Annotated in this window: 31 protein-coding genes, 1 pseudogene and 2 riboswitches; of the genes and pseudogenes, 6 read left to right on the top strand and 26 right to left on the bottom strand. The window is 40.5% G+C overall.

The window, feature by feature from the left end; genetic code table 11:
* A pseudogene (locus T501_RS22195) lies at positions 1-199 on the top strand (IS110 family transposase); the annotation flags it as partial.
* Positions 200-373: 174 nt separating this feature from the next.
* Here the strand turns inward: T501_RS22195 and T501_RS14400 are convergent.
* The 7 genes from T501_RS14400 to T501_RS14375 all read right to left on the bottom strand — a co-directional run bounded on the left by T501_RS14400 (position 374) and on the right by T501_RS14375 (position 6351).
* Positions 374-1048: a polyphosphate polymerase domain-containing protein gene (locus T501_RS14400; RefSeq protein WP_044915562.1), complete on the bottom strand. Its 675-nt coding sequence runs from the start codon at positions 1046-1048 to the stop codon at positions 374-376.
* A 288-nt stretch (positions 1049-1336) separates the two neighbouring features.
* The gene (locus T501_RS14395; protein WP_044915560.1) at positions 1337-1609 is read right to left on the bottom strand and encodes a hypothetical protein; all 273 of its coding nucleotides are present in this window, start codon (positions 1607-1609) and stop codon (positions 1337-1339) included.
* Positions 1610-1687: 78 nt separating this feature from the next.
* Entirely contained in the window at positions 1688-3052 is a 1365-nt protein-coding gene (locus T501_RS14390; protein ID WP_044915558.1) for an MATE family efflux transporter, read from the bottom strand.
* 84 nt (positions 3053-3136) lie between these two features.
* Positions 3137-3286, bottom strand: a complete 150-nt coding sequence (locus T501_RS21415) for a hypothetical protein (RefSeq protein WP_155994870.1) — start codon at positions 3284-3286, stop codon at positions 3137-3139.
* A gap of 18 nt (positions 3287-3304) precedes the next feature.
* Complete coding sequence (locus T501_RS14385; protein ID WP_155994869.1) at positions 3305-3811, bottom strand: hypothetical protein; 507 nt, start codon at positions 3809-3811, stop codon at positions 3305-3307.
* Between the two features lie 28 nt (positions 3812-3839).
* A complete protein-coding gene (locus T501_RS14380) occupies positions 3840-4448 on the bottom strand; it encodes a hypothetical protein (RefSeq protein WP_155994868.1) in 609 nt (202 codons plus the stop codon).
* A gap of 241 nt (positions 4449-4689) precedes the next feature.
* Positions 4690-6351, bottom strand: coding sequence for a sensor domain-containing phosphodiesterase (locus tag T501_RS14375; RefSeq protein ID WP_026512109.1), 1662 nt, complete (start codon positions 6349-6351; stop codon positions 4690-4692).
* A 291-nt stretch (positions 6352-6642) separates the two neighbouring features.
* On the opposite strand from T501_RS14375, the gene T501_RS14370 reads away from it, so the two are divergent.
* Positions 6643-7080, top strand: a complete 438-nt coding sequence (locus T501_RS14370; protein WP_026512110.1) for a PH domain-containing protein — start codon at positions 6643-6645, stop codon at positions 7078-7080.
* Between the two features lie 73 nt (positions 7081-7153).
* Here the strand turns inward: T501_RS14370 and T501_RS14365 are convergent, their stop codons facing one another.
* The 12 genes from T501_RS14365 to T501_RS14310 all read right to left on the bottom strand — a co-directional run bounded on the left by T501_RS14365 (position 7154) and on the right by T501_RS14310 (position 21926).
* Entirely contained in the window at positions 7154-8275 is a 1122-nt protein-coding gene (locus T501_RS14365; RefSeq protein WP_050008329.1) for a D-alanyl-D-alanine carboxypeptidase family protein, read from the bottom strand.
* Between the two features lie 6 nt (positions 8276-8281).
* Positions 8282-9346: a tetratricopeptide repeat protein gene (locus tag T501_RS14360; RefSeq protein ID WP_044915553.1), complete on the bottom strand. Its 1065-nt coding sequence runs from the start codon at positions 9344-9346 to the stop codon at positions 8282-8284.
* 16 nt (positions 9347-9362) lie between these two features.
* Positions 9363-9737: a RidA family protein gene (locus T501_RS14355; RefSeq protein WP_026512112.1), complete on the bottom strand. Its 375-nt coding sequence runs from the start codon at positions 9735-9737 to the stop codon at positions 9363-9365.
* A gap of 90 nt (positions 9738-9827) precedes the next feature.
* A complete protein-coding gene (locus T501_RS14350) occupies positions 9828-10070 on the bottom strand; it encodes a hypothetical protein (protein WP_026512113.1) in 243 nt (80 codons plus the stop codon).
* Between the two features lie 11 nt (positions 10071-10081).
* Positions 10082-11353: a GDSL-type esterase/lipase family protein gene (locus T501_RS20365; RefSeq protein ID WP_050008328.1), complete on the bottom strand. Its 1272-nt coding sequence runs from the start codon at positions 11351-11353 to the stop codon at positions 10082-10084.
* A 25-nt stretch (positions 11354-11378) separates the two neighbouring features.
* Positions 11379-12761: an MBOAT family O-acyltransferase gene (locus T501_RS14340; RefSeq protein WP_081843177.1), complete on the bottom strand. Its 1383-nt coding sequence runs from the start codon at positions 12759-12761 to the stop codon at positions 11379-11381.
* A gap of 7 nt (positions 12762-12768) precedes the next feature.
* Positions 12769-14181 carry a tetratricopeptide repeat protein gene (locus T501_RS14335; protein ID WP_044915551.1) on the bottom strand — a complete coding sequence of 471 codons (1413 nt, stop codon included), beginning with the start codon at positions 14179-14181 and terminating at the stop codon, positions 12769-12771.
* 40 nt (positions 14182-14221) lie between these two features.
* Complete coding sequence (locus tag T501_RS21825) at positions 14222-14389, bottom strand: hypothetical protein (RefSeq protein WP_044915549.1); 168 nt, start codon at positions 14387-14389, stop codon at positions 14222-14224.
* Between the two features lie 36 nt (positions 14390-14425).
* Complete coding sequence (locus T501_RS14325) at positions 14426-15826, bottom strand: bifunctional folylpolyglutamate synthase/dihydrofolate synthase (protein ID WP_081843175.1); 1401 nt, start codon at positions 15824-15826, stop codon at positions 14426-14428.
* A 10-nt stretch (positions 15827-15836) separates the two neighbouring features.
* Complete coding sequence (locus T501_RS14320) at positions 15837-18509, bottom strand: valine--tRNA ligase (protein WP_026512117.1); 2673 nt, start codon at positions 18507-18509, stop codon at positions 15837-15839.
* 488 nt (positions 18510-18997) lie between these two features.
* Complete coding sequence (locus T501_RS14315) at positions 18998-21409, bottom strand: helicase C-terminal domain-containing protein (RefSeq protein ID WP_044915547.1); 2412 nt, start codon at positions 21407-21409, stop codon at positions 18998-19000.
* Positions 21410-21695: 286 nt separating this feature from the next.
* Entirely contained in the window at positions 21696-21926 is a 231-nt protein-coding gene (locus tag T501_RS14310; RefSeq protein WP_026512118.1) for an HPr family phosphocarrier protein, read from the bottom strand.
* 272 nt (positions 21927-22198) lie between these two features.
* Here T501_RS14310 and asnA point away from each other — a divergent pair, with 272 nt between their 5' ends.
* Together asnA and T501_RS14300 are read left to right on the top strand one after the other, a co-directional pair.
* A complete protein-coding gene (asnA, locus tag T501_RS14305) occupies positions 22199-23209 on the top strand; it encodes an aspartate--ammonia ligase (protein ID WP_026512119.1) in 1011 nt (336 codons plus the stop codon).
* A 104-nt stretch (positions 23210-23313) separates the two neighbouring features.
* Positions 23314-23412: riboswitch (TPP riboswitch) on the top strand.
* A gap of 58 nt (positions 23413-23470) precedes the next feature.
* Positions 23471-24166 carry an energy-coupled thiamine transporter ThiT gene (locus T501_RS14300; protein ID WP_044915546.1) on the top strand — a complete coding sequence of 232 codons (696 nt, stop codon included), beginning with the start codon at positions 23471-23473 and terminating at the stop codon, positions 24164-24166.
* Here T501_RS14300 and addA read toward each other — a convergent pair.
* Positions 24161-27856 carry a helicase-exonuclease AddAB subunit AddA gene (gene addA / locus T501_RS14295; protein WP_044915545.1) on the bottom strand — a complete coding sequence of 1232 codons (3696 nt, stop codon included), beginning with the start codon at positions 27854-27856 and terminating at the stop codon, positions 24161-24163. The two genes, T501_RS14300 and addA, sit on opposite strands and share 6 nt — an antisense overlap.
* Positions 27857-27997: 141 nt before the next feature.
* Positions 27998-31591, bottom strand: a complete 3594-nt coding sequence (locus T501_RS14290; protein WP_044915544.1) for a PD-(D/E)XK nuclease family protein — start codon at positions 31589-31591, stop codon at positions 27998-28000.
* A 250-nt stretch (positions 31592-31841) separates the two neighbouring features.
* On the opposite strand from T501_RS14290, the gene T501_RS14285 reads away from it, so the two are divergent.
* Positions 31842-33551 (top strand): GGDEF domain-containing protein, encoded by a 1710-nt coding sequence (locus T501_RS14285; protein WP_044915543.1) that lies wholly within the window; start codon positions 31842-31844, stop codon positions 33549-33551.
* Positions 33544-35214: a GGDEF domain-containing protein gene (locus tag T501_RS14280; protein WP_044915542.1), complete on the top strand. Its 1671-nt coding sequence runs from the start codon at positions 33544-33546 to the stop codon at positions 35212-35214. Before T501_RS14285 ends, T501_RS14280 begins: the two co-directional genes overlap by 8 nt.
* Positions 35215-35257: 43 nt before the next feature.
* On the opposite strand, the gene T501_RS14275 is transcribed toward T501_RS14280, so the two are convergent.
* The 5 genes from T501_RS14275 to hrcA form a co-directional block, all read right to left on the bottom strand.
* A complete protein-coding gene (locus T501_RS14275; RefSeq protein ID WP_044915541.1) occupies positions 35258-36436 on the bottom strand; it encodes a phosphoribosylaminoimidazolecarboxamide formyltransferase in 1179 nt (392 codons plus the stop codon).
* A 47-nt stretch (positions 36437-36483) separates the two neighbouring features.
* Complete coding sequence (locus tag T501_RS14270) at positions 36484-37194, bottom strand: IMP cyclohydrolase (RefSeq protein WP_242845536.1); 711 nt, start codon at positions 37192-37194, stop codon at positions 36484-36486.
* 69 nt (positions 37195-37263) lie between these two features.
* A riboswitch (ZMP/ZTP riboswitch) is annotated at positions 37264-37347 on the bottom strand.
* 206 nt (positions 37348-37553) lie between these two features.
* Positions 37554-39431: a molecular chaperone DnaK gene (gene dnaK, locus T501_RS14265; RefSeq protein ID WP_044915077.1), complete on the bottom strand. Its 1878-nt coding sequence runs from the start codon at positions 39429-39431 to the stop codon at positions 37554-37556.
* A 140-nt stretch (positions 39432-39571) separates the two neighbouring features.
* Positions 39572-40279, bottom strand: a complete 708-nt coding sequence (gene grpE / locus T501_RS14260; protein ID WP_026509599.1) for a nucleotide exchange factor GrpE — start codon at positions 40277-40279, stop codon at positions 39572-39574.
* A 20-nt stretch (positions 40280-40299) separates the two neighbouring features.
* The gene (gene hrcA / locus T501_RS14255; protein ID WP_044915075.1) at positions 40300-41331 is read right to left on the bottom strand and encodes a heat-inducible transcriptional repressor HrcA; all 1032 of its coding nucleotides are present in this window, start codon (positions 41329-41331) and stop codon (positions 40300-40302) included.
* Positions 41332-41552 lie beyond the last annotated feature (221 nt).

Genomic DNA, 41552 nt, shown 5'->3' with positions numbered 1-41552 from the left:
CCGATTTTTAAAGTATTATCTGTGTGAAGCAGCATTATCTCTTGTAAGATGCGACAAAGAATACAGCGACTTCTATCACCTCAAGTACAAAGAGGTGAACAGATACCAACACAAACGTGCACTCGCATTAACTGCTCGTAAACTTGTGCGATTAGTCTTTCGACTGCTGAAAGACAATCGTCTATATCGTCCAGCATAGTAGTATCACCTACTTGCTGATGAGTACGCCCTGCTCATTTAAAAATATGGTCGACAGGGCTTAGGTGGTCGTTTTTTCTTTTCGTGAAAAATGTCAAAAAATAAAAGATTTTTTATTTTTCTTTACTTGACATCACACCGCTGGACTTTTGAATTGAATATTTGTTATAAATTATCAAATTATTGGTTGCCTGCAGGCTTCATACTTTGAAAACGACTCTGTCCTTGTATTTTTCAGCTGCACCGCATCCCGAATAATATCAGGTAAAAAATTGTCCCACTTAACTTCCATGATGCAAATGCCAAAAGCCGCCGGTACTGTCACGCAATCCATATCCAGAAAATCAGTATTATCAAGGCCCGTCCGGATATCATAATCAAGTGTCACTCTCACATTTCCCGGGACGAAGATAAATGGTTCACGGGTGTAGTCAACAATTGTTTTTGGTCTTAATCTTTCAGAAATCATTTTTGAGTAAAGCTCTCTTATAAGCTCATTATCCTGATCTTTCATCCATAAAATGTTCCCACTGACAATACTATCTGCCTGTTCTTTTGTAAGGTTTGCAGATACTTTCGTGCCAAGACCCGCGGTTTTACTTTTCTTCTCAAGATGGATCACGCTTTTGTCCCCGTTATAGTATCTGATTCTGAATTTCTGTCTTCGACTGACACCTGCCTGCTTTTCAATAAGTGCCTTATCCTCAGGCGTATCAAAATAAAGACTTCTTATCAGGTATTTACCATCTATAGCATGTGGGTCCGGTGTTGCAACTGCCCGTAGTCTCTGCCTGATAGTAATCATGTCCTGCGTTGTAATCTCATGTTTAAGCTCATGTCTGAATTGCACGATATACTCCTTTCACTTTAAGCAGCATATTTGCGGTACTCTGCTCAAGCAAAACTGATTATATTCTGCAAACCTAAATCCAACCTTAATGTGTTGCAAATAAAATTTTCTTTAGAACAAAGAGTCGCTCGCGGCTCTTTGAGCGCTGGTGCGCGCAAGCTTTAGCTTGCAAAATTCATCTGCGCACCAGTCGCATCCATAGCGGAGCGCTTTTTATTCAATAGGAAATCCAAAGGAATTTCCTATTGAATAAAAAAGAGCAACCACCCTGATCAATGTCGCATTAACTTACTGACATTGACCAGTCTGGTTGCTCCCTTCATAGTCAAGACTTATTCCATTTTCCACTTCTTTCTCGGAAATCTTCTTCCCACGCAGCTCGTCAAACTTTTGGTCCAGTTCGTTTAATAATTCATAATCCTCATCAGAATACACTTTATACTCTTCCAGATTATATCTGGCGGTTTGGCTATAGTCTGTGGTCTGATCAACTATTCTGATTGTGTAATACCATGGTGCATAATCTGTAACGAAAGCATTGCTGTCTTCCCGGTCTGCCAATTCCAGGACACCACTTTCTTTTATGAAAGCATCAAATTCAGCTTCTCTAAAGAAAAACTGGAATCTTATATTATCAGTTTACTGCTCCGGAAGGGTTCTGACTTTTCTTCCGTATACTTTATTGAAGAATATGATAGACATTGCAAGTGACGCTATCTCAGCGATAGGGAATGCCCACCATACTGCATCAACATTTCCGCTCTGTGCTAGGAGCCACGCCACCGGTATAAGTACCACCAGCTGACGGCCTACTGATACAACAAGTGAATAGATGCTCTCTGAAAATGCCTGAAAAACAGATCCCATTACAATACATATGCTGGCTATTGGAAAGCTCAGACTGATAATCCTAAGCGCAGGTTTTCCTAGTTCTATCATATCAGGAGATGCATTAAACAGACTTAAAAGCTTGTCAGGCAGCAATTGAAAAGTCAATGTTCCGATAATCATTACGGTTGCCGCAAGAGCCATTGAAAACTTGAGTGCTTCTCTTATTCTCTTTTTCTTCTTAGCACCAAAATTAAATGCAAGTACAGGGATAAGACCATTATTTAATCCAAACACCGGCATGAAGAAAAAGCTCTGGAGCTTAAAGTAAACGCCAAATACCGCCGTAGCAGTAGTTGAAAAGGTTATAAGAATAAGATTCATGGCATAGGTCATTACCGAGCCTATCGACATCATTAGTATGGAAGGCACGCCCACGTAATAAATCTCTTTAACAACATCTGCTACAGGATGGAATATTAGCGATAGTTTGATTCTGACATCAGGATTCAGAGCCATATTGCAGTAAAATCCGATGCAGGAACCAACTATCTGTCCGAAAACTGTCGCAAGAGCTGCACCGGTTACTCCCATTTTGGGAAGTCCAAAGAGTCCAAATATCAGAATAGGATCCATTATGATATTTATTATTGCACCTGCCATCTGAGAAAACATGCTATATAAGGTACGTCCTGTTGACTGTAGCATTCTCTCAAAGGTCATCTGGCAAAAAACTCCGAGTGAACAGCAGCAGATGATTCTAAGATATGAAACTGCATATGCGATGATTTTCTCATCCTGAGTCTGTGACATAATGAACGGTTTAGCAACAAACAGACCTACGAGCAAAAATATTACATAGTTTATAAGCGTCAGTAAAAGTGCGGTATTGGCAGCCTGGTCAGATCTTTCAAAGTTCTTCTCCCCAAGTGACCTTGAAAGTAATGCATTCATACCGACTCCGGTACCTGCACCCAGAGATATCATAAGGTTCTGCAATGGAAAAGCAAGTGTAACTGCTGTAAGTGCCGCTTCATCAATCTGCGCAACAAATATACTGTCCACAACATTATAAAGTGCCTGAACCATCATTGAAGCCATCATTGGAAGTGACATGGAAATTATAAGTTTCTTAATAGGAAGAACTCCCATCCTGTTTTCGCCTAAATTAGACATATGTTACCTCTTTCATAATTAAATCGCTGTTCTTGCAAACTCCACTAAGTCCATAAAAAGCCTCGCTAAGTGAACCCACTTGGCTCAGACTATGCTCATAAAAAGCTCGCTAAGTGAACCTGCCTGACTCACGCTATGCTCATGAAGAGCTTCGCTAAGTGTTATACTCAAAAAGAAAAAGAATGCCAAAAGACATTCTTTTTCCAGCATGTAATAATGTACTACAAAGTACATGTATAATTCAACACTTAGTTAATTCCCATTACCGTTTCTTGTTGTATTATTTTCTTTAGATTTTGTAGCGTCCTCCGAATTCAAATTGTTCGGATCGTAGGTACTCTTAATTCCGGCTGCTTTATTAAATAGTGTAGCAAGCGTTCTGCCGTCATTTACATGGAGTTCATGCCTGTACCATCCTCCTGAAACCTTGATAAATAAGAATCCGTCACATCTTACACTTGTTCTTCTTGTTCTTCTTACAGCCTTATCCAAAAAGTTAGCAAGCTCGCTTCCGTTATAAATGTAAGCTGCAGGTATGTACCAGCCGTTATATTTTCTTATAAAAGTATATCTGCCATAGGTTACGGTTACGTTACCTTCCTCATCCTGTCCAACAGTTATATCAATCTGATTGGCTTTTATAGCTGTATTGTTGCTATTAGTAGTAGTTATGGCAGCCTTCGCCGGATAAGCCGAAAGTGATATGATCATAGCAAATGCCATGATCGCCGTTAAGATTCTATTAACTACTCTCCTCATATTATTTCCCCTTTTCGTGACAATAGAATTATCCTCTGATAATCACCCCGTCTGAATTATCTCCGATAATTTTCTTCAATTTTTCCCTTGCTTCATCCCTGCTATCTGCCTCGACTTCTATACTAAACGAAAACGCTTTTCTATTCTGTAAAATCTCGTCATGCTTATCGAATTTCTCCTGCATTGCAGCAAGTGAGTAATGTTGTCTTAGTTCGACTATATCCCTCGCTACAAAATCCGTGTACTCCTTCTTTTCCTCTTCTGAATCGGAATATTTAGCAATAATCCTCATCGTCGCCGAGAGATTCAGATAATCACTGGATATGTAATCCTCAAGGCTTTTCCAATGCAATCCCCCATCATTTGGCAGATGTGACATTCTGCTATCTATGTAATCATCAAAAGATATTCCGTGACTTTCGAGCCAGTCCAGCGCATACATTTTCCAGACGTGCTCGCGCTTGTTGAATCTTTCCTGATCATAGATGGTCTGCATTTTCTTAAAGAGGTCCTCAACCATAGGGATAATGTCTTCTTCTTTGGATCTCTTTATATTAAAAGCCCTTCCGGAATACTGCGTTCCGTTCTGTACATCCTCAAGTGAAAGCGAGAATGAATCATCATTAATACGAGTCATTGATACAGACAAATTGCCTAATCGGGCAACACAAATACTGCGGTTTTTAAGAAGCTCATCCCGCTGCTTGCAAAAAGCATGTATCAAAAACTCCGGCTTTATGTAAGTAAACATGATTTACATTTGTTTCCACCTTTCAAATGCAATAACTCACTATAATTATAACTTCTTTTTATTGTTTATAACCGTGTTTAATAAAATATTAATTATAAAATCATTTTTTCTTAATAGTTGCACTGACTTACTTATCTTTGTATAGTCCAAGTTTTCTGAACTCAGACAGCATAACAGGCCTTGCATAATAGTAGCCCTGATAATAGTCAACCGGATACTTGAAAAGTCTGTGCTCTGTATCGGCAGTTCCAACACCGGTTGCACATATATTCATATTCATGTTGGCAGCAAAACCGGTAATAGCTTCCGTCATATACCTGCTAAGCGGGTTTTTACCGATATTTTCTGTGATTTCTGGTCCAAGCTTGATGATATTTATCGGCAGTCTGGTCGCAAGATCAAGCGTTGAAAAATCCGTCACATCCAGAGCAATCCGGATTCCACAGGACTTTAGGAAAATCACCTGGCTTTTCAGATAATCAAAATTAGTATCTCTTGAGACATTTGATAGTTCTATGCACAGAGCAGTCCCCGGAAATCTGTTTCTTCTAAGAAGCTCCATTATGGTAGTTCTGAATTCACTTCGCTCCAGCTGAACATATGCCAGATTGATACTGAGATAAAAATTCGGATGGTCCTTAAGTATCTCCAATCCGTCCTTCATTGCCTTATCCAGAATCCAGTTCCCAAGCTTATAAAATGTACTGTCCTGCTCAAGCCATGGAACAAATTCACTGGGAGAAACATCTCCATAGGGTTCTCTTTTCCATCGAAGAAGCACCTCTGCACCTGCAAGTTTCCCATCATTTTTATTGATGATGGGCTGATAATTTAAATAAAAGCCCTTGCAGTGATCAATAACGCTTTCACGGACAGCTCCCACCAGCTCTATTGTGCTCTTATTGTACTCAAGCTCATTATTATGAAAAATTATAAGGTTTCCATGCTTTTCAGTCTTGGAATGAGCCAGTGCGTATTTGGCACTGGTGTAAACTGCATGTACATCTATTCCGGTTTCGTCCACTACTATCACACCGCCGCCAAGTTCAGCTGACACCTTGTTCTGTCCAATCTGAATATTCTGACGGACATGCATTCTCATTCTCTGATAAAGGCTTTTTACCTTCTCAAGATCCATTGAAACAGTACATAATCCGAGGATAGTTCCCTCTCCGCGGTATACATGCCCCATCTCACCGGCTTCATTTTGCAGCCACTGTGCCATTTCCTTAAGCATCCTGTTACCAAACATGTATCCGTAAAGTCTGTTTATATCGCCAAAATCAATCACATTTACCAGAAGAAGAATATACTTTTTCTGTTCATTCTCCAGTCTGCTCATGTAATTGTACATTTCATAGTGATTGGAAAGGCCTGTGATCGGATCTGTGTTATCCACGATACCTTTATTAATAAGAGAACACGCATAAAAAGCCGCTTTTCCCGAATAATCCTTTATAACCACGCCTCTGCAGGAGCAGGCAACATATTCACCGCTCTTATTTCTGGCACGGTATTCAAAGCTTGGATTTACTCTGTTTCCATCAAAAGCAACTCTAAGATGCTCTCTATAATTAGCCCTGTCCTCCGGGTGTACATGCATCTCCCAGACCTGATCTGCTTTATAGACAAACTCCCCGGGCAGTCCGAAATAATTGACTGCATTCTCAGACCACTTGGCAATGTTGTTTTCAATGTCATACACGTAAACATATCTGCTTTTAGATGTTACGGCAAACGTATCATAGATTTTACTGATATTTTCATATGCCGCCCGGTGCTCGATCATTATTACTCCTCCTTTGTGTATCGGCACGATTACTTCGTAATCCTGCCCTATCGGTCGGAACCATTCCGAATCATGACTTCGTCATGATGGTTCCTCCTATAAACGGACTCAGTCCGGTCAGATATGGATAACGTAAGCACTCAAAGGGTGTGCGCTAACGTTAACCAGCTCCAAATTAGAAATCCCACAACAAAACTGTAATATGCTAAAATATAGATATTATAATACATGCTCAAATTATAACTCATGTGCAATTTCTAGTAAATCTTTATGAAATGGGGTAAATATCAAATGGCAAAAGTATCTAATCCGGCACAAAATGAAGCATCCATTCTGGCAAAGGGGAATCTTCAGTACAAGGAATACGGAAGGCTTATCTTCTTTGGAATTCCGTGGCCATTCAAACACTACGAAATATATGAGAATGAGCTTACGATCACATCCGGCTTTCTTAGTATCAAAGAAGATGACTGCTTCATGTACAAGATAACAGATGTGGAGCTCTCAAGAACATTTTTCCAGAGGCTGGCAGGGCTCTCCACAATCACACTCTTTACTTCTGATGTAACAGATAAGACCATAATAATGAAGAACATTAAGCACGGCCGCGAGATCAAAGACTTCATAAATCAGGAATCTGAACGTGCCCGCCTTCGCCGTCGTACAGTGAATATGCAAAACATTGGTTTTGACACTGATGGTGATGGTAACCTTGATGATATAACCTGACAAAAAACACACGCCGCAAAGTATATCCTTGCGACGTGTGTTTTTATTTGAGCAGAGCACTTAGTGCTCTTTTTTAATTTAGATATGTCTCATAGATAGCAACCTGATCATAAATGCAACGCCAGGAGCTCCATGCATTGGCAGAAACGCAAATATAGTGATTTCCGCTATTTGATACAGAATAGCTTGCAGCACAGCAGCCTGACTGATTTACAAATCCGGTCTTTGCACACATAACTGTACCATGAGTGTCCTTATCCTCTATCCTTCTGAGAAACCAGTTTGAAATGATCATTCCTTCGGGATGCTGCTCGGTAGGACTTGTTGTATAGGTATGAGCTGAAAGAACTTCTCTTGCCAGGTCATTTTCAACTGCTGCCTTTAGAATCATTGCCATATCTGTAAGCGTACAATAATGATTTTCATCATATATTCCTACACAGTTTGTGAAATGCGCCGATCCTGAAAGGCCAAGTTCATCAAGCTTCTGATTCATCATTTCCACGAAAGCTTCATGAGAACCTGCTACATATGTTGCCAAGGCTATAGCTGCATCCGCTCCCGAGGGAAGTATGGTTCCATACATCAAATCCCTGACAGTAACGACTTCTCCGACTTCAAAACCTACAATACTGCATTCATTTGAAAATGAGTAATCAGTTATATCCCTTGTAATAGTAAATGTGTCATCAAGATTTTCAACATTCTCTGCAGCCACAAGCACAGTCAGTATCTTTGTCATGGATGCCGGAGATATTCTGACATCTGCAGCTTTTTTTGCGATGATCTCAGCTTTATCCACATCTATCAGCACTGCATTTTCACTGATCACATCTTCGCTTACTATATCTGTTGTAGAAGCTGTCTCCTGAACAGTATATCCTTCAGCAAAGCTTGCTACTTCAGGAGAAAGCTGCCTGACCTCTACCTCGGGTTCAGGCTCCGGCTCCACCTCTGGTTCAGGTTCCTGAACCGGTATCTCCTCCTCAGGAATTGATTCCTGTATTGTTGCTAAATCGGCAGCAGCATCATCTGCCTTATTCTTATTAAGTACTAACAAAACCACTGCAACTATTGTTGCAATAACAAGTGCAGCTATAACTCCAAGTATAACCAGAGTTTTTATCTTATTCTTTCCAGGCCTGCGCCTGACATAATAATTATTATCCAGATTTCTGTAACGATTTTTCCCCAATATAAATTACCTTGTTGAAAGGAAAATTTCCTCTCTCTCCGCATCCGTGTCATTAGGATACGCCTTCCTGTATTTTTCCATTAAAGTTTTTGCCTGAGCGAAATTACCGGCATATTCATACGCCGTAATCTCATTCATAAGTAGTGCTCTGTCATATTCACTGCTTCCCAAAGCGAGCCCTGCCTCAAAAGAATTAACTGCACCCTCATAGTCGCCGGTGCTGATCTGACATAGTCCGAGCTGATTGTATATGTCGGGATGATCAGGTTCTTCCGCAAGAAAAGTCTTGTAAACACTGACAGCATAATTATAATCACCCTGCTTTTCGCCGGTCAGTCCAAGCAGTAATACTACAGGGGCCTTCTTAGTGTCTCTCTCACTTCTTGCAAGTTCCAGATAACTCTGTGCATCTGCATTATTCCCTAAATAATATGAAATCTGTCCCTTCTCGTAATTGGTCATATTAGGATCAGAATTATTGAGACATGCTTCGAGAATATTCCTTCCATCCTCCTCAAAACCATTTGCAGACAAGGCTTTGTATATCATAATTCTCAGATCATAATTCCTGGGAGACAGTGACATGGATTTATTAAAATCGTTTATTGCTCCTTCACTGTCAGAGATACTAAGCTTTGCCAGGCCTCTCATGTAATAGGCATCCTTGTCCCTTTTTCTGAGAGCCAGAATGGCATCATATACATTAATAGCCTCATCATATTTTCCCAGCTTCATATAAGTGTCAGCCAGATAGTAATTGGTGTCAAAATCCATATCCCCGGGGATTCCGCTGGTAGCTGCCAGAGACTTTAAAAAGTTCTCTATTGCAACATCATACTCTCCAAGATCCTTGTTCAGTAATCCTTTGGACCTATATAGTAAACTGGCATTTTCCCCCGCTGCCTCTGCGGCATCAAAGCACGCGGCAGCCTCCTCATACTCATAGCTTTTTAAATGTGCAAGTCCAAGATCAACATTATTATGCCCTGAAATACTTCCACAACCACTGCCCAAAAGCAGCGCACCAAGCATTACCATCAACACGGCTGGTTTCTTTTCAAATACAGCCATTTTGTCAAATCCTCGCTTATTTCAGATATGCTACAATCTCAACCTCACAAAGAACATCCTTGGGAAGCTTCTTCACTGCAACACAGCTTCTGGCAGGTTTACTTGTAAAATACTTCTCATAAACCGCATTAAATGCAGCAAAATCTGACATTTCAGCAAGGAAACAGGTTGTCTTTACGACATGATCAAAATCTGTTTCAGCTGCCTTTAAAATCTCCCCAATGTTGCGACAAACCAGATCTGCCTGCTCAGAAATATCATTTCCCTCTATATTTCCGTTAGCCGGATTTATCGGAATCTGTCCTGAGGCATAAAGGAAATCCCCGGCCTTTATTGCCTGTGAATAAGGACCTATTGCTGCAGGTGCTTTGTCTGTTGATACATACTTCATTTTTTCATCCTCCTTTGAACCGGTAAAACTTTAATATATTTTTTTGCAATCAATAAATTATGTGGAGATCAAAATTCCCCTGAAAACATGTCATTGTTTATCAGAATCAAACGCAGCAGTGACATAAAAGCCTCTGTCGTTCTCTTCAACCTTTAATACAACTCCCTTGCGCTCTTTCATCCTCTCTCTGAATGGAAAATTGGCTGACATCGCAAGAGAAGGGTCTATCGTGTAATAAACATTACTCGGAAGCTCGCCCTCAGTAACGGTTATTTCGTCACCTTCTTTTAATAATCCCGGACGCTCCATTTTAAAAACCATCTCTCTGACCATATTAAAACTCCTCACTCTGGTGTATCCTCAGGAGCTACTTCTTCCTGAGCTTCGGCTACAGGCTTATACTGTTCCACCTGACTCTCTCTGACATAAGCATGGTTTTTCAAATAATCATACCATAATGCATAAGATTTTGCCTTTAAATGTACATTATCAAATGAAAGATCTTGCGTAAGCCCACCATTGGCATCATCAGTAGCTTCGTTCATATCCACATAGAAAACATGCTCACCGTCTGCAAGGGATTTCAGCATTTCATTCCTTTCATTAATGGTGGAATTCTTGAACACACGGTCCTTACTGCTCTTTGAATGTGTCACATGCATGATACCCTGAATTATGATTATAGCATCCGGCTGAAGCTCTCTTATCTGATTTATCACATTGGAATATGCTTCTGTAAAGCTGCTGCCGGTTCCGCTTCCAAGCTCATTAAGTCCCAGCATGATATAGATTTTCGCAAACTGTTTTCTTGAAAGTGCTTCAAATACTGTTACTTTTTCTCTTGGCAGCTGATCTTCAGGTATATCCATTCCCTCCTCGGGAACGATCGGAACAGAAACAAATGCTTTATCATCCAATCCATAGATTGTAAGAGAAACCTTTGAATAAAATGTAGCCCTGCCGTTTAGTTCCGGACAATATTCTGATAATCCGACTGTTCTGGAATCGCCAATAAAAAGCGCATCATCAAAATAATCATCTGTTACGCTGCTAAGAACGTAATTGTCAGGAACATTTTCTTCAATAACTCCTACCGCATCTCCGGTTGTCTGTTCGTTTTGTACTGCTTCTTCAGAAATGCCCTGTTCTGCATTACCACCGGTAGCTTCACCATTCTCTGTAACATCTGCATTACCATCTGAAATCATGCTTCCTTCGCCGGCATTTCCTGCAGTAATCCCGATACTGTTTCCTCCGGTAATCTCTTCAGCATTTCCTGATGACACCTCTACACCTTCAGCATTACCACCTTCAGATATTGCTGCATCCCCTGAAGTCACTTCACTTCCGGGATTATTATTCTCTGATTGATTATCAGACGCATTATCCGGAGTATTTAACTTATCTGAAAAAATCTTTTCACCGATGATTCTGAAAAGATACGGTGCCTCTCCATCCGCTATTGTCTGCAAAGATGAAGCCAGTAGTGGAGGATTCTCTAAGCTATATTCAGTTTCCTCATACACGCGTCCCTGTCCAAAAGCAGAATCTACGGTGAACAGCAGGGCTATCACCATTATTCCCATGGACAGAATATGCTGAAAAAAGATTTTCATACGCTGCCTACTCTATATCTCACAGTTAGAAGTTAAAATACATAAATGGATTACCCGCTTTCGTTGAAACAAATACTGCACTAATCCAAAACAATACAAGCAAAACCAGCCTGACCGGCCAGTCTCTTCTGTGCCTTGCAAAAAAGCTGTATATTCCGGGAAGAAGTAAAATAAGCCCGGCCAGCAGGAATGGATAATACATTGATAAAAGTTTTCCAAAGTCCGCCGAATTTACAGCTACACCAATTCCCCAAAAAGGGAACATTCTTCCTAAATAATTAACGAGGTCTTCCTTCCCGGGAAGAGCAAAAATCACCCATGTGATTGGAATCATAACAAGAACATTGAATCTTCCTACAATGTTCAAAAGCTTCTTATTTGAAACAAGCACAAACTTCTCACACAGAATCATTATTAAAAGCATTCCTGCCCAGACAATGAAATTTAATGTAACTCCATGCCATAATCCTGTGAGAATCCACACAATTGTAAGATTCCTTATGGTGGTAAGTTTCCCTTTTTTACTTCCGCCCATCGGAAAATATACATAATCTCTGAACCATGCTCCAAGAGTCATGTGCCATCTTCTGTAAAACTCACTTACACTCTTTGACAGGTATGGATGATCAAAGTTTCTCACAAGAGGAAATCCCAACATAATGCCGATTCCTGCTGCCATAAGTGAATATCCCCAGAAATCAAAATACAGGTTCAATGAATAGCATATTACACCTGCCCATGCTAAAGGTGTTGAAATACTTTCATAACCAATTGTTCCGATATCATTCCACATCATAGCAAGATAATCTGCTATCAGTATCTTCATAGCAAATCCAAGAGTGAAATAAACCAGTCCTTCTTCGATCTTATCAAGATACAAAGAAAGCCTGTCCTTAAAAACCAGAAATCTGTCTGCTTTTCCTGAAAGCATACTATTCTTTTCAAAATCGGAATATCTCATTATTGGTCCGGATATTACCTGCGGAAACATAGTAAAATATGCTGCCACACAGATGAATCCGGGATTTTTGGGTATTCTTCCTGCATATAGATCAGCCTGAAAGCTAACCATTTTGAATGTGAAGAAACTGATGCCAAGTGGAAGTCCAATTCCAATCCCACTTCCATAGCCTGCAAGGAACTTGAAAGATAGCAATAACACTATGTCCAGAGTTACTATGCCAAACAGACATATCTTACTATGCTTCCGGCATCCGTAAGATATGAAAATATTAACTATAACTGCAGCTACAAGAATCACCAGACTTTTCAGATCCCCAACTGCATAAAATGCAAGGCTGCCCACAAGAAGTATTAAAGGGCGCAGCCTTGATGGTAAAAAGTAATATGCAATAAGAAAAATCGGAAGAAATCTAAATATAAAAGATAGATCCGAAAAATTTATCATATTTGGATTAATTTGTAGCATTATTTATCTCTGCCAATTTCGTCTCGGCTGAGCTTGCGCTGCTGGTATCCGAGAAATCATTAACTACCTGATCATAAATAACCTTTGCGTTATCAGTGTCTCCGCTTTCATAATAAGCATTTCCCAAGTTGTAAAGCGCGTCTACATTGGTCTTATCATACTGAAATGCCTTGGACAATGCAGCAATTGCTGTCTCATAGTCCTGGCTTCTGTATGCATCATAACCTGTCTGATAGCTTCTCTTTGACAGGTCATTTCCCACATGTGTCATAAATGAATCATATAATTCGGTAAACTGTCTTGTGGCAGGTCCTTCCAGGTTGTTTAAATCAACATTATTCATCTGAGCTTCAATGCCGTCCAGGTCTTCAGGTGTAGCCATATAAATAGCCACAGCTGCCATAAGATCATTAGCTGCTGAACCTGAACTGTCAGTTTCTTCATAAGAGCTAACTTCTGTTTTAAGCGCTTCAAGCTCTGCGTTAAGTGATGCTATCTGCTGCTCATATTCGCCAAGCTTTGCAGATTTCGAATCAGATTCCTCACTTATGGATGAAATCTGCTCTCTGAAGCTTGCATTCATAGACTGTATTCTTGCAGGCAAGATCAGATAATAAGCTGCAGCAATTCCGAGCACAACTCCGAGCACTATTCCCCATATTGAACCGCTCCTTGTAAGTACATTAGAGCGAACCGGCTGAATAATCGTCTCATTACCACTCTGATAACGTACAACATCAGAGTTGGTGGTCTCCTTCTCCTCACTTGCTTTTGCATCCTGAGGAAGCATCATGGCTTCTGCTTCCTTGAGATATCTGGCAGCCATTACATTACCGGTGTCCAGCTTCAGACTCTTTTGAGCCTCTGTCTTTGCTTTGGCATAATTACCATTGTTCAGGTATAAAAGAGCAAGTAACAGATGTGCCCTGATAAATCCGGGATTCATGGACAGAACTTTCTTTAACTGAATCACTGCCATATCAAGTCTGTCCTGATGACAATGGTTTAAAGCTATGTTGAATTTCTTAATTGTCTGGTTAAAAGTCTCAAGACGCGAAGGATCATTGCGGACAAGATCCATGTAATCATCTGCCGCATTATCCTCAGGCTTTAAATTCTTACTGATAACCCATTCACTTAATGCTGCAACGACTTCACCACATTCATAATAGACCAGTCCTAAAAGGTTTCTGGCCTGAATATTACTTTTGTTTAATTTTAAGCTTTGATGCAAAGACTCAATGGCACCTGAGAGATCTCGTATCTCTGCTCTCTCCAAACCTTCATTATAATATCGGTTTGATAAAGAGATTATACGCTTGTATACCTTTACTCCTGCACCACAATTCGGACAGTATTCACGTTCCGTAAGTTCTGCCCCACATTGATAACATTTCATAATACGAAGTACGCCCCCTCCTGATTATCTAAAGGATTTGTCAATGGACACGGGTCTGCCGAGCGGCTTCTTCAGCCTTAGCATCCTTAAGCAGACCAACAAGTACATCTGCCATGTCATCCAGATCCTGATTATAGATAATCTCCTCGGCGTCCTCGATTTCGAGGCTCGGGCGAAACTTCTTAAGTTCATTTTCAAAATTGATCATGATTTAGCTCCAAAAATCTGACTAAAAAAGATAGTTTTAGTTTCCGGGCATTATCCCCAATGATTCTCTGACCTGACCAACAAGATATAATGAGCCGGCTGCAAAAACCACATCTCCGGCACCCCGGTCAGTTATTATCTCCATAAGCGCATCTCGCACACTTGTATAATAAGAAAATCTTATATCAGGCTTTTCTTTAAAGTGTCTAAGTTCAGCTTCAAATGCTGCGCGCAACTGAGATTCAGATACAGATCTTCCGGTTTCAAGAACCGAGACACAGATGCGGTCAAAAAGCCCGCTCTGGAGAATCTGCTTTATCATCAGATGATACTGTTTATCAGCAACAGCACCAAACAGCAAAGTTCTCTTCTTATCACATGGAATCTTTTTCACACATTCCAAAAAAGCTTCCATGCCGTCAACATTATGTGCCCCATCAACATACATGCCGGGAAGAATGAGTTCCATTCTTCCTCCCCATTTTGCCTTTCTAAGTCCGTAACTGATATCATCATCAGTTATGGCTACTCCCATATCTCTGAGAGCTCTGGTGCACATTATCGCAATTGCAGCATTTTCTGTCTGAAAATCCGCAACTGACTGCAATCTGAGATTGCAATATTTATCATACTTAGATTCATATGAAAAATCAATGCAAATGTTACCTGCATCATCCGGTGAATTAGTGATCTCGGTAACATAATCTGCCTCTACTCTGTATACCCTGGCTGAGAGTTCATCGGCTCTTTTTTCAATCACCTCTGTACTGGCACCGCGTTTATTATACACTACCACCGGGGTATTCTTTCGAATAATGCCTGCCTTCTCACCGGCTATCTCTGATATTGTATTGCCAAGATACTGCATATGATCCATACCAATCTCGGTAATTACATCAAGAACCGGCTCATGTACACTGTTAGTAGCATCAAGACGTCCACCTAATCCGGTCTCAAGAACCAGATAATCAACCGGATATTTGTCATACAAAATCATTGCCATAAAGAACAGGAATTCAAAGTATGTAGGAAAATAATTATCCGTAGTGTAATCCTTGATTCTTCTTATCAGATCAGCAAATATCTCACAGAAAATCGCGTCTTCTATCGGTTTTCCATTAATACAAAATCTTTCTGTCGTTTTTACAAGATGGGGAGATGTAAACATCCCCACTGTAAAACCTGCCTGTCTTAATATCTCGGAGAGATAATTACAGACAGAACCTTTGCCATTAGTACCGGCAACATGGATAATCTTCATCTTCAGATCAGGACTCCCCAGATACTCCAGAAACTTTCTGGTCTCTTCCACTGAATGCTTCTCTGTGAACGCAGGAATATGGTCCACAAATTTATCGCATTCATAAAAACCCAATCTTTCACCTGCATCAAGGCGGGCAAGCATATCGCCAATACTTCTAGTCAATTCATCACTCATATCTTCATTATCACTTTTTCAGCTGCGCAAGTCTTTCCTCAACCTGTGCATAAGTCTGCTCATATTTCTTCTGCTTTTCTTTTTCCTCTTCAATCTTTTCAGCAGGAGCTTTTGAAAGGAATTTCTCATTAGTAAGCATATTTTGGGATCTCTTAAGCTCACCCTCAAGGCGCTTCTTTTCCTTTTCAAGTCTCTCTATCTCAGCAGAAATATCTACGAGATCTGAGAAAGGCATATAAATTGTTGCTTCTGCGAGAACCACCGAAACAGCATCCTCAGGAATACCGCTCTTGTCATTCTGACAAACAGATTCTGAAGCGCTACCAAGAGTCTCGAAGAACAGCTTACCTGTACGGAAGATATCGAGAACCTCTTCTTTTTCAGAAACAACGTAAACAAGTGCCTTTCTTGACGGCGCAACATTCATCTGTGTACGTATATTTCTGATGCCTCTTACGGCTTCCTTGATGGTCTCGATTGACTTCTCATCAGCTGCATAATTCCACTCTTCCTTGTACTCAGGCCATGATGAAATCATTATTGATTCTTCTTCGTCCTGAATAGTGCAGAAAATCTCCTCAGTGATATAAGGCATATAAGGATGAAGCAGTTTCAACCCGTTTATAAGTACTGTCTGAAGAGTCCATAACGCTGCATCATGAGATTTTTTATCATCTGAGTTGTACAGACGAGGCTTAACCATCTCAATGTACCAGTCGCAGAATTCCTCCCAGATAAAGTCATAAACCTTCTGAACTGCAATTCCGAGCTCGAACTTATCCATATTCTCAGTAACTTCACGAATAGTGTTATTGAGCTTTGAAAGGATCCAATGATCAACCGGCTCAAGTCCTTCAGGCTGAGGCTGATGAATTGCGCTCTTTTCGCCTTCCGCCATATTCATCATTATGAAACGTGATGCATTCCATACCTTATTAGCAAAGTTACGGCTGTTCTCAACACGCTCGTAGTAGAATCTCATATCATTTCCGGGTGCATTACCTGTAACGATAGTGAGACGAAGTGCATCAGCACCATATTTTTCTATTACTTCAAGAGGATCGATACCATTTCCAAGAGACTTACTCATCTTGCGACCCTGTGAGTCTCTGATAAGTCCATGGAAAAGCACTGTCTTGAAGGGATATGTTCCCATCTGTTCATAACTGGAGAATATCATTCTTATTACCCAGAAGAAGATGATGTCATATCCTGTTACAAGTACATCTGTAGGGAAGAAGTACTTAAGCTCAGGTGTCTGCTCAGGCCATCCCAAAGTTTCAAAAGGCCATAATGCAGATGAGAACCATGTATCAAGAGTGTCTGTCTCCTGCTTGAAGTGAGTGCAGCCACACTTAGGACATACTGTAGGCTCTTCCTTTGCAACAACTGTCTCGCCACAGTCCTCACAGTAATATGCAGGAATTCTGTGTCCCCACCAGAGCTGTCTTGAAATACACCAGTCTCTGATGTTGTCAGTCCAGTTGTAATAGGTCTTTTCCATACGCTGAGGAATAAGCTTGATCTCGCCTTCTTTTACTGCCTTAACAGCAGGCTTAATAAGTTCGTCCATCTTTACGAACCACTGCTTTTTGATCATAGGCTCAACTGTTGTACCACATCTGTCATGAGTACCTACGTTGTGAGTATAATCCTCAATCTTTACAAGAAGGCCAAGCTCCTCAAGTTCCTTAACGATGGCATCGCGGCATTCATAACGATCCATACCCTCGAACTTACCGCCATTTTTATTGATTGTAGCATCATCGTTAAGAATATTTATCTCCTCAAGGTTATGACGCTTTCCAACCTCAAAGTCATTAGGGTCATGAGCAGGTGTAATCTTTACAACACCTGTACCAAATTCCATATCAACATAGCTGTCCTCAACGATAGGAAGCTCTCTGTTAACTATAGGAAGAAGAACCTTCTTACCCTTGAAGCTCTTATATCTGTCATCGTCAGGGTTTACTGCAACTGCTGTATCACCGAGCATTGTCTCGGGACGTGTTGTAGCAAACTCAATGAAATCCGTCTTGCTGACAGTACCATCTTCGTTAATAACAGGATACTTTATGTGCCATAAATGACCTGCCTGCTCCTCGTATTCAACCTCAGCATCTGAGATAGATGTATTACAAACAGGACACCAGTTAACAATTCTGTTTCCTTTATATATGTAGCCTTTTTCATGCATCTTCACAAAGACTTCTGTAACAGCCCTGTTACAGCCTTCATCCATTGTGAAGCGCTCGCGATCCCAGTCACAGGAGCTTCCAAGCTTTTTGAGCTGTGAAACTATAGTTCCACCGTACTCTTTCTTCCACTCCCAGGCTTTCTCAAGGAATTTCTCTCTGCCGAGCTCGTGCTTATCAATGCCCTGCTTTTTCAGTTCATCTGTAATACGAACCTCTGTCGCAATGCTGGCATGATCTGTTCCGGGCTGCCAAAGAGCATTATATCCCTGCATTCTCTTCCATCTGATAAGGATATCCTGAAGAGTCTGGTCAAAGGCATGTCCCATATGGAGCTTACCGGTGATATTCGGCGGAGGGATGACGATTGTGAACGGTTTTTTCGTTTCATCCACTTCTGCATGAAAATACTTATTATCTTCCCATTTCTTATAAAGTCGATCCTCAATTCCCTGGGGATCATATGTCTTAGCCAATTCTTTTCTCATTGTTAATGTCCTCTTACCATAGAATTACATATATTGTAATATGATATTTCAAATCAACTATTCTTGTCAATCTAACAGCCCCTTATTCATCATTAATATAGTAATTTTGTGTTCTTTTGCCATATATGACACAGTTGTCAGTAAGATCAAGTGGTTTACATAGTTTTATTGACCATGTTAGTATCATGTTGTAATTCCGATCACGTTGTGGTTAATATCGTAAACCATTTTCCGTTACCATTTCATGCGTGTCTCAGAAATCATTTTATCCGAATATCCCCAATTTCCACAGAGTTATCCACATGTACACGCGTGTCACTTTTTAATAAAATATGGGTTAAATTGTATAGTTATCAATTATATTTTTCAAACAATTCAAACTATTTATGCATTTTTATGGTTTACATAATATTCTATATATTATGTATTATGTTAACCAATAGCACATTTTGCTTGTCAGAACCCCGTTTTCTTATGATAGTTTCCGCTTATCCACATCCTTCAATCCGCTTCCATAGTGCGTTTACGTCATTTTTGACTCTACTGGTCGATGTTCTTATCATACCTTTCCACTCCCTTGGAAATAGTTCATAATATGATTTTTGCAGAAAACGTTCATCCAACAGAGCAACTATTCCATAATCATTCTCGGTACGTATGACACGCCCTGCTGCCTGTAGAACTTTATTCATTCCGGGATATCTGTAAGCATAGTCAAATCCATCCTCTCCCTGCAGCTCAAAATATTCTTTTATTATTTCTCTTTCATTGCAGACAAGAGGAATTCCGGTTCCAACTATGATCACTCCGATAAGACTATCATTTTTCAGGTCGATTCCTTCGCTGAATATTCCGCCCATCATACAGAAGCCAAGAATACTCTTTGATGGCTCAATCTCTATCTCCATATTAATTACACTGGACAGATCAATATCATTACCTGCTGTGAATCTCCCTATAAATTCTTCCCTCTCTTCTTCGCTCATGATTTCATTCTGAACCAGTATCTCCTGAGCATCCTCATCATAGTATTCCTGTTCAAAAATGTAGCCCACTTCATCCATAAACTGCCTGGACGGGAAGAAAATCAGATAATTCCCATTTTTTCCTTTAACAATGTCATTTATATATTTTGCAATTTTCCTGTACTCTTCTTCTCCTCTTCTTGTATACCTGCTTGTGACATCTCCGGCTATAAGCCTTGCGCATCTTTTGCTGTCAAATACTGAATGTGCATAAATCTCATAATCCTCAGGTTTTCCACCAAGAAGCTTTTTATAATATTGAATTGGAAGCATTGTTGCAGAAAAAAGTATCGATGACTTTGCTCTCGTCATGCAATTCACAAGATTATCCGACGGATCAACACACAGAAGCTTTATTTTAAAATTCTCTTCTTCGTTATTCTCTGCATATATCACATACTTATCGTTTATGAGTTCATATATATTTGCAAATCTGGATATTTCAAAATAAAAATCGAGTATATCATCACGGTACATGCCTTCAGCATGGTCTTCCAGCCAGGATGATATAACAGAAATAATCAGATTGATTTTCTGCATAATCGGAGTAATATCCTCAAGAACTTCAGCAAAATCCCCTTCCTCCATAATATTTTCCATCTCGGAAGAAAGCCCTCTCACCAGGGATGCTATTTTGGGATGAGCCTCAGATATCAGCGCTTCAAATGTTGTAAGCATATCAAGATAGAGCTCTGCGCTGTACATATCTCTACCCCTGTCAAGAAGATTATGTGCCTCGTCAATCAGAAAAATATTATTACCGGCACTTCCTGATGCAAAAAATCTTTTCAGATAAATAAAAGGATCAAAAACATAGTTATAATCGCATATAACCGCATCCGCAAAAAGGCTCATATCAAGAGAAAGTTCAAAAGGACATACCTTGTGCTTCATTGCATACTTAACGATAGCATCTCTGTCAAAGGTGTCGCTCTGTGTAAGAAGCTCATATATACAATCATTAACTCTGTCAAAATGACCTTCCGCGTAAGGACATGCAACGGGATTGCAGTCACATTTATCAATAAAGCAGATTTTTTCTTTTGCCGTAAGCGTCACGGTTTTGTACAACAGTCCCTGGCTCTTTCTCAATAGCTCGAAGGTCTCCTCAGCTACAGTCCTTGTAATAGTCTTTGCTGTTAAATAAAAAATACGCTCTGCCTTCTCCTCACCTATTGCCTTTATTGCAGGAAATACCGTACTGAGAGTCTTACCGGTTCCTGTAGGTGCCTCAAGAAAAAGCTTTCTCCCATGATATATGGTCCTATATACACCTGCTGCCAGCTCCTTTTGCCCCTCTCTGTAGGTGTACGGAAACTGCATTTTATGTATTGAATCATTTCTAAGACTATCCCAGGTTGCCGTAAATTCTGCCCAGCGATGATACATATGGATAAGGTCCTCAAACCATTTGATGATTTCCTCATCCTTATAATCTTCTTCAAAATATTTAATCTCTTCACTGTCAAAATTGCAGTAGGTGATCCTCACACTGATTTTATCAAGACGGCGTTCCTTAGTGATAATGGCCGCATAACACTTTGCCTGTGCCAGATGAACAGGATCAGGGTCCTTTATATTTTTAAGGTCTCTGTAAGTTCCTTTTATTTCATCAACAAGCAAGGGTTTACCTTTTCTCTCCATAACCCCATCTGCTCTGCCATCTATAGTCAATATGTAGTTTTCACTTGGATATGAAAAACTAAGCGGGACTTCCGCCTGATATTCCGATCCCATGCTCTTTTGAATTTTGCGGTGTATCCTGCCGCCCTCCTGCATGGCTGTATCCGGTGCATGATGAATTCTATTGTCCAGATTACCTGACCTAAGAAGAAACTCTACTAAGCTTCTGACTGATATTTTTAATTCTTTCATAGTTTTCTATAATCAAAGAGTCTTATGTTATTTTTTCGCGCATTTGCATTTATGCAACATCTACATTATGCGCCGAGCGCGGTTGCTGAAGGCAACATATTCCTATCGCGCGAGTGCGCATCCATAGCGGAGCGCTTTTTATGATATAGGAATTTCGGAGAAATTTCCTCTCATAAAAACACTCCCCATGACATTATATCATGGGGAGCCCGTGTATCAGATAATTATTTATAACGCTTGGCACATCGTGCCGTTTATTTATAACTCGCTATCGTCTGTTTAGTAATTAGCAAGCAATTGCATGCTGACTAAGATATGATTCAAAATCCTGGTTGAATCCACTATATCTAACTGTAAGTGGACAATCGAAGTTGAGCCCAAAGACACCAAGAATGGACTTAGCATCTACTGTAAAACGATTGTATGAAACGTCAATATCGAAATCGCACTTAGTTGCAGCGTTAACAAAATCCTTTACCTGATTCGGTGTTAATTTGATTATCTTCTTCATTTCCATAGTCTTTTTATCTCCTTACTTTGATGATTATATCTCAAAAATTTGAAAAAATACTGTAGGTTTTCTTATGATTTTCTTAAGATTTTCTTAAAACGATTAAGTTCTATTTATTTAGGCAAGTATCAAACTAATTAAATCATGGTTAACTAGCAATTTATTAATTTTTATTTTAGATTTAAACCAATCTATTTATAATTTATTCAATTTTTTTCTTGCGTGATGAAATAAAAAGCGTTTTAATCATAAATATAATTTTAGAGAGGAGCATTGTTATGGAAAATCTTATTATTCCCAAGGATTATACATCCGCATTAAATCTCCACGACACGCAGGTAGGAATCAAGACAGTTAAGGACTTTTTTCAGAATACCCTTTCCGAGAACCTTAACCTGCTTCGTGTTACAGCGCCTTTATTCGTGGCCCCTGAGTCAGGATTAAATGATAATCTTAATGGTGTTGAACGCCCCGTTGCCTTTGATATTCGTGAAGAGAATGAGCGCCAGGCGGAAATTGTACATTCTCTTGCTAAATGGAAGCGTTATGCGCTTAAAAAGTATGGCTTTAAAACAGGCGAAGGTCTCTATACAGATATGAATGCTATTAGAAGAGATGAGATTCCCGATAACATTCACTCCGTATTTGTAGATCAGTGGGACTGGGAAAAAGCGATCCGTAAGGAAGACCGCAACTTTGATTTTCTTAAGGATACTGTCCGCACTATATATAAGGTACTTAGAAAAACAGAAAAATATATGTCTATTCAGTATGACTATATTGAAGAAATATTGCCCCATGATATTTTCTTTATAACCTCCCAGGAGCTTGAAGATATGTATCCGGGCAAATCTCCCAAGGAACGTGAGTATCTGATCACCAAGGAAAAGGGTGCTGTGTTTATCATGCAGATCGGTGACATTCTCGCTTCAGGAGAAAGACATGACGGTAGAGCTCCGGACTATGATGATTGGGCACTCAACGGTGATATTCTTGTTTATTATCCTGTTCTTGATATTGCTCTTGAGTTATCTTCCATGGGTATCCGTGTTGATGAGGATTCTCTTAAGACTCAGCTTGAAAAAGCAGGCTGCACTGACAGAGCAGAGCTTCCTTTCCAGAAGGCCATTCTTAATAAGGAGCTTCCTTATACCATTGGTGGCGGTATAGGTCAGTCAAGACTCTGCCTTTTCTTCCTCAGAAAAGCACACATCGGCGAAGTACAATGCTCTCTTTGGGATGAAAAATATACAGACTATGCAAGAGAAAATGGTATTCCTCTTTTGTAATTTATAAAAGATGTTTTGACATTAATTTTACTCAAAAACAAGTTGACAACATCTAAAAAATGGCATTAAATAAAGTCGAATGAAATTTAAAATATTATTATAATTATTTTTGCTAGGGGAGCGCTGCTGAGATGATGGTTTTCCATCGACCCTCACTACTTGAACCAGGTAATACTGGCGTAAGGAAGCATTTATCTGATATCACATTGTGATTTTGATGAATCCAAAACCTCCCTGATGCAAAAAAGGGAGGTTTTTATTATGTCACTTTTCTTAACACAGGTAGAAGATACCTACGAAATCACACCGGCTGGTTATGGTCTGTTTGTATTTCTACTGATTGTAGCCCTTGTAGCCGCATGCTTCTTTACCGGAAATGATAAAAAGAATCATTTCTCCGTTAAGCAGCTTGTATTTGCAGCAATGTCAGTAACTCTTGCAATGATAACCTCTATGATCAAGGTATTCGAAATGCCTATGGGTGGTTCCATCACACTCTTCTCAATGTTCTTCATCACATTCATCGGTTATCTTTATGGTCCAAGAGCAGGCCTTACATCCGGAATTGCATACGGTCTTCTGCAGCTTATCATGGGTCCTTACATTATAAGCATTCCTCAGCTTATCTGCGATTACATACTTGCCTTTGGTGCTCTTGGTCTTTCAGGATTCTTCAGTAACTCCAAGCACGGAATGATCAAAGGTTATGTACTTGGTATTGTTGGAAGACTTGCATTCTCCGTACTTTCAGGCGTAATCTTCTTTGGTCAGTACGCTGCAGACTATGGTATGCATCCTTTCACTTACTCTCTTGCATATAATGGTCTTTATATCGGCGCTGAGGGTATCCTTACAATCGTACTTATCAGCATACCCGCAGTTAAAAACGCCTTTAACAAGATCAAATATATGGCAAATGAAAATGATGTCAGAGATAAATTAAAACTCGCATCATAAAGCAATTGTTTCACCAAGGGTGAAGGAGTAGATAATTCTCTCCTTCACCTTTTTTTGTGTAATTCTCTCAAGGGCCTTCTGATAGTAGTCAAGCTGAACCCTGTATTTATCTGCAAGCTCACCTGCAGTCTTTACTTTATCTGTCTTATAGTCAAGAAGGACAATATTATCGCCCTCTTCAAACCATACGTCTATTATTCCCTGAATAAGAACAAGCTCACTCTCAGGAAATTTCGTATTAACTTCATCCGCGTTTATCCCCATCATAAAAGGAGACTCCCTGTGCAGCTTACCAAGCTCCATAGCTCTCTTCATCCTTGAACCGACTTCACTGTTACAAAAGCCAAGAATATCCTCATTGTTTACACTCCTATGGGCACCCTCAGGTATCTTCCCTGCTTCCTCCATTTGCTTTATCCATGAAGTAAGATCTGAAACAGCCTCATCAATATTTGTATCCTCACTGCCATATAAAAGCTCCATGACTCTATGATAAATAGTACCTCTTGCAGCACCGTAGGCCTTTTTCTCAGTGCTGTCAATAAAGCCCGGAACAATCTCTTTTTCAGGAATAAGCTCATAGGCAGGCTCATTCTTTTCCTCAAGCCTTGCCTTTTTAAGCTCTGTAACGGTAGTTTTTACATAAAGATCTTCATAGTCCACAAAGGCATATTTATAACTGAACCTGTTCTCAAATTTCTCAATAAGCTCTTTCTCGGAAGAAGCTGCATTTGAAGTAAGTGCATTGAGTCTTACTTTTGCAGTTACCTCATCAGTTATTTTTTCGGCTGTAAGTTCATCCATTGACACAAGCCTGAACGAGAATGGGACCACATATTCTTCAATCTTATTGCAGTCAACCTCCATCTGCCTGCAAAGTTCTTCAAACCGTGGATGTCTTGCCAATGCCATAAGCACAAGCTCCTGATATGTGCTTGCAGAATTCCTAAGATAATACGGTAAAAGATACGGCTGTTCCGACTCGGCTGCTACCCTGTTCCTATAACTCATCAGCTTTTGCAGCTTACCATTAAACTCACTTTCTGCAACATTCTCTCCTATGTCAGCTTTAACCTGGCCTGTCATAATGAGCTTATCCTTGGCTCTTGTCATGGCAACATAAAGAATACGCATCTCCTCCCCAAGGATATCTGTCTTCATAAGGTCACTCATTACGCTTTTTCTGAGAGTTTTGTATTTTACTCTGTGTTCAAGATCCATTGCATTTGAGCCAATACCCATGTCCACATCAAGGACTACGGACCTATTGGTATCCATATAATTAAACTTCTTGGACATACCTGATAAAAATACAATAGGGAACTCAAGTCCTTTACTCTTATGAATACTCATAATTCTGACTACATCTGCATTTTCATCCATTATATTTGCTTCGCCATAGTCAACCTCATATTTCTCAAGCTGTTCTATGTATCTGACAAAATGGAATACTCCGCTAAAGCTTGTTCTTTCATAGTCCGATGCCTTCTCGCAGAGCATATTAAGGTTTGCAAGGCGCTTGGATCCACCGGGAAGTGAAGCGCAGTATTCCCCATAATGTGTATCATCCAGAATACGCCTTATAAGCTCATTTACGGGAAGATATTCGGCCTTTACCCTATATTCCTCAATAAATGCCACAAAGCTTTGAATTTTGCCGCAGAGCCTGTCATCTATAAGCTCCCGCTCTGAATCATCCAGACACCTTTTAAGGATGCCGTAAAAGCTATTATCTGCAAAAGCATCCTTTTCGACACATCTGTCATATGCTTTGATAAGTGCAAGCTCATCATCGGAAAATCCCCCTATCGCTGAGTGCATAACACTGACAAGTGCCACATCCTGTCTGGGATTATCAAGTATCCGCAAAAAATTCAAAAGTGTCACAACTTCTACGGCTGAAAAGTATCCTGTCCTTGACTCAACATAAGCAGGAATTCCTCTGCTCTCCAGCGTCTTCTTAAATACATCATCCGAACCTTTAGGGCTTCTTAAGAGTATGACGATATCTCCATATCTTACAGGTCTTAGCTGCTTATCCTCACCTGTGACCACACCATCCTTCATAAGCTCGGAAATCCTGGCAGCAATCATTTCTGCCTCAATTTCCTTTGCCTCATCAGAAGATGATGATTTTATATCGGCAAACATGAATTCCGTTGCAAATATTTCTTTCTGATCCTCATTTGGCTCCGGAAACTCCCCACCGGTTACAAGTCTGGCATCCTCGTTATAGCTTACTCCTCCAAGGTCCTCACCCATTATCTGTTCGAAAATGTAATTTACGCCGTCAAGGACCTCACTTCTGCTTCTAAAATTATTATGCAGGGATATTTTTCGTTTATCATCACCCTCATTCCAGGAGTAATCCTTCATTTTCTTCATGAAAATATCAGGTCTTGCCAGTCTGAATTTATAGATACTCTGCTTTACATCTCCCACCATGAATCTGTTATAGATGCCATCTGATTCACCTGAAACAGCAGATAATAGTATCTCCTGAACCATGTTTGAATCCTGATACTCATCAATCATCACTTCTTCATAGTAGTCACGATACTGTTTTGCACCGCCTTTAAGTATTATCTCAAGAGCAAGATGCTCCATATCGCCAAAATCGATGATACCCTTCTCGCGCTTTTTTTCATCGAATTTCTCTTTGAAGCTTATGGCCAGCTCTGCCAGAGTCTTCACGGGTTTGCTGGCAAGCTCCATATGACTGCAGATAGTTTTCTTATCCTCAGCAAAGTATTGCGATGCAAGCTTTCCAAGAAGCTTCTTTGACTTGTCCCTTAGATCTTTTGCCAGCTCACGCTTGTCTGTATTTACAGATTCATCCTTCTTACTTGGAAGTCTTTTAAAATTAATCCCTAATACTGCAGCTCTCAGATCATCAAAACTCTTATCCTTATAATTCTGCAGCCCCTGTATCTGATCCAGTTCTTCCTCAAGCAAATCCCCATAAAAATACGGGCCATCGGGTTCATTAGCGATTGCAAGGGATTTGGAAGTGTATTCCACACATTCTTCGATGGCATTTGCAAACTGTTCCTTTGCCTTCCTGACAAATTCTGCCTCCTCAAAGCTCTCAGCATCTATAAGATAATCGTCAGCACGCTGTGAAAGCCATTCCTCAGGAAATGGCATACTCATGGCGTATCCATAAAGCTTTAAGATATATTCCTCCACATCTCTGTCGCTGCTGCCTGTAGCGAAATACTCCATACAATTAGTAAAATCCGGATCACCCTCTTCATATTTTTCTTCCAGAAGTTCTTCGAGCACATCCGCCTTAAGAAGCCTCATCTCTCCCTCATCTCCAACTCTGTAGGAAGGGTCAAGGTCTATGTCATTAAAATTATTCTTAATAATATATTGGCAAAAAGAATCTATGGTGGTTATCTGCGCACCATGAACAAGAGTCTCCTGCCTTTGGAGATGTGTATTAGTCGGATCCTCTGCCAGCTTTTTCTGTATTGCCTGCAGAATCTTCTCCTTCATCTGCGCTGCTGCTGCCTTCGTAAAGGTAACCACAAGAAGCTTGTCTATATCTATAGGATTATCCCCGGTGATACGCTGAATTATGCGCTCAACCAGTACTGTGGTCTTTCCTGAGCCGGCTGCCGCAGATACCAATACATTTGAATTCCTTGCATCTATTACTGATTGTTGTTCAGTGGTAAAACCCATCTTTATATCCTCATCTTAGTGTTTTGTCCGGATGACAATTTGTCTAATTACTTGTTTGATTCTCAATATACGTAGCCATCTTCAATCGCCATAGCAATCTTCAATCGCTGTAGCCATCTTCAATCGCCGCAAAATTCCGCTTTAATTATCCTGCTTTATAAGACTTAAAATCTCATCATCCTTCATGGCCGGAAGCTTCCTCTTTGAATATCCCGGAACAGACTCATCATAGCCGCAGATTGATTTAAACCTGCAGAATTCACAAGCTGTCCTTTCCTTCATTTCATAGGGGTTAACCTCAATGTCTCCCTTCATTATCTTCTGTCCGCTTCTCTTAATGAGCTTTGTAACGTAATTCGATACTTCTTCAAAGTCTTCAGCAGGCATTACATCCGAAGCACTCTTAAAAGCACCATCCTTCTTAAATGCCACAGATATTACGTCTGATGCCTCACCGGCCTCCTTGTCGATAAGATCAACAATATGCCGATCCTCCTGCACAAGACCTCGCATACACAAAGCTTTGCGTATTCTTGCATTTATATCCTCATCCGTATTATCTTTTTCCACATCATCTCCATCAAGAACCGGATCAGTCAGATGGTAGTACAGGACTGCCGCAGGAACTATCTCCTTCCCGGCGCTCTCTGCCTCTGCCATTCCTCTTGCTACATTCATGTACATGACAAGCTGAAGCTGCAGACCATAATATAATGCGCAAAGGTCAAATTTCTTATTGCCGGATTTAAAATCTATTACCTTCAGGTAGACATGATCCGCATCCTCGTAGGTATCAATCCTGTCTATACGGCCTGTGAGCCTCATCTTCTGGAGTATTCTTCCCTTTTCATCCTCTGTAAGACTAATATTTATGGCATCGATCTCACCTGCTTCATCAAAAGAGGTCTCCATGCTCTTAGGTGTGAAATATCCCTTATTCAACTGATACTGCAGAGTATCAATACTTCTCAGAAGTATCCTCTTTATCCTCTGCATCAGGAATTCATTGCGCTTACTGCTCTCTAATATATTGCCGTTATAACCTGTCGTAAAATCCTTCAGTGCTTCATCTAAAAGTCTCTCACCCTGCTCCCTGTCAAAGTCATTCCAGGTAAGATTCTCCTCTTTAAGCTTTTTGGAGAAGACCTCCAAAGCGCCGTGAAAAACAGTACCAAGATCGGAGGAATCAAAAGAAAACTCCTCTCTCTCATCCAGCTTTAGTCCATACTGAAGGAAATGAGCATAGGAGCATTGAGCATATTTCTCAAGTCTCGATACCGAATTTCTCAGATAGTTACTGTACAAAAGAGCCGCTATACTCTCAGAAAGCGCCTTGTGCTCATAGTCAAAGCCTGCTGCCTCAACCATCTTAGTAAGTCTTCCCAGTTCATCCTCTGAGCCGCATTCCCGAAGTGAATGATAGAGTGCCGTAAATGCTCTCTCTTCCGCATCATCCATATAGCCTCTGGAATATTCCTGAATATGAGCCGCCACAAAGTCCATGGCATTTCTCTCAGTTTGCAGAATGCCGCTTTGCACGCTCCTGTCATAGCGCTCATAAGTAACATCCGGGAACAGAGCTTTTATCTTCCCGATAAGATATGCAGGTCTGATACTCTTGCCGTCATTATCAATGTGAGCATAAGACAGATAGAGCTTATCCGAAGGCTTCGTCAGATTCATATAAAGATACAGTCGCTGGATATACATTTGCTGTCTGGGGGTGGGGGCCAGCTCTATATCCGTAAGCGAATCCGAAAGAAACTGTCTCTCAATGTCGGAAATGATACCACCTGTCCCTGCGGACTTGGGAATAAGATCATCATTTACTCCCAGGAAGAAGAGCGTCTTTACCTCTGTAAGTCTCGTTCTCTCGATATCTCCGACCACAATGCGGTCTACGCTCTGAGGTATTGTACCAATCTCGATATCGCCAAAGCCCACATCAAGTATCTCTGCATATTCCTTCCAGGTCAGCTTCTCATCACCCATAAGGGCAGTAACCTGCTCCAAAAGTGATATGACCCTGCGGAAAATGACATCATATTCCTTGGCCCTTATTGCGTCACTCTGCTCCTTAAATATCTTCTCAAACTCAGTTATCTTATCCTGAGCATTTATTCCGACAAGGAAACCATAAAGAGCTTTGGAATAATCCAGCACTGTTCCTCCCTCTGCCTCAAATAGCGGAGCAAGCGAGTTTACAGTCTTTTCTCTGAGTCCATTTATTTCATCAAGGTACTGTTTTTTCTGCTCTTCAAATATAACATTCTCGCTGTCCTTTAATCCGGACACTTCAGGTTTCCTCATTATTTTTGAGGGAATCATACTAAAGGCACTCTCCCAGCCCTTCCTTCCGCGGATACCGAGTGCTCTCACATAGTTCTCCAGCTTATCTGCTTCCTCTCCGGATAGCGGTGCAAGTCCGCTTCTTAGATAATGGAAAACAGCTTCATAACTATAACGTGTTGTCACCACAAGAAGCGCACTTCTTATGGCTTCTATCAGTGGATTAAGCTTTATTTTTCCATTCTGATCAAGATAAACCGGTATATCATATTTTTCCGCCTCAGTCGTAACTGCAGCAGCATACCTGTCCAGGCTTCCGCAGACTATAGCAAAATCCCTGTATAACGTCCCTTCATTTTTACGGATAAGACTGCGGATTTTTGAAAATACAAACTGCACTTCCTCTGTGACATTATCGGCTTCCAGAATCCTTATTCTCTCACATGCTTCCTTTGTTTCACCGCCATTATCTTTACCGGCTGAATATTTCTCATTCCCATATCTGAAAAGATGTTTTTCCAAAAACGCCAGCTCAGGATTAGCGGCATGCCTTCCAAATTCTCCATTTATCAGCACTTTTGCATGATTATTGCTGTAATACTCTGCCCACCTGTCAAAATCCGGCACCATTGCAGGATCAACACTTTTTTCATTTTCGTATTCAATGCAAAGAAGATCATGAACAGTTTTCCTAGTGAGTAGAAAAAGATCCTGCTCCGCACTTTTATCATAAGCAAATGGATCCTCACCCTGTCCTATGGTACAGGTAAAAATGACCTCAGATGCAGACTTAAGAAGCTCTTTAATGACCTTATACTGTACAGGAGTAAAGCCCGTAAAGCCATCAAAAGCAATAACACTGTCCGCAATCAGTTTTGAAGAGGGAACCGCTCTGCACAGAACCTCCATCAGTTCCTCCTGCGCGATATAATTCCCTTTAATATATTTTTTAAACTCTGAATAAAGAAGCTGAAGATCCCTCAGCTTAGACTTAAGCGCACCCTTATTCCCGCAGGCATCTATGATCTCGTCCATCATGTCAGGCTCAATGCTATACTGCATGAATTCAGAAATTGTGGACTTAACCTCATCAATGTAGCCCATTTTGTGCATACTTCCGCCAATTACAGGGAGCTTCTCCTTATTTTCCTCGGCAACATGGCGAAGCACAAGGCTCTTACCCATATCGTCCAAAACCTTATCGTGCTCTTCTCCCACTTCCTCGAAGATACGATGAGCAAGGCGCGAAAAACTTATGGCATCAATATTCATAATGCCATGCCTGGGGTGCTGTTTTACAATATCAAGCTGTGTCTGCATGGTAAACTGATCAGGCACAACAAGCAGAAAATTCCTCTCCGGCTCATTTATACTTCTTTCTATTATCTCCTGTCTTATCTGATAACTTTTACCTGATCCCGATGGTCCAAAAACAAAACGCAGCATAGTTGTTTCCTCCGTAATTTAATCATTTTTAGTATACTCTCTTAGGTGTCCTAAATCTAGGACAGCAAAATATCTCACGTTACTATTCACAGTTTTCAAGATATAGTATCTTTCACATAAAGAAATTTCAGTTGCTTCGAAATGCCTAAAACAATGAAAGGTCTTAAAGTTTATAGTCTTTTTAATACCATAAGACAATCTATTGTTTTATAATATAATAGACACACGTAAATACGTTTGGGCAGAGGCCATGAATAATCAATCAAAGGTAAGAGATATCCTAATCCTTTCGGTGCTGTTGATTTTTTCTATCATAGCTCTCTTGGCACTTGAAAGTGATCTTTTTACAATAAGACCTTCAAGTCATTTTTACCAGCTTGATTCAGGGTGGTCTGTTCAGTATGGAGAAAAGAAATATGAGAACGTGACCCTTGTTGACTTTGACATAACTGATTCCGTAAAGGGCGACACTGTTTCTTTTACCAGGACTATCCCACCTACCGAACTCAAGTCCCCTGCTATTATGTTTAAAAGCAGATTTTGCGTAGTTGATGTTTATAAAGATGGTGAGCTTATCTACTCCTATGGCCGGTCCGGGTATGAACGCGGGACGTATATAGAAAAAAAATACAATATGGTTTCTCTTGGTGAATGCTCAACTGAGCATGAACTGACTATTACTTTTCTGATAACTGAAGATCATGAGGTAAAGAACTTTTTCCCCGTTCGTTTTGGAACAACAAAAGAATTGATAACATATTTCTTTCAAAACAGTAGGCTTTCGATGTTTGTGGGGGGCTTTTTCTACATATATGCTTTTGTTTTATCGGCACTTGGTCTGTACATGCTTTTTTGCGGCAAATTCTTTCCATCTGTATTTCTTAGCGCAATGTTATCCCTTCTTTTGGGAACTTATACCTTTACCTATAACGATATTTTGTTCTTTGTAAGTGATAAAGAGAGACTTTTCTCTGACCTTGAATATCTTTCTTTGTATCTTTTACCTCTTGCTGTTCTTATCCTTTTGCATTCTACGCATCCCAATATTGCAAAAAACATACAGAAAGTTCTTGCTATAGTTAATGTTTCCTTTCCTGTTATTTTTTCCATATGCCATTATTCCGGACTTATCAATTTCACTCATTTTGTGACCTTTTTTCAAATTATACTTGCGGTTGAAAATGTCATATTCCTTCCTTCTCTTATAGAGGGCCTCGGAAAGGAGTATAAAAGGCATAAAGAGTCGGATGTTTATATTGGATTTTCAGCGGATAATTACCTTGTTCTGGGTTATATACTCCTACAGGTATTTTTATTCCTGGAGATAGTAAAATTCAACTTTACAAGAAACAATACCGATATCGGATCGAATTTCTACTCCAGGATACATTTGCTGGATTTTGGACTTTTGGACTTTATGATATGTCTTTTTGTCTATTATTTCTTAAGCAGCATTGAACAAATGAATGCCAGCAGGGTAAAAGAGGAATTGGAAGGACTTGCATTTACAGATGCACTTACAGGGCTTATGAACAGAGCAAAATGCACTCAGTATTCCTATGCGATAAATAAGCCCTATGCTGTGGTCATTTTGGATCTTGACAGGTTAAAAAAGGTAAATGATGCTTATGGCCACCTTGAGGGTGACAAAATGATAAAAGCGTTTGCAGTACTTTTGAAAAAAGCTTTTGCGGATGCGGACCTTATCGGAAGAACGGGCGGCGATGAATTTATGGTTATCTACGAAAAACCTAAAGAGGGAGTATGTCAAACATGCATAGATTATCTGCAGCTCCTGGTAGATGAGTACAACGAGAATGAAGGAAAAAATGAGATGTTTTCTGTATCTTTTTCTGCGGGGCATGCATATAGCAACGAGATAGAGGAAGATGATTTCAAGTTTGCGTATTATCTGGCTGATAGCAGAATGTACAAAATGAAGGAGACCCATCATGCTTAAGAAGGCCCTTTATTCATTTATAGCCTTTATAGCATTTATTCTGATGCTCATGGCAGCGCAAGCCATTCTAAAACCTGAAGGAGCTGACAGAGTAGAAGTTTTACGGAATGGATGGTATGTTCGCTATAATCAAACTGAGTATGACAATGTAAAGCTTTCTGATCTTAGAAGGCTTATTGGTAACGGAACATTTAGAGGCGACCGGGTTATACTGACCAAGCCAGATGTTGATTTCACAGGGTTATCTGATCCTGCCCTAATGATAGAACCCAATTTCAGCGCCTATATAGTCAGTATAGACGAACTGGAAATAGAGCATAAGTTCCTGGATAATTTTGAAAAAAATGAGTTTGTCGGCAGTGAAAGGAATTTTGTTATCCTTCCAAAAAAGTCAGGGAAACACGAAATTACCATAGAACTGTTTGTGGGTGAAGATGGTGCCTATAATTTCTATGATGCTCCGATTTTTGGAGAATATACTGATCTTTTTAGGTTTGGCATCTATAACAATATGTTCATATTCACAATTTCTGCCTTTCTGATAATCTTTGGCTTTATGTTTTTCTTAATTGCTCTTGGCTTTGAGAGCAACTTTCCGGAGATCAGAATGCAGATGTTTTCGGCACTTTTATTCATTGATCTGGGAGTATGGTTCCTTACTCAGTTCAAGCTTCTTGATCTTTTTATAGAAATAGGAAATCGGCAATCAGAGGCTGAATATATTTCTCTTTATCTTATAGTGCCACTCATGTACATGGTCATGGGCAGCATGAGAAACTATCTAAAGAAAAAGAGTTTTCTGGTTTTCGCTACTATAGGAACCTTGTTGTCATTTCTTCCTATTATCCTTCATTACACAGGACAAATGCATATTAATCAGCTTCTGTGGCTGTATCAGTTAAATGCACTTACATTGATCATTTTTATGTTCGTAATGCTTTTTGGAGATGCCAAGAACAGGAGTATCCCTCCGTCACAGAGAGTACAGCTTGTGGGGCAGGCCATTTTGGGAGCCACCTTTATTATAAATGTATTTTTCTATTACCTTGAGGTGGCCGGAATAATGGAGCAGATCATGCTCTCCAAGAAGATAGTTCCTCTTGGAGCACTTTGCATGGTCTTTGCAACCCTGGTCAATTACTATATCTATATTTCCGCATCTATTGCCAGAAAAAAAGAGTACCAGTCCCTTACACACTATGCCTATGCAGATGGCCTTACAGATATCCCTAACAGAGCAAGACTTGATAAATACATAGCTGATATCATCAAAAAGAATATTGATTTTTGTGTTATCAGCATTGACCTAAATGGGCTTAAGACTATTAATGATATCCAGGGGCATCTTATGGGAGATAAATACATAAGGGAATTTGCCGGCGTTTTAGAAGAATGTGTTGCGAACAGGGGATTTATTGCAAGATGCGGCGGTGATGAATTTATTGCTGTTCTTAGTGGGAATAATCTCGAACAAGCAGAAATAGTGATAGAGGAAATAAAAGCTGCACTTGATAAACTTAACCGGGAGGACCCTGAGCTTAATCGAAGCGCAGCTTTTGGCTATGCATACAGGCATGAAACCGATGGCAATAGTTGGAATGATATCTTTTTTCTTGCAGATGAGAGAATGTACAAAAACAAAGCTTTCATCAAAGGGAAGTAATCGTGTTTTTTGCGGCAGTCTCGTTGCTTAATAATTATTCGTATTAATGATGGAAGAATCTCATTCCTGTAAATGCCATAACCATATCGTGGTCATTAGCAGCCTGAATTACATTATCATCTCTTACAGAACCACCAGGCTGTGCTACATATTTTACACCACTCTTGGCAGCTCTTTCGATGTTATCGCCGAAGGGGAAGAATGCATCTGAACCAAGGGCAACATCTGTATTCTTATCAAGCCATGCTCTCTTGTCAGCATCTGTGAATACTTCAGGCTTAACCTTGAAAAGGTTCTGCCACTTTCCATCAGCAAGCACATCCATGTAATCAACACCGATATAAAGGTCGATTGCATTGTCTCTGTCTGCGCGGCGGATATTATCAAGGAAAGGAAGCTCCAATACCTGGGGTGACTGTCTGAGGAACCAGTTGTCAGCCTTAGAACCTGCAAGTCTTGTGCAATGAATTCTTGACTGCTGGCCTGCACCTATTCCGATTGCCTGTCCACCCTTAACATAGCATACAGAGTTTGACTGAGTATATTTCAAAGTAATAAGTGAGATCAGAAGATCCTTCTTTGCAGCATCAGGAAGATCCTTGTTGTTTGTAACAATGTTCTGAAGCATGTTGTCATCGATAACAATATCGTTATGTCCCTGCTCGAATGTAATTCCGAACACCTGCTTTTTCTCAAGAGCTGCAGGCTTGTAGGAAGGATCAATCTTTATTACGGCATAGTTACCGTTCTTCTTTGCCTTAAGGATTTCAAGTGCCTCATCTGTGTAATCAGGAGCGATGATTCCGTCTGAAACCTCTCTCTTAATAAGACGCGCTGTATCCTCATCACAGTTGTCTGAAAGTGAGATAAAATCACCAAAGGATGACATTCTGTCAGCGCCTCTTGCCCTTGCGTAAGCACTTGCCATAGGTGAAAGATCTCCAAGATCCTCAACCCAATAGATCTTCTTTTCAATGTCTGTAAGCGGAAGACCTATAGCTGCACCTGCAGGTGAAACATGCTTAAAAGATGTAGCAGCAGGCATTCCGGTAGCAGCCTTTAATTCTGATACAAGCTGCCAGCCGTTGAAAGCATCAAGAAGGTTGATATATCCCGGCTTTCCGTTTAAAACCTCTATAGGTAAATCTGAGCCATCTTCCATGAATACTCTTGAGGGCTTCTGATTAGGATTGCATCCATATTTAAGTGCTAATTCTTTCATTATATTCTCTCCTTAACCTTCATAGGTTTTTTCAAAATTATCTTAAATTATTTAACGTTCTTGTTCACAATACGTGTCTCATATTTTCCTGTCTCAATATCGATGAAACGTGTAAAAAGTGATACCTTGTTGTCTGCGTTTAAGTTTTCCCAGATCATGTTTGTAAACTCATCGATATTTCCTGAGATTTCAACCTCTGTAGGCTCTCCCTCATAGCTGGGAAGCGGATTGCCATCACCCATGTATGTGTGGATAAAATAGCCTTTTCCTGCCTTAGGATTCTCATAAGTATATGTAAATCTGAGGCATGTTGAAGGATCATTATGATCACTCTTAAGGATTGACATTGAGATGTCATATTTTCCATCATCGATATGCATAAGTCCTGAAATTCTGGGGGTATAATTAGGTGCATCAGGCTCAAACTCTCTTGTTCTTAAAGATTCCTCAAAAGACTGTCCTGCTTCCATAAGATCATAGATAGTATCTGTCTGGTCACCATTTGTAACTATTGTATACTCACCTCTTACCCGAACAGGTGCATATATTATAAGGCTAGGATCTTCAAGCTTTGCGGGATCAAATGCCTCTGTGCGGATGCCTTCGCCCTCTGTAACAAAAACTCTGTTTCTGCTGTTCTCACTTCTTCCCATGATGAAATATGCTGTTACCGCATACTTTCCGTCTGCGCTTGTTCCGATAACAATTCCTCTTCCCGGATAAGCATTTGAACTAAGTTCATTCTTTAAATTTACCATTTTGACTCCTTTCATCATCGACGTTTAGATTGTAAATATGCAAAAACCGCCTGGACATACCATTATCTAAACGGCTGCCCAGGCGGTCGACAAATCAATATAAGCTGCACTTCCTCGTGGTAACCCACTTATCCGCCAGTCATGCAACAACAATACTTTAAACTAAAACTTTCAGAATTTCAATTAGTGTTTTTTAACAAATTTCATCTGTCAGTTACTGTTCACACCTTACGGTGCTCACAGCAACTGGATTTGCCCATTCCAGTTGCCTTCGGCAAAGGGGCAAATCCTATATTCAAGACGTAGAACATTCTCACGCTCAGCGCAGCAAGTGCGCAGAGCTGTCTGAACAGTAACGATTATACTTCTCTGTAGTCACCGTCTACTACATCATCGTTTGAGCCTGCGTCTGTGCTCTGAGCACCTGCTCCGCCCATGTTCATGTCGGGGCCTGCCTGCTGACCAGCTGCACCCTGTGCGCTCTCATAAACCTTTGCGAACAGTGCCTGTGCATCTGTCATGAGCTTTTCCTTCTGGCTCTTGATTGTATCGATCTCGCTGTCAGTAAGCTCACGATCCTTAGTCTGCTCAAGTGTATCCTTAAGAGCCTTAAGATCAGCTTCTACTGTCTGTTTCTGAGAAGGATCGATCTTATCGCCTACTTCCTGAATAGCCTTCTCTGTCTGGAATACGAATGAGTCAGCTTCGTTGCGGGCATCAATGCCTTCCTTACGCTTCTTATCCTGAGCCTCATACTCCTGAGCTTCCTTGATAGCCTTATCGATATCCTCGTCAGACATGTTGGAACCTGCAGTAATTGTGATGTGCTGCTCCTTACCTGTTCCAAGATCCTTAGCTGATACGTTAACGATACCGTTTGCATCAATATCGAATGTAACCTCGATCTGAGGGATTCCTCTCATTGCCGGAGGTATTCCATCAAGACGGAACTGTCCAAGTGACTTATTATCCTTAGCGAACTGTCTCTCACCCTGAAGAACGTTGATATCAACTGCTGTCTGGTTATCAGCTGCTGTTGAGAATACCTGGCTCTTCTTTGTAGGAATTGTTGTGTTACGCTCGATAAGTCTTGTAGCTACACCACCCATGGTCTCGATTGAAAGTGAAAGAGGTGTTACATCAAGAAGAAGGATATCGCCTGCACCCTCATCACCTGCAAGCTTACCACCCTGGATACCTGCACCTATAGCTACGCACTCATCAGGGTTGAGGTTCTTTGAAGGCTCATGTCCTGTAAGCTGTTTAACCTTCTCAACAACACAGGGAACACGTGTTGAACCACCAACAAGAAGGACCTTGCCAAGGTCTGAATAATTAAGACCAGCATCCTTCATAGCGTTCTGAACAGGGATAGCACTTCTCTCTACAAGATCATGGATAAGTTCTTCAAACTTAGCTCTTGTAAGATCCATATCAAAATGCTTAGGACCTTCTGCTGTAGCAGTGATGAAAGGAAGGTTGATGTTTGTTGTTGTTGAAGCAGAAAGCTCTTTCTTAGCCTTCTCTGCAGCTTCCTTAAGTCTCTGCATAGCCATCTTATCGCCTGAGAGGTCTACGCCCTCTTTAGCCTTAAATTCTGAAACCATCCAGTCGATGATCTTCTGGTCGAAGTCATCACCACCAAGATGTGTATCACCGTTTGTAGAAAGAACTTCGATGACACCATCACCAATCTCAATGATTGATACATCGAATGTACCACCACCAAGGTCGTAAACCATGATCTTCTGCTCTTTCTCGTTATCAAGACCATAAGCAAGAGCTGCTGCTGTAGGCTCGTTGATGATACGCTTTACTTCAAGACCTGCAATCTTACCTGCATCCTTTGTAGCCTGACGCTGTGCATCATTGAAATATGCAGGAACTGTGATTACTGCCTCTGATACTGATTCGCCGAGATACTGTTCTGCGTCTGATTTCAGCTTCTGAAGAATCATAGCTGAAATCTGCTGGGGTGAATACTTCTTGCCATCAATTGTACGGCCATTATCTGTACCCATATCTCTCTTGATAGATGATATTGTATTCTCAGCATTTGTTACAGCCTGACGCTTAGCAGGCTCACCTACAAGACGCTCGCCATTCTTTGTAAAAGCTACGATTGAAGGTGTTGTTCTTGCACCTTCTGCATTAGCTATAACTGTGGGCTTACCACCTTCCATAACAGCTACGCAGCTGTTAGTTGTTCCTAAATCGATACCTATGATCTTACTCATTTTATTTTCCTCCGTATGAATAATTTACATAATCAATTGCTATACGGATTGCTTCGATATGCTCCCGCAATCCTACAACTATTCGGAATCCGCATTAACATGCTACTTCCTCATTTTGTAACTATGAATTCCTATATCAATCATTTTGCAACGGCTACCATGCTGTGTCTGAGCACCGTGTCGTGATACATATAACCCTTCTGAAGCTCCTGGGCTACGAATCCTTCCTCATATTCTTCGCTGTCAACCTGCATTACTGCGTTGTGGAAATTAGGATCAAATTCCTTTCCGACAGCCTCTATGGGAGTTACACCAAGATCCTCCATCTGCTTCATGAGCTGCTTGTAAATCATGTTCATTCCATCAGCAAAAGCGGAACCCTTCTCTTCTTCGGGAACAGCAGCCAGTCCCCTTTCGAAGTTGTCTACAACGGGCAGAATCTTTTCAAGTACATTAGCTGCACCATTGTCAAACATCTGCGCCTTTTCCTTATCTGTTCTCTTACGGAAGTTTTCAAACTCCGCAAGCTGACGCATATATTTATCCTGCATCTCTTCAAATTTCTCTTTGAAGGGGTTCTTCTTTTCCTTTTTACCGAATATGCTCTTCTTCTCGCCTTCAGCATTTTCTGCTGCTTTATCAGTATTCTCAGCATTTGTTCCGGCAGTTTCATTCTCAGCAGCTTCTGCTTCTTCCTCAGCAGCTTCTGCTTCTTCCTCAGCGGCTTCTGCTACTTTATTAGCTGCATCAGCAACCTCTTTTGCCTTCTCAGCAACTTCCTGCTGAAGCTCCTTTGCTGTTTTCTTTCCGGACTCTGTGTTAACGTCCTTCTCTACTTCCTTACTCACTTAAAACACTCCTTATGGTTCTATTCTTTTTTATATAAATCATCCAGAGCTCTCATCATGTTTTTAAGTGCTCCGACAACTTTGTCATAATCCATTCGCTTGGGTCCGATGATACCCACCGTACCTCGCATGCCTTCACCCAGATCATATGTCGCTGTGACGACGCTGCAATCCTTCATGGACTGTACGGGTGATTCATTTCCTATATAAACCTGAATTCCTGTCTCTTCTGTGCTGGACTGAAGAGTACTCTCAACAAAGCTTGTAAGATCACTCTTATCCTCAAATGTGGTAATAAGATCGCTGGCCTTCTCCTTATCAGCAAGCTCAGGATATCGGAAAATGTTATTAGCTCCGCTTGTATATATCTGCAGGTCTTCATCTTCTGTAATTGCCTCAGCAGCGGCATCGATTATCTTACCTATGATATCGCTGTGGATTCCGGCCTCCTGCTTCATTGCCGTTATCAGTCCAAGGTTGATATCCTCTACCGACAATCCCGCAAGTCTTGTGTTTAACAGGATGTTAAGCTTTAGAATGTCTGCCTCTGAAAGTTCCTGAAAGCTCTCAACCATGCGGTTCTTGATCATGTTACCTTCTATAACAATAGTTGTAAGCAGATGCTCTTCATCAACTCTTGATATCTGTACAAATTTCAGCTTATTCCTTCTGATCATCGGAGCCGAGATCATTGAAGCATAATTGGTATCAATTGCAAGTGTCCTTGCTACCTGCTTAAGGAGCTTCTCAAGCTTCTCTTCTTTATCAAGAAGCATCTCCTTCATGTTCTCAACTTCCTGTTCCTTTTCAGCAAGCATCTCGTCTACATAAACACGATATCCCTGATCTGAAGGAATTCTACCGGCAGATGTATGTGGCTGTACTATAAGCCCCATCTCCTCAAGATCTGCCATCTCATTCCTAATAGTGGCTGAACTAAGATTCAAGTCTGTATATTTAGAAATGGTTCTGCTTCCTACAGGCTCACCGGTCTCGAGGTAATTACGGACGATTGCATGCAGTATTTTCTTTTTTCTGTCATCCAGTTGCATCCATTCACCTCTTTCTTTTTATGTTAGCACTCATTAGGGTTGAGTGCTAACATCTTCTGAGAATAAGTTACCACTATAAATTAGGTATGTCAAGAACAAAGAGTCACTTTGTGACTCTTTATACGTTGGTGCGCGCAAGCTTTAGCTTGCAAAATTCATCTGCGCACCAGTCGCATCCATAGCGGAGCGCTTTTTATTCAATAGGAAATCCGAAGGAATTT

Origin of the sequence: Butyrivibrio sp. WCE2006, from assembly GCF_000701985.1 — a bacterium.
Classification (GTDB): Bacteria; Bacillota; Clostridia; order Lachnospirales; family Lachnospiraceae; genus Butyrivibrio.
Note: the sequence above shows the minus strand (reverse complement) of the source record. Positions and strands in the feature narration are given on the sequence as shown.

Excerpts from the sequence above, each read along its gene's own strand:
- hrcA (WP_044915075.1), bottom strand. The coding sequence starts at position 41,331 with ATGCAACTGGATGACAGAAAAAAGAAAATACTGCATGCAATCGTCCGT.
- T501_RS14380 (WP_155994868.1), bottom strand. The coding sequence starts at position 4,448 with ATGACTCGTATTAATGATGATTCATTCTCGCTTTCACTTGAGGATGTA.
- T501_RS14335 (WP_044915551.1), bottom strand. The coding sequence starts at position 14,181 with ATGAAATGTTATCAATGTGGGGCAGAACTTACGGAACGTGAATACTGT.
- T501_RS14375 (WP_026512109.1), bottom strand. The coding sequence starts at position 6,351 with ATGATCGAGCACCGGGCGGCATATGAAAATATCAGTAAAATCTATGAT.
- addA (WP_044915545.1), bottom strand. The coding sequence starts at position 27,856 with ATGGGTTTTACCACTGAACAACAATCAGTAATAGATGCAAGGAATTCA.
- T501_RS14290 (WP_044915544.1), bottom strand. The coding sequence starts at position 31,591 with ATGCTGCGTTTTGTTTTTGGACCATCGGGATCAGGTAAAAGTTATCAG.
- T501_RS14385 (WP_155994869.1), bottom strand. The coding sequence starts at position 3,811 with ATGAGGAGAGTAGTTAATAGAATCTTAACGGCGATCATGGCATTTGCT.
- T501_RS14285 (WP_044915543.1), top strand. The coding sequence starts at position 31,842 with ATGAATAATCAATCAAAGGTAAGAGATATCCTAATCCTTTCGGTGCTG.
- T501_RS14370 (WP_026512110.1), top strand. The coding sequence starts at position 6,643 with ATGGCAAAAGTATCTAATCCGGCACAAAATGAAGCATCCATTCTGGCA.
- asnA (WP_026512119.1), top strand. The coding sequence starts at position 22,199 with ATGGAAAATCTTATTATTCCCAAGGATTATACATCCGCATTAAATCTC.
- T501_RS14350 (WP_026512113.1), bottom strand. The coding sequence starts at position 10,070 with ATGGTCAGAGAGATGGTTTTTAAAATGGAGCGTCCGGGATTATTAAAA.
- T501_RS14280 (WP_044915542.1), top strand. The coding sequence starts at position 33,544 with ATGCTTAAGAAGGCCCTTTATTCATTTATAGCCTTTATAGCATTTATT.
- T501_RS14315 (WP_044915547.1), bottom strand. The coding sequence starts at position 21,409 with ATGAAAGAATTAAAAATATCAGTCAGAAGCTTAGTAGAGTTTCTTCTT.
- T501_RS14355 (WP_026512112.1), bottom strand. The coding sequence starts at position 9,737 with ATGAAGTATGTATCAACAGACAAAGCACCTGCAGCAATAGGTCCTTAT.
- T501_RS14275 (WP_044915541.1), bottom strand. The coding sequence starts at position 36,436 with ATGAAAGAATTAGCACTTAAATATGGATGCAATCCTAATCAGAAGCCC.
- dnaK (WP_044915077.1), bottom strand. The coding sequence starts at position 39,431 with ATGAGTAAGATCATAGGTATCGATTTAGGAACAACTAACAGCTGCGTA.
- T501_RS20365 (WP_050008328.1), bottom strand. The coding sequence starts at position 11,353 with ATGAAAATCTTTTTTCAGCATATTCTGTCCATGGGAATAATGGTGATA.
- T501_RS14310 (WP_026512118.1), bottom strand. The coding sequence starts at position 21,926 with ATGGAAATGAAGAAGATAATCAAATTAACACCGAATCAGGTAAAGGAT.
- T501_RS14325 (WP_081843175.1), bottom strand. The coding sequence starts at position 15,826 with ATGAGTGATGAATTGACTAGAAGTATTGGCGATATGCTTGCCCGCCTT.
- T501_RS21825 (WP_044915549.1), bottom strand. The coding sequence starts at position 14,389 with ATGATCAATTTTGAAAATGAACTTAAGAAGTTTCGCCCGAGCCTCGAA.
- T501_RS21415 (WP_155994870.1), bottom strand. The coding sequence starts at position 3,286 with ATGTACTTTGTAGTACATTATTACATGCTGGAAAAAGAATGTCTTTTG.
- T501_RS14340 (WP_081843177.1), bottom strand. The coding sequence starts at position 12,761 with ATGATAAATTTTTCGGATCTATCTTTTATATTTAGATTTCTTCCGATT.
- T501_RS14390 (WP_044915558.1), bottom strand. The coding sequence starts at position 3,052 with ATGTCTAATTTAGGCGAAAACAGGATGGGAGTTCTTCCTATTAAGAAA.
- T501_RS14360 (WP_044915553.1), bottom strand. The coding sequence starts at position 9,346 with ATGGCTGTATTTGAAAAGAAACCAGCCGTGTTGATGGTAATGCTTGGT.
- T501_RS14320 (WP_026512117.1), bottom strand. The coding sequence starts at position 18,509 with ATGAGAAAAGAATTGGCTAAGACATATGATCCCCAGGGAATTGAGGAT.
- T501_RS14270 (WP_242845536.1), bottom strand. The coding sequence starts at position 37,194 with ATGGTAAATTTAAAGAATGAACTTAGTTCAAATGCTTATCCGGGAAGA.
- T501_RS14300 (WP_044915546.1), top strand. The coding sequence starts at position 23,471 with ATGTCACTTTTCTTAACACAGGTAGAAGATACCTACGAAATCACACCG.